At 41.1% G+C, this 57671-nt stretch carries 43 protein-coding genes (1 of these 43 running past the window's edge); 13 read left to right on the forward strand and 30 right to left on the reverse strand.

All coding sequences use genetic code 11. The annotated features are described in order from the left end of the window. Positions 1–184: 184 nt before the first annotated feature. The 17 genes from nusB to gloA form a co-directional block, all read right to left on the reverse strand. Positions 185–820 carry a transcription antitermination factor NusB gene (gene nusB, locus H6G18_RS09770; protein ID WP_190406905.1) on the reverse strand — a complete coding sequence of 212 codons (636 nt, stop codon included), beginning with the start codon at positions 818–820 and terminating at the stop codon, positions 185–187. A 171-nt stretch (positions 821–991) separates the two neighbouring features. Next, the gene (locus H6G18_RS09775) at positions 992–1759 is read right to left on the reverse strand and encodes a DUF502 domain-containing protein (protein ID WP_190406906.1); all 768 of its coding nucleotides are present in this window, start codon (positions 1757–1759) and stop codon (positions 992–994) included. A gap of 521 nt (positions 1760–2280) precedes the next feature. After that, entirely contained in the window at positions 2281–3171 is an 891-nt protein-coding gene (locus tag H6G18_RS09785; RefSeq protein ID WP_190406908.1) for a glycosyltransferase family 2 protein, read from the reverse strand. A 173-nt stretch (positions 3172–3344) separates the two neighbouring features. Further along, complete coding sequence (gene hpsJ-B / locus H6G18_RS09790) at positions 3345–4187, reverse strand: hormogonium polysaccharide biosynthesis protein HpsJ (RefSeq protein ID WP_190406909.1); 843 nt, start codon at positions 4185–4187, stop codon at positions 3345–3347. 251 nt (positions 4188–4438) lie between these two features. Beyond that, on the reverse strand, positions 4439–5089 hold the full coding sequence (locus H6G18_RS09795) for a TIGR04282 family arsenosugar biosynthesis glycosyltransferase (RefSeq protein ID WP_190406910.1): 651 nt from the start codon (positions 5087–5089) through the stop codon (positions 4439–4441). 33 nt (positions 5090–5122) lie between these two features. Beyond that, entirely contained in the window at positions 5123–5680 is a 558-nt protein-coding gene (locus H6G18_RS09800) for a pilus assembly FimT family protein (protein ID WP_190406911.1), read from the reverse strand. Between the two features lie 22 nt (positions 5681–5702). Beyond that, positions 5703–6704 carry a glycosyltransferase gene (locus tag H6G18_RS09805; RefSeq protein ID WP_190406912.1) on the reverse strand — a complete coding sequence of 334 codons (1002 nt, stop codon included), beginning with the start codon at positions 6702–6704 and terminating at the stop codon, positions 5703–5705. Further along, positions 6697–7704, reverse strand: a complete 1008-nt coding sequence (gene hpsE, locus H6G18_RS09810; protein ID WP_190406913.1) for a hormogonium polysaccharide biosynthesis glycosyltransferase HpsE — start codon at positions 7702–7704, stop codon at positions 6697–6699. Before hpsE (H6G18_RS09810) ends, H6G18_RS09805 begins: the two co-directional genes overlap by 8 nt. A gap of 20 nt (positions 7705–7724) precedes the next feature. Then, positions 7725–8693, reverse strand: coding sequence for a hormogonium polysaccharide biosynthesis glycosyltransferase HpsE (hpsE, locus tag H6G18_RS09815; protein ID WP_199311623.1), 969 nt, complete (start codon positions 8691–8693; stop codon positions 7725–7727). 373 nt (positions 8694–9066) lie between these two features. After that, a complete protein-coding gene (locus H6G18_RS09820; RefSeq protein WP_190406914.1) occupies positions 9067–9720 on the reverse strand; it encodes a type II secretion system protein in 654 nt (217 codons plus the stop codon). Between the two features lie 37 nt (positions 9721–9757). After that, positions 9758–10753 (reverse strand): hormogonium polysaccharide secretion pseudopilin HpsC, encoded by a 996-nt coding sequence (gene hpsC, locus H6G18_RS09825; protein WP_190407006.1) that lies wholly within the window; start codon positions 10751–10753, stop codon positions 9758–9760. A 59-nt stretch (positions 10754–10812) separates the two neighbouring features. Beyond that, positions 10813–11547, reverse strand: a complete 735-nt coding sequence (gene hpsB / locus H6G18_RS09830) for a hormogonium polysaccharide secretion pseudopilin HpsB (RefSeq protein ID WP_190406915.1) — start codon at positions 11545–11547, stop codon at positions 10813–10815. Positions 11548–11577: 30 nt separating this feature from the next. Next, entirely contained in the window at positions 11578–16074 is a 4497-nt protein-coding gene (gene hpsA, locus H6G18_RS09835) for a hormogonium polysaccharide biosynthesis protein HpsA (RefSeq protein WP_190406916.1), read from the reverse strand. An 811-nt stretch (positions 16075–16885) separates the two neighbouring features. After that, positions 16886–17122 carry a 50S ribosomal protein L28 gene (gene rpmB, locus H6G18_RS09840; RefSeq protein ID WP_190406917.1) on the reverse strand — a complete coding sequence of 79 codons (237 nt, stop codon included), beginning with the start codon at positions 17120–17122 and terminating at the stop codon, positions 16886–16888. Positions 17123–17258: 136 nt separating this feature from the next. After that, positions 17259–19235, reverse strand: a complete 1977-nt coding sequence (htpG, locus tag H6G18_RS09845) for a molecular chaperone HtpG (RefSeq protein WP_190406918.1) — start codon at positions 19233–19235, stop codon at positions 17259–17261. A 264-nt stretch (positions 19236–19499) separates the two neighbouring features. Then, a complete protein-coding gene (gene clpB / locus H6G18_RS09850; protein WP_190406919.1) occupies positions 19500–22142 on the reverse strand; it encodes an ATP-dependent chaperone ClpB in 2643 nt (880 codons plus the stop codon). Positions 22143–22681: 539 nt separating this feature from the next. After that, on the reverse strand, positions 22682–23119 hold the full coding sequence (gloA, locus tag H6G18_RS09855) for a lactoylglutathione lyase (RefSeq protein ID WP_190406920.1): 438 nt from the start codon (positions 23117–23119) through the stop codon (positions 22682–22684). Positions 23120–23674: 555 nt separating this feature from the next. Here gloA and eno point away from each other — a divergent pair. Continuing rightward, positions 23675–24964 carry a phosphopyruvate hydratase gene (gene eno, locus H6G18_RS09860; protein ID WP_190406921.1) on the forward strand — a complete coding sequence of 430 codons (1290 nt, stop codon included), beginning with the start codon at positions 23675–23677 and terminating at the stop codon, positions 24962–24964. Between the two features lie 38 nt (positions 24965–25002). Here eno and argC read toward each other — a convergent pair whose 3' ends face one another. Further along, positions 25003–26061, reverse strand: a complete 1059-nt coding sequence (argC, locus tag H6G18_RS09865) for an N-acetyl-gamma-glutamyl-phosphate reductase (RefSeq protein ID WP_190406922.1) — start codon at positions 26059–26061, stop codon at positions 25003–25005. A 315-nt stretch (positions 26062–26376) separates the two neighbouring features. On the opposite strand from argC, the gene ribBA reads away from it, so the two are divergent. Then, positions 26377–28152 carry a bifunctional 3,4-dihydroxy-2-butanone-4-phosphate synthase/GTP cyclohydrolase II gene (gene ribBA / locus H6G18_RS09870; protein WP_313954430.1) on the forward strand — a complete coding sequence of 592 codons (1776 nt, stop codon included), beginning with the start codon at positions 26377–26379 and terminating at the stop codon, positions 28150–28152. Between the two features lie 93 nt (positions 28153–28245). On the opposite strand, the gene H6G18_RS09875 is transcribed toward ribBA, so the two are convergent. Together H6G18_RS09875 and cobW are read right to left on the reverse strand one after the other, a co-directional pair. Then, positions 28246–28716: an ABA4-like family protein gene (locus tag H6G18_RS09875; RefSeq protein WP_190406923.1), complete on the reverse strand. Its 471-nt coding sequence runs from the start codon at positions 28714–28716 to the stop codon at positions 28246–28248. Positions 28717–28753: 37 nt separating this feature from the next. Further along, complete coding sequence (gene cobW / locus H6G18_RS09880; RefSeq protein WP_190406924.1) at positions 28754–29794, reverse strand: cobalamin biosynthesis protein CobW; 1041 nt, start codon at positions 29792–29794, stop codon at positions 28754–28756. 831 nt (positions 29795–30625) lie between these two features. Here cobW and H6G18_RS09885 point away from each other — a divergent pair. Together H6G18_RS09885 and H6G18_RS09890 are read left to right on the forward strand one after the other, a co-directional pair. After that, positions 30626–31909, forward strand: coding sequence for a glycosyltransferase family 4 protein (locus H6G18_RS09885; RefSeq protein ID WP_190406925.1), 1284 nt, complete (start codon positions 30626–30628; stop codon positions 31907–31909). Between the two features lie 30 nt (positions 31910–31939). After that, positions 31940–32638 carry a polysaccharide deacetylase family protein gene (locus H6G18_RS09890; protein ID WP_190406926.1) on the forward strand — a complete coding sequence of 233 codons (699 nt, stop codon included), beginning with the start codon at positions 31940–31942 and terminating at the stop codon, positions 32636–32638. An 82-nt stretch (positions 32639–32720) separates the two neighbouring features. Here H6G18_RS09890 and H6G18_RS09895 read toward each other — a convergent pair whose 3' ends face one another. The 3 genes from H6G18_RS09895 to H6G18_RS09905 form a co-directional block, all read right to left on the reverse strand. Beyond that, entirely contained in the window at positions 32721–33068 is a 348-nt protein-coding gene (locus H6G18_RS09895; RefSeq protein WP_190406927.1) for a helix-turn-helix transcriptional regulator, read from the reverse strand. A 564-nt stretch (positions 33069–33632) separates the two neighbouring features. Beyond that, positions 33633–34082 (reverse strand): PIN domain-containing protein, encoded by a 450-nt coding sequence (locus H6G18_RS09900; protein WP_190406928.1) that lies wholly within the window; start codon positions 34080–34082, stop codon positions 33633–33635. Positions 34083–34656: 574 nt separating this feature from the next. Then, positions 34657–36045, reverse strand: coding sequence for a proton extrusion protein PcxA (locus tag H6G18_RS09905; protein ID WP_190406929.1), 1389 nt, complete (start codon positions 36043–36045; stop codon positions 34657–34659). 95 nt (positions 36046–36140) lie between these two features. Here H6G18_RS09905 and H6G18_RS09910 point away from each other — a divergent pair, with 95 nt between their 5' ends. Next, on the forward strand, positions 36141–38363 hold the full coding sequence (locus H6G18_RS09910; RefSeq protein WP_190406930.1) for a recombinase family protein: 2223 nt from the start codon (positions 36141–36143) through the stop codon (positions 38361–38363). A gap of 96 nt (positions 38364–38459) precedes the next feature. Continuing rightward, positions 38460–39128: a peptide-methionine (S)-S-oxide reductase MsrA gene (msrA, locus tag H6G18_RS09915; RefSeq protein ID WP_190406931.1), complete on the forward strand. Its 669-nt coding sequence runs from the start codon at positions 38460–38462 to the stop codon at positions 39126–39128. Between the two features lie 73 nt (positions 39129–39201). On the opposite strand, the gene H6G18_RS09920 is transcribed toward msrA, so the two are convergent. Continuing rightward, positions 39202–40392 (reverse strand): serine/threonine protein kinase, encoded by a 1191-nt coding sequence (locus H6G18_RS09920; protein WP_190406932.1) that lies wholly within the window; start codon positions 40390–40392, stop codon positions 39202–39204. Positions 40393–40528: 136 nt separating this feature from the next. Here H6G18_RS09920 and H6G18_RS09925 point away from each other — a divergent pair, with 136 nt between their 5' ends. Beyond that, a complete protein-coding gene (locus H6G18_RS09925) occupies positions 40529–42067 on the forward strand; it encodes a phytoene desaturase family protein (RefSeq protein ID WP_190406933.1) in 1539 nt (512 codons plus the stop codon). Positions 42068–42092: 25 nt separating this feature from the next. On the opposite strand, the gene H6G18_RS09930 is transcribed toward H6G18_RS09925, so the two are convergent. Then, positions 42093–43043, reverse strand: a complete 951-nt coding sequence (locus tag H6G18_RS09930; RefSeq protein WP_190406934.1) for a class I SAM-dependent methyltransferase — start codon at positions 43041–43043, stop codon at positions 42093–42095. 163 nt (positions 43044–43206) lie between these two features. Further along, the gene (locus H6G18_RS09935) at positions 43207–47097 is read right to left on the reverse strand and encodes a DUF2157 domain-containing protein (protein WP_190406935.1); all 3891 of its coding nucleotides are present in this window, start codon (positions 47095–47097) and stop codon (positions 43207–43209) included. 494 nt (positions 47098–47591) lie between these two features. Here H6G18_RS09935 and H6G18_RS09940 point away from each other — a divergent pair, with 494 nt between their 5' ends. The 3 genes from H6G18_RS09940 (at position 47592) to H6G18_RS09950 (ending at position 50924) form a co-directional block, all read left to right on the forward strand. Further along, positions 47592–48383, forward strand: a complete 792-nt coding sequence (locus H6G18_RS09940) for an ion transporter (protein ID WP_190406936.1) — start codon at positions 47592–47594, stop codon at positions 48381–48383. Between the two features lie 89 nt (positions 48384–48472). Then, positions 48473–49684, forward strand: coding sequence for a chromate efflux transporter (chrA, locus tag H6G18_RS09945; protein ID WP_190406937.1), 1212 nt, complete (start codon positions 48473–48475; stop codon positions 49682–49684). Between the two features lie 424 nt (positions 49685–50108). Continuing rightward, positions 50109–50924, forward strand: coding sequence for an SDR family oxidoreductase (locus H6G18_RS09950; protein ID WP_190406938.1), 816 nt, complete (start codon positions 50109–50111; stop codon positions 50922–50924). A 137-nt stretch (positions 50925–51061) separates the two neighbouring features. On the opposite strand, the gene H6G18_RS09955 is transcribed toward H6G18_RS09950, so the two are convergent. The 3 genes from H6G18_RS09955 to H6G18_RS09965 form a co-directional block, all read right to left on the reverse strand. Continuing rightward, the gene (locus tag H6G18_RS09955) at positions 51062–51631 is read right to left on the reverse strand and encodes a Uma2 family endonuclease (protein WP_190406939.1); all 570 of its coding nucleotides are present in this window, start codon (positions 51629–51631) and stop codon (positions 51062–51064) included. A 136-nt stretch (positions 51632–51767) separates the two neighbouring features. Then, positions 51768–52940, reverse strand: a complete 1173-nt coding sequence (gene moeB / locus H6G18_RS09960; RefSeq protein ID WP_190406940.1) for a molybdopterin-synthase adenylyltransferase MoeB — start codon at positions 52938–52940, stop codon at positions 51768–51770. A 71-nt stretch (positions 52941–53011) separates the two neighbouring features. Then, positions 53012–53500: a Mov34/MPN/PAD-1 family protein gene (locus H6G18_RS09965; RefSeq protein ID WP_190407008.1), complete on the reverse strand. Its 489-nt coding sequence runs from the start codon at positions 53498–53500 to the stop codon at positions 53012–53014. 39 nt (positions 53501–53539) lie between these two features. Between H6G18_RS09965 and H6G18_RS09970 the strand changes: the two genes are divergently transcribed. Next, positions 53540–53791: a hypothetical protein gene (locus H6G18_RS09970; protein WP_190406941.1), complete on the forward strand. Its 252-nt coding sequence runs from the start codon at positions 53540–53542 to the stop codon at positions 53789–53791. A 199-nt stretch (positions 53792–53990) separates the two neighbouring features. On the opposite strand, the gene H6G18_RS09975 is transcribed toward H6G18_RS09970, so the two are convergent. Next, entirely contained in the window at positions 53991–56204 is a 2214-nt protein-coding gene (locus H6G18_RS09975) for a heavy metal translocating P-type ATPase (protein ID WP_190406942.1), read from the reverse strand. 437 nt (positions 56205–56641) lie between these two features. Between H6G18_RS09975 and H6G18_RS09980 the strand changes: the two genes are divergently transcribed. Beyond that, the gene (locus tag H6G18_RS09980; RefSeq protein ID WP_190406943.1) at positions 56642–56893 is read left to right on the forward strand and encodes a FeoA family protein; all 252 of its coding nucleotides are present in this window, start codon (positions 56642–56644) and stop codon (positions 56891–56893) included. A gap of 21 nt (positions 56894–56914) precedes the next feature. Beyond that, positions 56915–57671: the start of a ferrous iron transporter B gene (gene feoB, locus H6G18_RS09985; protein WP_190406944.1), read on the forward strand. It continues 1253 nt past the right edge of the window; only the first 757 of its 2010 coding nucleotides appear in the window; the start codon lies at positions 56915–56917; its stop codon lies off the right edge, out of view.

Genomic DNA, 57671 nt, shown 5'->3' on the forward strand with positions numbered 1-57671 from the left:
TTCCCCCTACTGCTTGCGCGTGTATTCTGATTGGATTTTCCACCACCTTTTACTCCCCACAACTCCTTCTGTTATTACTTTACTTGGACTTGTGTGTACACCGTAGCACCTCTAGGGGGCAGGGGAGCAGGGAGTGAGGGAAGAAATTCTTACTCACTACTCATTACTCATTACTCATTACTCACTAAACACTCAGTGCCTTTTTTTGGTCTGAGACTCGCCTTAGTACACCGTTAATAAAGCGATGGCCTTCATCGCCACTGTAGCGTTTAGCCAGTTCTACCGCTTCATTGATGGCGACGCTGTTGGGCAGATTGAAGAACATCATTTCTGCTACGGCGATGCGGAGAATATCCCGGTCGATTTGGGCTAGGCGAGTTACTTGCCAATCTACTAGTGCAGAGGTAATTTGCTCATCAATAGTGGTGCGTTCTTCGCTGACAATTTTGACAAGTTTGATGGCATATCTACCAACTTCTTTGTCTTGATTTGCCAGCTGAATCAATTCTGGAAATTCCACAGATGCGCCTAGCTGATTGATGGCTGTTTGTGTGTAGGCGATCGCTTCTTGTAGCATATTACGGGCAGTATTCAAATCTGAAGCCCGTGTTTGGCTAGTTAATAGGCGATCGTTACTACGTTGTAATTCAGCTGCTGCGTTGTCTAGAGTATCTTGTACTTCTGCCCTCAGGGTTCGCACTGTCGCTAGTACTAGTTTGGGCAGGTGTTCTTCGGTTAATTTTTTGGGGTTTAATGGTAACTGGCTCAGGCTTAAGAGTGCCAGTTCACGGGCAATTTGCTGGGGTTTACGGTCTTGCATAAGAGTAAATATTTCAGTAGTAATTTAATTCTTGGGTGACAAATTAATCAATTTTGGCAAAGCCAGACAACCATCTTATCTGTATTAGGAGTGAAGTTACCGGATTTTTTGAGATTTCTTCTACGGGGATGATGAATTAATACGAGTTCGTAAAGATTCACCCTTATATCCCTAAACTCCTGGTCGTTTCATCTCTCGTGAGGACTTTTCTATGGTATCTATTGTGTGTTCTTGCACTAAGTCTAAGGGAGGTAGAGGTGTATTCGATGCTACAATACCGCCAGAAACTACGATTTTAAAGGCATCTTCTACGGACATGGAGAGGTTGACTACATCTTCTTCTGGAACTACGGCGTACCAACCTGTGGTTGGATTTGGGGAAGTGGGAATAAACACACTCAACATCGGACGAGACATCTGGGTTTGAATGTCACTACTCATCACACCTGTTACGAAGGCGATCGCCCACATTCCTCGACGGGGATATTCTACTAAAATCACCCTGCGAAATTTACCATTAGAATCTTTAAGTAGTGTTTCCAAAAGCTGCTTCAGGATTTTATACACCTGTCCAGCTAAGGGAATGGCCTGCAATAATTGTTCACCAAAATCCAATAACCAGCGTCCGGCAATATTTCGAGCCATCAAACCAATTACTAAAATACATAGTAGTGGTACAGCTAGTCCTACTGCTAAATCTAGTATATTTATCAGTATAGGATGTAACCCTTCAAAGGGATTTAATTGCTTGGGAATGCGAGTCAGAAAGTTGATTACCCAATTAGCAATGGTAATCGTTAGCCAAATTGTTGTTGCTAGAGGAATTACTACCAACAACCCAGCAATCAAATCATTCTTTAAGTCCTGTTTTAAGCGGTCAATTCCCAAGATTTTGTTCTCTTTTTTTAGGATAGTGGAATTTTCGTGATTAGTACCCATTCCAGTAATTTTGTTGAATTTATTGTATATTTGTCGTATTAAATATTACTTTATTTATTTATCTGCGAAGACAAGTGTGGAATAGTATCCTAGTAACTACAAACCTTCTGCGGAAAAAAAGTTTGTCCATGACTGTATTTATGGACACATTTGAATCACGGTATCAGCTAGCTTGTCTGTGAAAAAGTTACTTTTCTTTGTACAACTTGTAAATGATTGTTGCAAATCTCTTAGTTATTACTAATCCTACCGCGATCTATTCAAAGCTGCTATGGGCGCAAAAAAACAACTCCAGTGCATTGATGAGAGCCATCAGATCATAAACGACAACCACTGGATGGGATATTTTGTATTAAAACAAGCCGTTATAAATCTTAACTTAGTAGTGAATGAATTTAAGAATTTTGGCGTTTTTATGGGAATTCCCAAAAATAAATTATCCAACCTCTCCCCTGCTATAAAAGCTTTCACGTAGCGTCCCGCAGGGATGGGACACTTTTTCCATTGGAAGTCTTTATTGCCTAAGCCCCCAGCCCCTCTTTTGAGGATTCTTGGTTGCTGTCTTTGCTAAGAGCTATTGGTGCTTCTAAACTAGGGGTAGGTAGATACTTCATTTCCCAAGCTTTCAGCAAAATTAGGTATTCATAAAAAGCCTGTAATGTACACCAAGCCATACCTGCACGTCCATCTAGACAACCACCTAGAAGAAAGTACATATACAAAAAACGCAACACAGGTCTGGCTGGTAGTCTCAAAGACAAGTCTTTTAAAGCACGCCGTCTATCAACTTCTGATTTACCAAAAAACAAATCTCGCCAGTCAACCTTGCCATTTTCCAATTGGTACAAGGTTTCCTTCGCTTCATCAGTAGAATAACGGTTGTGTTTCTCAATCCAACGGCTCAAACCCTTACTACAAGTGTAATGAGGATAGGTAGCTTTTAAGAAGCTGGTAGCACCTTCACAGACTTCTCGTTCCGTATGACCGTAGTCGGTAAACCACACCTTACCGTGACGGAACAGACGCATCTGATAACGGGGGTATTGAGTGCTGTAGCGAATCCAGCGATTCATGAACATTACCCGTTCAGCGACGTAGTAACCAATATATTTGGAAGTTGTAATTGCTTGTTCGCATTCAGCAAACAATTCTGGTGTCATCCGTTCGTCAGCTTCGAGAATATAGACCCATTCGTGTTTTGGTGGGAGAGACTCCAACATCCAGGTACGTTGGCGACCGTGGCTTTCAAAAGCGTGCTGCACAACGCGGATGGGATAGCGATTGGCTATTTCTACAGTGCGATCGCTACTACATGAGTCTACAACGATGATGTCATCCGATAACATCGCCGATTCTATACAAGCTGCAATATCTAGTTCTTCGTTATAAGTCAGTATGTAAATAGAGAACATTGCCCAGTCTTAAGGTAATTTTGCTAAATGCTTAGTATCAATAGTCAATAGTCAATAGTCATTAGTTATTAAATTCTCTTCTCCCCTAGCCTCTGCTCCCATATCCATATATTTAACTAGGGGCTATGAATAAGAGGGCTGAGTAAAAACTAGCCCCTAGCCCCTAGCATCTATTAACGTGCTGGTACTTTACCTTTACGTCCACCACCTTGAAAAGCACCGCTAGCTCTGAGTCCTGACCAACCGATAATGATGTAGCCAATGGATAATATCAAACTGCTGATACCAATTCGGAGTCCAGATTTCCAAGCATTGTCTCTAGCTTGTTTGGCAGCATCTTCTTTACGCTGGCGAATTTGGTTTAATCTTTGATTAGCAAGCCCTTGAGGATCTGTTTGCTGGGCAATAAACTGATCCAATTCTTGGGGATTGGCTTTAAATTTTCTGAGTAATTCTTTCTGTGCTGCTGGAAGTTGCGGATTATTCAGTGCTTGTTGATATTTCTGATCATCTCGCAGCAGTTCAGTGAATTGCGCTCTAGCTTGGGTGCGTAGTTGGTCTAGTTGAGCCTTTCCTTGCTCACTATTCACTTGGGCTTGAAATTGTGATAACTGGTTTTTGAGTTGATTTTCTGCTTGTTCCGCTTCTTGATTGATTTGGTTTACTTGTTGTACGCTGGCTTGTCGCACATTGTTGAGATGTAAGGGAAAAATCAGCAAGAAAATTAATCCTAAAATACTGGAAAGTATTAAAACAGGAACCCTTAAATCAAACCCTTTGGAACCACCATCACTAGCACTGTCCATCCAATATCCAGTAAATAATGCTCCCAAGCCAACTAAAGGAACAATACCCCGGTCAACTAATGCTGTGGCTAGGTTAATTTGCCATATCCTATCTGTGGGCTGAAATGGCAACAAAAGAATCAAAAAATCCAGCAAAAACGAGACAATTAAAACTATCCCCACAACTTTGAGGATCAGGGAGGCGTTTACAGAAGCAAAGCGATTAACCATAGCTTTTCAAATTTGTATGTACCGAATTCAGATTGAGTGATTATCCTCTTTAAAGTTACTTTAATATCGTTCCCATAAGGTTCCTTGTTATATGAATCTACCCATATTTATGAGATAAAAAGCAATGCCACCATGTTACAAAATTTTTACCCCTGAGTAGAAAACTACACTACAGCAGCATTGGCTATCTAGTATGTGTATGTAAAATATTACGTATTTTAGAATACAAGGGTAAGTTAGAACAAATTTATCTATTTCATATTAACTTCAGTTTCCCAGATTCGTTGCCAAATCGGTAAATCCTCTGGTCTGTCAACATCCGCTAACGGTGATAGGTGATGATATAAGATGTTAAGTCGATTAGCAATATCTACAGTTTGGTGTAATACTTGCGAGGTTCCCCAGTCGATGTTAACGAATAATTCTGGGATGAAGCGACGCAAACCAATTAAGTAGTAACCACCATCAATGGCTGGGCCAAGTATCAAATCAACTGTATCTTTTTGTGCAAACGCTTGGGCTAGAATCCGAGAATTCAACCCAGGGCAATCAGTGCCGATAATCACAACTTGTTGAGCATGATCTTGAAAAGCATTGTAGAGCGATCGCTCTATCCGTGAACCCAAATCTCCATTCCCTTGGGGCTGGTAAACTAAGTCACAGCCAAGCCACTCTTCCATTAGTTGCAAATCACCACCAGCAAACCGCACTTCCACAGATACGTTAACTACTTTTTGCAGTTCTCTAACTTGAGATATTGTATACTCAGTCATCTCTCGTTGCAGGTTAGCAGCACCAAGAGTACCTAAAGCAGGTATTAACCTAGTTTTTGTCTTACCTGGTTCTGGATAGCGAGTAAAAATAATTAAGTGTTGTGGTTGAATTTGTGATGTTTTCAGCACACCATGACCTTGTTTAAATTAGCTAAAAATATCTTAATAGCAATAATCACCACCGCTATTAGCTCTATTACGCTCCTTTGCTGTCCGCATTGCACCTAAAATTGTCGAAACATAAACACAGCGCTTGATTTTATCCCTAGACTTGCTATTTAAGGTAATTCTACCCACAAGTATTTGTTTCACACTTCCTTGATAGTCAAATTCAACTCGCCTCACCCCATTTGATTGCTGTAAAGTCGTTTCTCTATCTAAACGCACGCGAGAATCTAAATTATTCCAATTAGCGTTAGCAGGACTTATGGTAGCAGGATGAACTGCCCATTGAATTACACCATTTTGTTCGCGGAAACTAGCTTGCCAAGTTAATTTTTCTTTACTTGCTTGGCTTTGAGCTTGTCGCATGGCATTGTAAACTTCGTTTTGAGCTTTGTTGAGGCGTTGAGTATCTACAAAAGCTAACCAGTAAGGTAATGCTAAAGCTGCTAATATCCCAACCATGAGAATAACTGCCAATATCTCTGGAAGTGTAAAACCGCGTTCATTTTGACAATTTAAGCTATTCTTCTTGTCAACTATAGATAGTAAAAGCACCTGGATATATGTTGTGAATATTTTAATTGCCAGAAATTACTGATAACTGTGGATTGAGAGATTTTGTCTTGAGTTTTGCGAATAATTCTGTAGATAAACTAGCCGGTAATGTAATAATTATCAGAGCTTTAAACAAAAGTTTTAATGTAGAATTTATCTGCTTTACTCTAGAAGAGTCATACAGAAAATATTGCCAAATAAATTTAATAGCAGCTAGACTTTTACTTCGACTATAAGGCTTTTGCAGAGCTTTACAAGCTAAATATTTGTAGAGATTGGCTATACTCAAGTGCAAAATATGATTACCAATTGCCGATCTTGCTTGATAAGCTTTTTCTAGCACTTGCATACAAGCTTTCTCCTGTCTCACCAGATTAGAAGATAAAGAATTACTACTAACTCGATATAATATTTGGACGAAAGGTACAGCTACAAAAGAATATTTATCAGCTAATCGCAGCCACATATCCCAATCTTGAGCCGCCTTTAGTGATTCATCAAATCCTCCCAATGCAATTAAAGCTTCTTTGCGAATTAAAGGATTAGAACCATTTTCTAAAAAATTGTTGATAAATAATTTTTGATAGACATCTCCATTAAGTGTTACACGTCTACCAGAAATTAAAAACTTACCATCTTCATCAATATAATCAGTCCAGCTATAAGCAACATGAAAATCGGGGTTTTCGTGTAAAGCTTCTAACTGAGACTCTAGTTTATTCGGCATCCAAATATCATCAGCATCTAGGAAGCTAATAAATTTTCCCACTGCAAGATTTAACCCACGATTCCGGCTAACATTTCCCCCAGCATTCTCAAAGGAGAATATCTTAATTCGTGAATCTTGAATTTGGGAAACAATATCTAAAGTTCCATCTTGTGAACCATCATTAATCACAATTAATTCAAAATTAGTAAAAGATTGGCGTAAAACTGAATCGATTGTTTCTTTGATAGTTTTTTCACAATTATAAGCTGGTATGATTACAGAAATCATTGGTAAATCAAAATGTGATTCAGTCATTGTTTAAACTTATATTTTTATTGGTTAAATTATTGAAATAAAACATGAGTGAGTATAAAGGACTCAAAAGACTACCCAAATAAAAATTAAACTCCACGATTGCAACTATATCTCCATTTAGATTATTTTTGTACTTAATAATATGGTGAAATAGTCTGCGAAGATTTCCCAAAATTGTTCTCAGTAAAATTATTGGTGATTGACCTTTTTTAGCATTGATTAGTCTGAGTTGAAAAATACATAAACCACAACCACGAGCTACATTGACTAAGTAACTTCTTTCAAGTCGCCCGTGGGGAATTTTATGATAAATTTCCATTTTGGGGTTATACCAAATTTCCCAACCAGCCTTGTACATATATAAGAGAACTTCTGTATCCTCTCCACCAACCATTAACTTCCCGATTCTTCCTTTAAAAACTAACTGTTGTGGTACGCTTTCTAGCCAAGCTTGTTTACGGATAACAAGTGCAGCACCTGGGGGTAGTTTTAAGTTCTCAGCATCAAATATATACGCTTTTTGACCATGTTCTCTAATGGCTAAAAAAGCCTGGATTTGGGAAAAATTATCTGGCGGTGTCACTTCAAAATCACCATGTATTTGACCACTCCATGCACCAGCGCGAGGATGTTCCTGGCCAAAATTATAAGATTGTAAAACCCAATCAGGCGCGGCTAAATTATCATCATCTAAAAAAGCAACAAATTTACCTTGGGATTCCTTGATTGCTCTGAGTCTTCCATAGGCTAAACCCTGTTGTGTTTCTAGAAAATATTTCAACTGACATTGAGTAAATTTTTTCTGATAATCACTCACTACTTCAGGTGTGCGATCGCGGCTATTATTATCAATAACGATAACTTCCCAACGTAAGTGTTCTATACCTATTTGATTCAATAGTCGATCTAAAACTTGTGGTAAACGTTCTGCACCATTCCATGTGGGAATAGCAACAGTAAAATCCACTGTTTCGATGGTTTCTTGTAGTTCTTGTTGCATAATCCCAGCCTCCTGATTATTTACTTACTACTTTTAGTTAAGTACCCATTTTTCCACAGATAAAAAGGACTAATTAGGCTGCTGAAAAACAGTTCTGTTTCACAAGCTATGACTAAATCAGTTTTTATCTTGGTTCTATACTTCAGTAGTTGTAAAACAATTTTTCTTGTATCATTTATCATGTAGGCAACAAGGACAAATGGTTTGTAATAGGATTCAACATTTGTTGTCCTGGTAACATAGCGACTTAGCCCAACACCTCTGAAGAAGGGAATTAAATATTCTCTTTTTAATCTAGAGCTTGGTATTCTATGATAAATTTCCATTTCTGGGTTATACCAAACTTCCCAACCAGATTTTTGCAGATAACACAGCATTTCTAAATCTTCACCAGTGAGCATATTCCCTGCAACTCTACCAGTTAAAATTGGCTGTTCTGGTACACTTTCTAACCATGCTTCTCTGCGGACAACCAGTCCAGCAGAGGGGGGAAGAAGTTTTTTCCTCGGCTCGTAAAATAGAGGTTTATTACCGCGTTCTGTAATTGCTAAAAAAGGAATAATACTCTTAAAATTTTCCGGTGGTTCAACTTCCCAGTCTGGGTGTATTTGGCTACCATACGCCCCTGCTTTGGGGTGCTTTTGAGCGAAAGCACAAGCTGCTGCTACCCAAGTTGGGATGGGGTAGTTATCGTCATCTAAAAAACCGATTAATTTACCTGAAGCAACTTCGACACCTTTTTTTCTGGCATAGGCTGCACCTTGTTTAGCTTCAAAACAGTATTTTAAAGGATAAGAACAGTGCCAATTTTCTTGGTATTGTTGAACAACTTGGGCTGTGTTGTCAGTGCTGTTATTATCGACAACAATAATTTCCCAAGCAATATTTTCGGTGTTAATTTGGTTTCGCAGCCTTTCTAATAATTCTGGCAAACGATTCGCACCGTTGTAAGTCGGTATAGCTATAGTTAAATCAAGGTTGGCAGTCATTTTTTGCGGTTTATACTTAGATTTATTGTCTAGTTGGGGGTGTCTGGATGATGTTAAAGACTTAACCGAAGTTATTTTAGGCTGAACTGCAACTCATGGCTAGTAAATATTTAATTCAAGTATGGAACAACAAATCTCGGAAAAATTGCTTTTTACAAGCTTTTTAGCATCCTCCATAAGTTGTATTTTTCGAGTTTTGAATTGTTTATTTTGGATAAAAATGTTTATTTAAGGATTTTGTACTGATAAAAAAATAGTAAAATTTAAAACTAAAAATATTGCACCTTCTATTTCAATTTTGCGTTGAAGGTGCGTTTTATAGTTCAGTATTATTGTGTAGTTTTTGATAAAATTAGCTACATGAAATACTGATTTAATTACACTGACTATCTTTATCTGTAATTGTTGCACCTAAGAGAGTTTTTAAGATAACGCAACGTTTAACGTTATTATTTTTGACAACAACTTTGATTCCTGGTGTTTCAGTAGAACCTGTTGGTGGTGTGCCAAAGCTGGCATTTGTTAAAGTACCCATGTAGTCGAAAGCAATTGTTTGTGGTGTGGTATCAATTTCATTGACAGAAGTACCAGCTGTGTTTGTGCCAGAGAGATTTGTCAAAAGTCTTATTTGTCCGGTGGATTTGATATCTAAATCTTCACCTAAATTACGCCAGTTCGTAGGCGTTGTACCTGAATAAACGGCGAACTGTGGAATATTATTCTCTGTTTTAAAACTGACACTATATTTCAGTTTTTGTCGTTTAGCTTGTCGCTGTGCTTCTTGTATGGATGCTAAAACAGCGTCATTAGCTTTATTTACCCTTTGACGATTGACAAAAGCAGACCAACTAGGAAGTGCGATCGCTGCTAATATTCCTATCATCATGACCACGGCAATCATTTCTACTAAACTAAAGCCAGAATCTGATTGAGCAAATATTGCAAAATGGCGATTAGGCAGGCATAGCGATTTGATTATGCTATTTTTTCTGTAAATATTGAACGACTGCAAACGTATTTTGTTCATGATCCACTGCCTTAAATTACGCTATTGTTTTCAGCATCTACTGAGTAAATAAATACCCACGTCCTTGTACTCTTATACTTGCAGTGGGAAAATAAGCGCTTCTGTTAGCGGCATAATTGAGGTTATTGTTTTGTAAGCGAGCGATCGCATTGCCTCTGATAAATATCTGTGCTGTAGTGTTGACTCTATCAACACAGGCATAAAAGCTTGTCATGTTAAATGTAGTGCGGGTATTAAAATTGGCTGTGTTTGGTGCTACAAGTGTTGAAGCAGTACAGGCGGTTTTTGCTGGTGCGCCTGTTGTGGTCTGGTCTATATAGTCAACCAATACTACGGGTGTAGCAGAGTAATTAACATCAGTTACTACATTTGTTCCATTGGCATCTTTAGTAGTGTATTGGCTGAGTCTTTTCCAGGCATTCATCTTTTCATGGATTGTTCCTGCTCCATCAAGGCTAAACAGTGCAAAACCATCACTTGGACAATAACCACTCACATATTTGCCGGTATATCCAGTGCAAGATACTCCACCAGCACTAGCTACACCGTCTCTAATTTGCCATCTGGTAATACGAGCCGCATTAGACCAATTAGTATTGCTATCTTTAATGAGATAGTAGGCAACTAATGAATACACATACGTATCATCTTTTTCGCTGCCTGTAATTGTAATGGCTTGGTTAATTAACTCTCTTTTCCAGAAAACTAGGACAGGAACTCTATCTGTTGAGGTTGAACTAGGTAATTCATTTCTAATAGCATCAATACCAGCACTATCGTAGATATAGATAGCCTGCTGCAAGTCACGGGCAATGTAATCTAATGCTACTTGAATTTCTTGTTCTGAGCTTACCTTTGCTTGTTCCTGTCGGTCTGTATTCATGACGCTAATCATGAAGCCCATTAATGGTGCAATTACTAGGACTGCCAGAATCATCGCTACCAATAATTCAATCAGGGAAAAACCACCAACTGGGTCTATGACCTTGGAGCGTTTCAACTGGCTTTGAAGTAGAAATTTTAATGCCCTCATCATACTCTGGGTTTCCCATTAGTGAATATTGATGGATAGATACACATCAGATTTGCTTATTAATTACAGGCTTTATTTGTTGCCACACCAAGACGCTGACATAGGGTGCTGAAGGAAGTACTACTGTTTGCTATGTCTGTTGTCATTTCCAGTAGTGGTGCTTGGCGATCGCCTAAACCACCAGTATAAGGATTTTGTGTTTTCTTAATAGCTGGACTAGTGCTATTGGCTTCAATAGTGCTGGCGGTTAAAGTTTTAGTAAAATCAACATCTGCTCGATAAACCCGAATTGTTAGACGGTAGCCATCATTAGCTGCTGTATTTTGGACAATTCGACGAGCTTGAATGTAAAATAGCTTATCAGTATTAGTAGTACAGTCTGGGTTGGAAATACTACCATCATTGTTAAAGCAATATAAACTTCCCTTAGTTGTGTTATCAGGGACAGGCATTTTTGTAGTATCAATTAGATAGTCTCCTGGTGCATCTACAAGGTTTCGTGTGACATCTGTACTAGGTGCTGCAAGTATTGGAGTAATAGCATTTGGTACTGCAATAATTACACCACTTCTAGTAGTTGCTCCCGACCTAATACCATCAATAAAGGTTTTGGCAGCTTGTGCCGCTAATTCCACCCGTCTTGCTTGAACACGGGTAGCGGTTGAGAAGACAAGAACAGGCGCGATCGCTGTTAGCAAAATTGCTACTACAATGATTGCTACCAAAGACTCAATGATGGTAAAACCGGAATCATTACAAGAGGTTTTTTGTTGCTGTTTTTTGAGTTTGATCATTGCTCATTACCTGCTTTGAAAATCTGATTATTACGAGCAAGAACCACGTTGATCTGTATCTATGGCATTTGTATTGTCAGCCGCTTTCTTGGCACATAACAAAATTCTTACCCAAGGATCATCTCTGCCAACTTCTCGGAAGAACTCATCCGGTAGATCATCGGGAATGGTGATTAATTTCTGAGCAAACAAGTCAGGAGATTGAGATAGTAACGCCACATCATAACCCCATTGCCTTAAAGGAGGTAGGTAGTAGGGAACTGTACCTCTAACGCTAGCGCCATAGTTATCTATTTGATAGACGTTACCTGAAAATACAGGCATAAATGGTGCAGTAGCATAAGCGCTGCGTTTCACTTGGTAAAAAGCCCCGTTGATTTTAAGTGCAGTTTCGGTAGTAGCAGTATTCCAATTTTCAATCAAGCGTACAAAGTTGTGTAAACCGCCATTATCTTCTGCATTACGAGTTGGGCTAGTTGTTTTAGGAACTGCTGCTGGGGTATCTCCAACTGCGGCAATTACATTGACGGTAGTTGCTGTCGCTGCTTGTAACCAATTTTCATGTTTTCCAGCTTTGACAATGTCGTTATCTGGAACCTCACGAGTACCAAATGGTCTGTTATGTTGGAACACGAAATCAAAACTAACATTATTACCAGATAAAGTTCCTTCAAGCCAGGGGATGAAATACGCCTGACCGCTTGTAGTTACTCCATCTTTCGGTAGATTTGTTCCTGTTAGAGGCCAGTCAAACTCTGCTATTTTGTCATCACTAGCAACACCATAAACTTTTAGTGGAGTTTGTATTGCACCGGTATCCAGATTACGTACAAAGGCAATTCTAGATGGTTTGCTTGGGTTAATATCAGTAGTATTGCAGTCTATTGGTTGACCACCAATTACTCCCGTTTTAATTGATGTTGCTGGTTTACCAATAATATCTGCTACACCGTTGCTATCTTTGTCTCGCCATGTACTCTGTCCTATGGACTGTGTGGGGCAGGAGTTTTTGATCGTCCAGTTTCTAGGCTCATTGCAAGTACTAGCGTAACAGACTTCCAATAATAGCTGTTTAGCCCGGATTTTTCGCACAACTGGTGTGACAAAGTTGTTCAGATAGGAACTTCCTTGGAATCCGGTTGTTGTTGTATCTAAATCTTTAGGAAAGGCTGGAAAATTTCCATTGCTATCGGCGGAGGGATTAAACCAATCAGCAATTGGTGCAAAGGAGTTCTCCGTAGAGAAAGTACCAGCAGTTGCATAGTTAATTGGACTAGTAGGAACTGTAGCTGAGTCAAGTTGCCAATCATAGTCTGCTTCGTTGCGGAAGCCAAATCTAAAGTTATTGGAAAGTACAGTCAGAGAATCTGCCAATACCGCAGCAGAACGCCATTGGTCGCCCGTTGAACACTCCGGCAATCTGGGATCACCGGGACGACAGGCAAACTGCTTATTTAAGCCTGTGCGACCGTAGAAATTGCCCCAATCATCATCTAGTGCTGTGTTAAATTCCTGTTGAGTGTGAAGATTAAAGTCACCCTTAATATAGGCAGGTAAATTACTAGCTAAAATCAGTCCCTTCTCTGCATCTCGATAGGTATTGCTGTCATTACGGGCAATTTTTTGGCCGTTAATGAGCATAATGGCATTAGGACGACGAGTGGGATCAAGCCTGTAATCTACAGAACTCTCTAGCTTTTCACCCTCCGTAGGGGAATTGGGATTTGCCGCCGCACTTAAATCTAGCAGTGCATCATCACGAGTAGCATAGATAATACCGCTATTTGGTAATAAGTATTCCTGTGCTGGTGTGGTGGTACCGATTGTTTTTCTACGCAGCTTGTCAATATCTAAGACAGTGGCACGAATTTCTAAAGGTTTTCTGTTCCTTCTAAATCGATCATAATTTCTACTTCCAGTCGTAATATCAGTTGCTTGAATTTGTCTGGGATCTAAAAAAGTAACTTCATAAATAGAGCCATGATTAATGACGCTATCTGTAGGAGCATTCAGAGTACCATCAAAAATTGCCAAGCCACAAATTGCGGCATCAACGGCAGATTTTTCTGAGAGAGTGCGTTTAGTAGCATCTGTTTTGTTTAAAGCTCTTCTCAATAGTCCATCATCAATTGAGCGACCATTGGGATAGGTTAAGTCTGCTAAATAACTCAAGACGCTGCTATAAGAACTTTCTGTCACAGCTGTAGGAAAATCGTAAACTATACCATTATTGGATAGACCACCAGTACCATTATTAAAAGTTGCTGGAGTTGATGGGGGATTTTTTGCCGTAGTGCTATTTGTAGGGTCATAATAGCTGCTAACACAAGCAATAGGCGTGGGACTCGTCTGACTGTAGCTAGTAGATTTGTAGTGATATACTGCTGTTGCCCGCATCCGCAGATATGGTTGATTTGTTGGTTGACTTACTCGATAAGTAACGTCTAGTCCATAATCTTTATAAGGTTTGATTGGGCTGGGTACTGAACTGGTTTTAGCAGGTGAAAGATCAGGCCAAATTTGCTGGTTAAGTCCAGTAAAGGTAGTTGAAGACAAATTTGTAGCAGTGACAGTATCAGGCAAATAAATTCCCGCGCCAGTTACTACTCGTAAGCCACCTACGGGTTCTTGTGGACTATTTGGTACTTGGGCTGCGGCTAATTCCCAGTCTCCATCTCGGTCTGTACTACCTAAATCTTTCAGTGTTTCTACACGACTGCGACGAGTGCGATCGCCATCGCCATTATCCCATTTATAGTTACTAATAGTTTGGGTATCATCGGCATTTGGCCCTACAAATGCTCCTTTAGTTGGATCCCACCAAAGTTGAGGTAGGTTGTTACCAACGACAACGCGATCGCCAAAGTATCCCTCTACACCTTGTAACTCTTTTGCAAGCTTAGTTGGTTCAGTTGCAGAAGGTCTGAGCTTATCACTACCATTGGCATTTAAACTCAACCCGGCATAACCAGTTGCCGTTAAACCATCGGCAGGATCGACAGGATAAATCCAAGGATCGGGGGGACGTAGAGTATTTTCAGAACCTTGTAATACTTCACCTTCCTTAGTACCACCGACTTTGTAATCCCCTAAAGCATCGCCGTCAAAGGCAACTTCTGCATAAGGTACTCTGCGGGTGCGTCTTCTAAAATAAAGTTCTAGTTGCTTGAAGCGTAGACTAGCTCTTTCAGTAGTTGTTAAGTCATCTAAGGTTCGCCCTTGTTTGGTGACTATATCTTGCATCCCTTGAGTAACTTCTGCGGGATCGGTACTGTCGGCGTTTATGTGGGCATTAACTAAATGGTTGACGCGTTGTGTGTAAGCTAGGCTATTGTAGGCGATTTGTCTTGGGGAATGAGAGACTGATTTATTATTAATTGTTGTATTATTTCTGAGAGCTACATTAGTAGCAGCAGGTGTTTTACCTTTATATAAGTCAATTGTTACTCCATTGGTATCACTGTTTTCTGTAAGTATTCCAGAACTAATATTTCCTCCAACGACTATCTTGGCGTTTTCTGGATCGTAGAAACAGGATGAGTTACCACTGACTTGATATAATCTGATACCATTACCACCATCAGGTAGACCAGCCAGAAGGTTACTGTTAGTAAAAATACGTCCATTTAACCTAAAAGCAGGCCCAGGGGCTATTCCTAAGTCATCTTCATAAACAACAGCGTTGTTAACTAAGGGCAATTGTACCCGGTCTTGTTGAAGTTCTAAAGCCGAGAAACCTTGACTACCTTTCTTCTTCTCATAATTGGTGTCTGTGGGATCTGAGGTAATGGGAACACTGGCAGTATACGCAAAAAAAGCTTTTTTCAACTTACTACCATTTCTAAACCAGCCTGTGTTACCTACCAAAGCTGCACTTGTATCTTGACCTGCTCCACAACTGCTACTGACAGTCCCAACAGTCATAGGCGGAGTTCTCGCCTCTAGAGCATTTCTGGCACGAGTATATTGTCCGCCAGTCACGGGTGGATTTTTAAAGTAAATTCCATAAAGGGCGTAGCTATCAAATTTACCGTTGTTATCGGTATCAATAGGGTACATCCACGCTGTTCTAAGTTCGTTAGAACTTTGAGTAAGTTTTAATTGGGTTTCGTCGCCAAAAGTATATTCATCAATATTTGTTGTCAATGTACTATACAACGCGTCATCTGTTGGCGTAGCGCGTGGTAATCTTGGATCTTGAAATAGCTTGTTGATTTTTGCTCTAGCACGGTCAATTGCGGGAGCAGCAGCATTGAGAGCCGCCTCATTTACACGGACATTACTAGCATTTTTAGCCCGTTCAAAAGACCGAAATAAAATTGCTGTAGTCAACAGGACAACTACTAGTGCTACCATTGCTACTGTTGGTAACACAAAGCCAGCATTCGCTACATTTTTTCTTTTTTTATTAACAAAAAAAGTTCGTAATAGCCTATTAATTTGCCTTTTGAAATTAGATAAAGGATTCTTTTTAAAGAATTTAGCTGTTTTTTTAATTGTCTTGACTAGCTGGCGTTTTATAGTCATGGCTGCTTTCCTGTCAAGTTATTTCCTACAAACTTTTTTGCAATTGACAATTATGCCCATAGATTCTATCTAAAGGCATGATTCAACTTACTATTTACTTCACAAAACCCTGTTTTGCTAACTCCCAATTATTGAATTGTTTACTTTATACCATTGTTTAAGTTTTGAGTTTTTTCGGGAAATACGGAAATTTCTAAAAATTTTTAATCCCTGAAAAACAAGGATAACGACATCATGAATTCACATTTCTTTTACACAAATAGATTTCATTGGCGGGTGGCTTTATGAAGATATGGCTAGTTAGGTAAACTTATAGTACCCACCTATCCCATAAAATATGTCATTTCCATAGCAGATATAGTAGGGGACAGGTTAGAAGAAACAGGTGACAGTGTTGAAAGTCTCTTGGTATCTGTCGTTAATGCTTAATTGAGTCCCTAAGGGAACACCAAAAAATAAATTATTCCAAATTGACGGTTAGTAGGGTGCGTCAGTATGAATAATTTCTTGGTACAGCTAAGTTTTCTCGCACTGACGCACCCAACCTAGTTGGATATTTTTTTATTTTTTCCCCTTCCCTCGCAGGGAAGGGGGTTAGGTTTTACGTTAGCTTTTCCACATAACGTGAAAAGTCAGTTTTTATATTTGTCGAACTCACATCACTTTAAATCAACAGAACCCCGGCTTCTTCGAGAAGTCGGGGTTCTAAATTTTTGCAAAGGAAGGGGAGTAGATTTATTAAATATTTTCTGAAGATATGGAAATTACTTAGAAAACAAAATCATGAAATTCCAAACCTTGCTTGAGAAGCTTAGTAATGATTGAGGTTAATCCCAGCTTCTTTAGCCATTGCTTCTAAACCCTTGATTTCTAAGGTTTTAATAGCTTTGGTAGATAGCTTCAGTTTTACCCAACGGTTTCCACTAGGCCACCAAACGCGCTTGCTTTGGAGGTTTACTTGTTGCAAACGTTTGGTGCGACGGTGGGAGTGGGAAATTGCAAAGGCGTTATTTGCTTTTTTACCAGTTAAATCACAGCGACGAGACATTATTTCTATCTCCAGATGACGATTTGAATACAGCTTTCCTATTTTAGCTGACTCCGACAGAACCTATAAAACTTAGGTTGGTAGTAAGCACTTTAGTGCTTTTTAAGTACTGAAGTACTTACTACAAACGGGGTTGCTAATTATTTGTTTGTTGCGTCAGCTTGGTAAGTACATCATTGGAACGTTCGACAAAGGATTTCATTCCTTCTGCGTCGAAACCTTTCTGAGACATCAGCGCCAAATCATACACGTGTTGGCAAATTAAGTTTACCAAGGGATTTGTAGTTGATTCTCCATCACCTTGAATGATTGTACCTTGGTTGAGATTTACCAAGTTTTGAATCAAGGGATGGGCTGTATTCACTAGTAAAATGTGGTCTTCCGGAAAATCTGCATTTTGCTGCTGCATCATGGCGGTCATTTCCCTCATGCGGCGCAGAAATTCTGGTAAGAGAACGATCGCCGGTGGTGTACCTTGAGGATCATCAGACTTGAGTGCTTCTGTGCGGATGTTGACTTTGGGTTTATTGAGGGATTTCTCAAATAACTCTTTAATGATCTCACTCTTGGTTTTATTTGTGGTGGGGTCAACAATTTCCCCCGCTTTGTCTTGTTCAAGCAGGGTATTATCGAGGTCAGAGTCTACCCGTGTAAATTTGACATCCTGATATTCCCGTTCGAGGAAGTTGATAAAATGGGTATCGATGAAGGAATCGAGGAATAAAACTTCTAAGCCTTGGTTTTTGTGCAGTTCTATATAAGTGGCTTGGGTTGCTTCATCGGTGCTGTAAAATACGCGGTTTTCGTGGCGTTCTTTGTTGCGTTCTAAGTATTCTTTCAGTGTTGTGTATGGCAAGCCTGGTGTGGAAGAGTCGGGGGAAGGGGTGACATCTTGCCAAACATCTCCTTCTTGGGACTGTACCTCAACGGCTGGTGTTTCTGCTGGTTGTTCCCATTTAACGGTACTGCGGAAAATAATGATGTCTTCGACTTGTTTTTTAAATTTTTCGTCGTTGAGAACACCAAATTTGACAAAGGTGCTTAAATCTTTCCATGCACTGATGTATTGTTCGCGGTCGTCGCGGTACAGTTCTTTGAGTCTGTCGCCGACTTTTTTCGCTATATAATCGCCGATTTTGCGGACGGTGCGATCGCCTTGCAAGGCACTACGTGATACGTTAAGAGGAATATCGGTACTATCGATTACACCCCGCATGGGTACGAGAAACTGGGGGATAATTTCTTCGCAGTTATCACTAACAAAAACTTGGTTACAAAATAATTTGATTTGTCCTTTAGTGACATCCACATCAGGACGCATTTTGGGGAAATACAGAATCCCGTTAATAATAAAGGGATAGTCAGTATTTAAATGTACCCATAACAGGGGTTCTTCTTGGAAAGGATAGAGATAGCGGTAAAATTCTAAATAATCTTCTTTTGTTAGGTTGCTGGGAGACTCCCGCCAAGGTGCTTTTTGTCTGTTTAAGACTTCACCATCCAGTTTGATGGGTACTGGCATGAAGTCGCAATAAGTCTTGACAAGATTTTTTACACGCGCTGATTCTAAATATTCTTCTTCGTCTGGTAACAGAGTCAGGGTGATGGTAGTCCCGATGGTGGTACGGGATGATTCTTCTAGGGTAAATTCTGGGGAACCGTCACAACTCCAGTGTACTGCTTGCGCTCCTTCTTGATAGGAGAGAGTATCAATTTCTACCTTTTGCGCCACCATGAAGGAGGAATAGAAACCCAGTCCAAAGTGACCGATGATTGGCTGGTCTGATTTTCCTTGATATTTGTGAATAAACTCTTCAGCGCTAGAAAAAGCGACTTGGTTGATGTATTTTTTGACTTCTTCTGCTGTCATCCCGATACCGTTATCGGTGATGGACAGGGTTTTCTTATCTTTGTCGATGGCGAGTTGAATTTCTGGTTCATCAACTACTCCCGCATATTCTCCCGCACGGGATACCATTTTCAGCTTTTGGATGGCATCTACAGCGTTAGATACTAGTTCCCGCAGGAAAATTTGATGGTCTGAGTAGAGGGATTTCTTGATAATTGGGAAAATATTCTCAGTATGAATACTGATGGTGCCTTGCTCTAGCATGATTTTGATTTTAGTATCTGAAACTATTTGTTTAGTCAAGACATCTTAGCTTTTTATGATCATGGGTAGATGCCCAGGATATAAAAGAGCATGGGACTAATGAAGATTTTCAAGGTATAGTTTAAGCGATCGCTGCTTTTTGCTAGGATTGTTTGCCCCCAAGCGGTGATTCGGATTTCCCTACATTTAAACGCAGAGGGGCGCGGAGGTAAGCGCGGAGGGGCGCAAAGAGACGTACTATCAAACCCGTCTCTGTCAAATTGGCTAGGTTGTGATTTGTGTTACTGAAACTTTTACTGGTGCTTTGTTAGTGAAACTTAAACCATTTTCATCTTGGTCTATGTAAATGGTGTCACCGGAGATAAAGGTATTTTCTAAGATTTTGGTAGCGAGGGGGTTTTCGATTTCTCGCTGAATGGCTCGTTTTAGGGGGCGTGCGCCGTAAACGGGGTCATAGCCTTTTTCTACGAGGAAATCACAGGCGGCTGGGGAGATTTCAAAGGAGATTTTTTGATCTCTGAGGAGACTTTCCACTCGTTTTAGTTGAATGCGGATGATGTGGCTCATCTCAGAACGGCTGAGGGCGTGGAAAAGAATTGTATCATCAACGCGGTTGAGAAATTCGGGGCGGAAGTGCGATCGCAAGGCATCCATGACCCGATTCCGCATGGTCTCGTACTGGGTATCATCACCGGAAACGTCTAATATATGTTCGCTACCGATGTTACTAGTCATGACAATGACGGTGTTACGGAAATCTACTGTTCTGCCTTGGGAATCAGTAATTCTCCCATCATCTAATACTTGCAATAAAATATTGAACACATCGGGGTGTGCTTTTTCGACTTCATCTAATAACACTACAGAATAAGGATGGCGGCGGACTGCTTCGGAAAGTTGTCCTCCTTCTTCGTAGCCTACATAACCAGGAGGCGCGCCAACTAAGCGGGAGACTGAGTGTTTCTCCATGTACTCGGACATATCCAAACGCACCAAAGCATCATCAGCATCAAAGAGGAACTGGGCTAAAGCACGAGCGAGTTCAGTTTTACCTACACCAGTTGGCCCCATGAATAAGAATGAACCGATGGGGCGGTTGGGGTCTTTCATTCCCGCACGGGCGCGACGAATGGCGGCGGATACTGCTTCTACTGCTTCCTGTTGTCCTATCACCCGTTGATGTAAATGGCTTTCGAGTTGTAGGAGTTTTTGCCGTTCTGATTCCAACAGCCGATTTACGGGGATACCTGTCCACTTGGCGACGATTTCGGCGATGTCGGCTTCGGTGACTTGTTCCCGCAACAGGGTAGAACCTTGGCTTTGTAATTCTAATAGTTTTGCTTCTTTCGCTTCGCGATCGCGCTGTACTCCTTCCAGTTTGCCATATTTCAATTGAGCCGCTTTATTCAAATCATAGGCGCGTTCTGCTTGCTCAATTTGCACTCTTAGAGCGTCTTCTTCTTTCTTTAACAAACTAATAGCTTCTAATACCTGCTTTTCACCTTGCCATTGATTGTTTAAATCCTGCTGTTTCTCAGTTAAATTGGTGATTTCTAACTCAATTCGCTGCAAACGCTCCTTGGTTGGCGCCGCTACTTTCTCTTCTCCCGCCAAGGACAGCTTTTCCATTTCTAGCTGCATCAAGCGGCGGTCAATGGCTTCCAAGTCTGCTGGTTTGGAAGTAATCTCCATTTTTAATTGGGCTGCGGCTTCATCGACTAAATCAATGGCTTTATCTGGTAGGAAGCGGTCAGCAATGTAACGGGCTGATAAAGTTGCTGCGGCTACTAGTGCGGAGTCAGAAATTTTCACATTGTGATGGACTTCGTAGCGTTCCTTTAACCCGCGCAGAATAGAGATTGTATTTTCTACACTTGGCTGGTCTACGTACACTTGTTGAAAACGCCGTTCTAGGGCTGCGTCTTTTTCGATAAATTTACGAAACTCATCTAAGGTAGTTGCCCCAATGCAACGCAGTTCTCCCCGCGCCAGCATGGGTTTGAGTAAATTGCCTGCATCCATTGCCCCTTGTTGGTTGGAACCAGTGCCGACGACGGTATGCAGTTCATCAATAAATAAAACAATGTTACCGTTAGATTCCGTAACTTCCCGGAGGACTGCTTTTAATCGGTCTTCAAATTCACCCCGATATTTTGCCCCAGCAATCAAGCTACCGATATCTAGAGAGATTAATTGACGGTTTTTCAGAGATTCGGGGACATCTCCATTAACTATACGCTGTGCCAAAGCTTCAGCGATCGCTGTCTTACCTACCCCAGGTTCACCAATCAAGACGGGGTTATTCTTGCTACGACGAGACAACACCTGAATTACCCGGCGAATTTCGTCATCTCGTCCAATTACTGGGTCTAACTTGCCTGATTTTGCCTGTTCTGTCAAATCTCTACCAAATTTCTGTAAGGCTTCATAGCGAGATTCTGGGTTTTGGTCTGTCACTTTTTGGCTACCACGAACGGCTTTGATACTAGCTTCTAATTTGGCACTGTCTACACTAAAACCTTTGAGGATTTTCCGACCGACACGTTCATCATCCACCAAAGCTAAGAGGATATGTTCTACAGAAATGTAGCCATCTTTCATCCTCTCTCGAATTTCTTCGGTGCGATCGAGCATAGTATCTAAACTACGACCAAGGTAAAGCTGTTCACTCTTACCTACTTTCGGTTGACGTTGGGTAAAGGCTTCTAATTGCTGTTGTAAGCGAATTGGGTCAATTTCTGCACGAGCTAAAATCCGAATAGCTAAACTGGTAGGGTCGTCTATCAGGGCAAGAATTAAATGTTCAACGTCTAGTTGTTGTTGTTGATATGCACGGACTATATCTTGGGATTTGACAATTGCTTCCCAGGCTTTATCTGTAAATTTATTAGGATCTGTAGGCTGCATCTTTAGGATTTCTGATGTAATAATTCAGACTTGTATTTTGGGTATAAAAATTGAGTAAAAAAGACAACTAGATTAAATGCTAGGTTGTTAGATTATGAATACATCAACATACCGCTTGGCATAAATTAGCAACTTTTTAAACACAGAGGAAGACGGAGTCAGAGCAGGGAGGGGTGGAGAGCATTTCCTTAGTTAATTCGCTAGGGATTAATGAAATGTTGTACTTAAGTTATGGTTTGACTTAGTATCTATTTCTTAATTTAAAACGAAAACACCGTCATGAGGCTACTTTGCCCGATGGTGTTCGGGAAAATATTTAATTTGGTAGACACAGAGGTAAGGGGATTAGGGAGATGTAGCTTTAGTTTCCCGCAGAGTAAGAGTAAGGGGAGGTAGGCTTACAAGTGTAGGTTTTTAGTAAAATCAGGACTCATGCAATAAGACTCTGTGCATAAGGAGAGTTTACAGCTTGTAAGAGTTTTGAACCTTCACATCCCTAAACCTCTACATCCCCACACCCCAAAACTAAAAACCCGTCCCTAAACTTGTTTCACCAGTTGTTCTGATGATTCTGGTTTTACAGTTGATCCTTGAGTACCTAGTTGGATTAGCTCAACTTTGTATCCATCTGGATCTTCCACGAAAGCTATTACTGTCGAGCCATGCTTCATTGGCCCTGGTTCTCTTACTACTTTACCGCCTTGATTTTTAATTGACTCACAGGTGGTGTAGATATCATCTACACCAAGGGCAATATGACCGTAAGCGTTGCCTAGTTCGTACTTGTCCACTCCCCAATTGTAGGTTAGTTCTATAACTGTGTTGTCGCTTTCGTCGCCGTAGCCGATAAAAGCTAGGGTAAATTCTCCTCCTGGATAATCTTTTCTCCGCAGTAACTTCATTCCCAGGACATCACAGTAGAATTTTAGAGACTCTTCCAGGTTTCCCACTCGTAGCATTGTATGTAGTAAGCGCATAGTGACCTCAAAATATTGATTTCTGCCAACATTGTACAGAGGGATTAGAGGTTCGGGAGTGGATACGAATTAATCCACTTTTTAATAAACTTAGTAACCGTTTTCGCCAGATGGTGTTCCCAATACGGTTCGGATAAGCAGGGGGTGCAGGGGAGGCAGGGGAGGGAAGAGAGTTATTATTAAGCAATTTCTCTTCCCCTGCTTCTATTCTCCCCCTGCACCCCCTGCTCGCCTCAACAGATAACTCTGTTAACCGAACCGTATTGATGGTGTTCCGCCTAGCGTAGCTAATCGCTGTCAAAGTAAGTTTCATTAGTATTCTCAATTTAAATGTGATTAATTTTACCTATATTAAGTAATTATCCCCAAGAGGATCAACACTAAAAAATAACTCATGACGAATAACTCTTGACTAATGACTAATAACTATTGACTATTGACTTTGGAAATCTTCATTTAATCTCAGCCGATAGGTCGCCTCAGCGCCTATGCTAACGATTGGGTTGAGCCATTCGACTGTGTGCGATCAACGGTAAGAAGGAGACAAAGAAATCAATGAGTAATATTGTCGATACCTCCATTGAGGCGATTTTAGCCCGTGAAATTCTCGACTCACGCGGTAGACCAACAATAGAAGCCGAAGTACATCTATTAAGCGGTGCCGTAGGATTGGCACAGGTTCCCAGTGGCGCTTCTACAGGAACCTTTGAAGCTCACGAACTCAGAGACAAGGATAAAAGCCGTTACGGTGGTAAAGGCGTTCTTAAGGCGGTACACAACGTTAATGAGGTACTCGGCCCTGAATTAATTGATTTGGATGCCCTAGACCAAGAACTTATCGACCGAACCATGATTGCCCTTGATGGTTCTGGTAACAAATCTAATTTGGGTGCAAATGCGATTTTAGCTGTGTCTTTGGCAACTGCTAAAGCGGCGGCTGAATCTTTGGCTATTCCCCTATACCGTTACTTAGGTAATCCTTTAGCTAATTTGTTGCCCGTACCATTGATGAATGTCATCAACGGTGGGGCGCACGCTTCTAATAACGTGGATTTCCAAGAGTTCATGATTGTTCCTGTTGGTGCGTCCTCTTTCCGCGAAGCCTTGCGCTGGGGTGCAGAAGTATTTGCAACCCTCAGTGAAGTGTTGCATGACAAAGGTTTATTAACTGGTGTAGGCGATGAAGGTGGTTTTGCTCCTAACCTGGAATCTAATCAGGTAGCCTTAGAATTGCTAGTTTCGGCTATTGAGAAAGCTGGGTACAAGCCAGGGGAACAAGTGGCGCTGGCGCTAGATGTGGCGGCTAGTGAATTTTACAAGGAAGGGAAGTATGTCTATGATGGTAAACCCCATGCACCAACGGAGTTTATCGATTATTTAGCCCAGTTGGTTAGCCAATACCCGATTGTATCTATAGAAGATGGTTTACATGAAGAAGATTGGCAAAATTGGCAATTACTCACCGAGAAAGTTGGTTCACAGGTGCAGCTAGTTGGTGATGACTTGTTTGTCACTAACGCTACCCGCTTACAAAAGGGCATTCAAGAAAAAGCAGGTAACTCCATTTTGATTAAACTTAATCAAATTGGTTCCCTGACCGAAACTCTAGAAACCATTGATTTGGCAACTCGTAACGGTTTCCGTTCAGTGATTAGCCATCGTTCTGGGGAAACAGAAGACACGACAATTGCCGATTTAGCCGTCGCCACTCGTGCAGGTCAAATCAAAACTGGTTCTCTGTGTCGTAGTGAACGAGTAGCTAAGTACAACCGCTTACTGCGAATTGAAGATGAATTAGGCGATCGCGCCATTTATGCTGGGGCTGTTGGTTTAGGGCCTAAGTAGGGGATAGGGGATAGGGGACAGGAATTTCCTGTAACCTATTATGGATAAAACCCCAATTTAGGCAAGCCCAATGTCTCATCCCACCCCATCATAATGTTGAGACACTGAATTGCTTGACCCGCTTGACCTTTGATTAAGTTGTCAATTGCTGACATGACAATCACTCGGCCAGTACGCGGGTCAACTGCTACACCGAGATAACAAAGATTGCTGCCAGTTGCCCATTTGGTTTGGGGATAAATTCCACTTTCACAGACTTTTACCCAAGGGGAATTACGGTAAAAAGCTGTATAAATAGTGGTTAAGTCATCCCCGACTAAACCAGGATCGCGGAGGGTGGCGTAAACAGTAGCCAAAGTCCCCCGCACTATAGGGACGAGGTGTGGCGTAAATTGGACTGTGACTTCATGACCTGCCAAATCACTACAAATTTGCTCGATTTCCGGGGTACTGCGGTGACGAACAACACTATAGGGAGCTAAAGAATTATCTGCTTCTGCTAATAATAAGTAACTTTTGGCTTCTCGCCCCCCACCAGATGCGCCGGATTTAGCATCAACAATAGCGGTTTCCGGTACGATTAACCCTTGTTTTAACAATGGGGATAATGCTAAGAGGCTGGCTGTAGGGTAACAACCAGGACAGCCAACTAATTGGGCTTCGGAGATGCGATCGCGGTAAAGTTCAGGTAATCCATAGACTGCGGCGGCGGCTGTGGTGCGATCGCTTCTTTCCTGACCATACCAAGTGGTATAAGTTGTCAAGTCACGGAATCGATAATCTGCACTCAAATCTAGTACTTTACAGCCTTTTTCCAACAAAATTGGCACAATTTGGCAAGCTAGTCCATTTGCCTGCGAGAGAAATACCACTTCACAGCGACGCGCGATAACTTCTGGGTCTACTTCCTCAATTGGTAATTTCACTGCATGAGCTAAGTGGGGGTAGAGAGATGTAAAAGGTTTACCTATACTACTCTCACCACCTAAATAAACTAGTTCGATTTCTGGATGATCCATCAGTAATCGGACTAATTGCACTCCACCATAACTTGACGCGCCAACAATCCCAACGGGTACGCGTCTAAAATTGCCCATGTTCTCAAATCCTTATCCACTTTTGGTTAATTTGTGATTAGCTATCAACTATAGAGCTGATGGTAAGTGCTGAGTCAAAAATCATAGCCTCTAACTTCTGTGTTTAACTTATTCTGGTGTAGGTAGTTTATGACGGTCATTTAGTATTTCACTCGGAACTCAGCACTGACTTTAGTATTAAACCCCAATTCTAGCGGGAGAAATTTCTTCTTGTTATCAAAACATTGCTAGTCTATATCTCTGCCGTATAAACGAGCTACAATTTATAATAAGAAATTGTAAAAAAAATTTACTATCGCTGGCTCAAAATCCTCTGTGTCACAACCTAAAAATACACAGCAGTCCTCCACTATTCCCCTAAATGGGGAGAATCCTGGCACGGGTGTTATTTCTCAAATAGAAGAAACCACTCACAACTTTGCCTCTCCAACTGAAAAGTTTATGTTTGATTCCATTGATGCTGCCTTATCAGACCTGAAAGCAGGTCGTGCCATTGTAGTGGTAGATGACGAAAATCGAGAAAATGAAGGCGATTTGATTTGTGCGGCCCAATTTGCCACACCTGACATGATCAATTTTATGGCAGTGGAAGCGAGAGGGTTGATTTGTCTGGCGATGAGTGGCGATCGCCTCGATGAACTCGATCTACCGTTAATGGTGACAAATATTACTGACACCAACCAAACTGCTTTTACTGTCAGTGTTGATGCTGGCCCCCACTTAGGCGTATCTACGGGCATTTCTGCCGAAGACCGGGCAAAAACAATTCAGGTGACACTTAACCCAGCTACCAAACCTACGGATTTGCGTCGTCCTGGTCATATTTTTCCCTTGCGAGCCAAAGCTGGTGGAGTCCTCAAACGTGCTGGACATACAGAGGCGGCTGTTGATTTATCTCGATTGGCTGGGTTGTATCCGGCTGGGGTAATTTGCGAAATTCAAAACCCCGATGGTTCAATGGCGCGTTTACAGCAGTTAATGGATTATGCCAAACATCACAATCTGAAAATCATCAGTATTGCTGATTTAATTAGTTATCGTCTCCAACACGATCGCTTAGTATATCGAGAAGTTGTCACCAAACTACCAAGCCAGTTCGGTCAGTTTGACATCTACGCCTATCGCCACACTCTTGATAATACAGAACACGTAGCGATTGTCAAGGGCGATCCTGCGAATTTTCAAGATGAAGCTGTGATGGTGCGGATGCACTCAGAATGTTTAACTGGCGATGCTTTGGGTTCCCTGCGTTGCGATTGTCGGATGCAGCTTGTAGCCGCCTTGAAAATGATCGAATCTGCTGGACAAGGAGTGGTTGTTTATCTCAGACAAGAAGGACGGGGGATTGGGTTAATTAACAAACTCAAAGCCTATTCCTTACAAGATATGGGATTGGATACGGTGGAAGCAAACGAGCGTTTGGGTTTCCCTGCCGACTTGCGTGACTATGGTATGGGCGCACAAATGCTCATGGACTTGGGTGTGAAAAAGATTCGCCTAATTACCAATAATCCCCGAAAAATTGCTGGTGTGAAGGGTTATGGAATGGAAGTAGTCGATCGCGTGCCATTGTTAATTGAAGCCAACGACTACAATTCTTATTATTTGGCAACTAAAGCGAAAAAGCTAGGTCATCTGTTGTTGCAGACTTACCTCGTAACTGTAGCTATCCATTGGCAAGATGACCCGCAATTGGTGACAAAACGCTATGAACGCTTAGAAAAACTACGTCACTTAGCTAAGAGTCATGATTTATTGTTGCAGGAAGAAGCGCGTCCATTAGCGATCGCTCTTTTCGATAATCCATCTTTGACAGTACACTTAGGGTTTGACCAAGCAAAAGTCGCTAGTTGTGATTGGTACAACCAAAGTGGTCATCCTTACGTACAAGCAATTTTACCAATTTTGGATAATTTAGCAGGTTTGCCTTATGTCCAAAAAGTGGAATTTCTAATTTCTTCTGGTAACGACCCCCTCAGTAATTTGCAAGTCCAACTAGATCGTCAGGCGATTTCATCCGATAAATTGCCTTCATCGGTTAGTAGTGATCTGGAAACACAGAAAATTTACAGTTTTAGTAAATTTAATTAAAAGCGGCGGTAAAACCCAACAAAAATGTGGGTGGTGAAGAAAGCCACCCCGCCGCTTACTTCTGTAATAGATTACTGACTACTGATAACTGTTTTAAGAAACAGTCTGTTGTGGTGATTTAGCTACATCATGACGTTCGAAGTTTGGAGAAATTGCTTTAGTAATCCAGTAAGTAAAGATGTGAGATAAAACTCCCAAAGGACCAGCAAATAAACACAGTATTAGCGAATGAATTGTCCAAATTCCGGTTTTCTGTCCTTCCCCGTATATCCACCTACCGACAAATAAATCCATTACGAGGAAATGAATCCAACCAGTTGCAGCAGCTGTTTCATCGGCGAAAAAATGAGCGATATCTGCTAACTGGGGATTAGATAAAGCTTGGGCATTTTCTGGGGTAATGCTGGTGACAAACAGATATAAATATGCTCCAGCCAAAGGCAAAAAGGGTATGTATGATTCCATTACTCGCCGTGTTACTTGCCAATTGGGAAGAAGAATCATTAATGCCCAAAAAGGCAAGACAAAAATATTGGCAATGTTGAATAGTTGAGTGATGTCCATAAAAAAGCTAGGGAGTGGGGAAAAAAGGAAGTATAAATTATAAGGCTACTAGTTGTGATTCTATATCTGCTGAGTTTAAATCACGACCGATAAAAACTAAACGAGTTTGCCTTGCTTCTTGTGGCTGCCAAGGGCGATCATAAAATTTATCAAATCGGTTGCCTACCCCTTGCATTACTAGGCGCATGGGTTTATTGGGGACTGCTACAAAGCCTTTAATTCGGTAAATTTCTTGTTGAGTGGTCAGTGTCTGCAATTGTGCTTGCAATTTTTCTGGGTCAAAGTCCCGGTCTAAAATTAGGTGAGTTGAGGTGATATCTTCGTCGTGGTCGTGGTCTTCTTCGGTGTCGTGATGACTGGGACGGCTATCTAAGTTGTCTTCTACTGCTGCCTGGAATCCCAATAGTATAGATGGATCAAGTTGACCGCGATCGCTTTCTACTATTTTCACTACTCTAGGCAATTCTTGCTTGACTAATTCTTCAACTTGTGATTTTGTTTCTGCATCGATCAAATCAGTTTTGCTTAACACCACCAAATCTGCACAAGCTAGTTGGTCTTCAAACAGTTCTTGCAATGGTGTTTCGTGTTCTAGACTATCATCAGCTTGACGTTGAGCGGCGATCGCTTCTAAATCACTCGCAAACGTCCCTGATGCTACAGCTGCACAATCTACCACTGTCACCACAGCATCCACTGTTGCGGCGTTGCGGATTTCTTGCCAGCGAAAGGCTTTTACCAATGGTTTGGGTAAAGCTAAACCAGAGGTTTCAATCACAATACAGTCAATGCTATCTCGGCGTTTGAGTAACGCTTGCATCGTCGGGTAAAACTCTTCTTGGACGGTGCAGCATAGACAGCCATTCGTTAATTCAAAAATATTATTCCCGCCATCCTCATCTTCGGGACAAATTTGGCAGGATTTCAACAAATCGCCATCTATACCAAGTTCGCCAAATTCGTTGACTAAAACTGCTATGCGGCGGCCTTGGTTATTTTGGAGTAGGTGGCGAATTAGGCTGGTTTTTCCACTACCTAAAAAGCCTGTAATCACGGTGACTGGAATTTTTTTAGCCATTATTTAAGTAATTCAACAGAATCAAGAAAGTCAGGACTGATATGATGAAAATATTAGAGACTATAGCAATCCTACCTGAGTTCTGATAATTGCAAGACGTAGACACCCAAATTTTGCCAAATTCAGAATTCTATTTTCAGTAAAAATATTTAAATCTTTTTAATTAGAATCCTTGAGAGAAAATAAACCAACGAGATGATCTGACGTAACTCATTACGCTTGATTTACTAAGTTAGTCATACCATTCCACGATGAATATTAGGTGAGTGATTTTCTGGAAATCTCCTCATCGCTCTTGATGAATAAATTAGGAAAAAATCTCATGTATTCAATTTATATTGTGTAAACAGCATTATAAATTATTAAAGAGTGAGAGATTTTTATATTTAAAAACCACTTTTAAATATAAAAAATCTCTCACGATAATTCATGCGTATTAAATTTTAAAATTTAAATGAAATTTAACATAAAATTTAAAGATTTGATGAACACTCAGTGAAACCCCCAAAAAAACCTAACCGTAAAGCTACAATACGAATTGGAGAATAGAAAGCATCATTTAAAACACATAAAAGAATCTGTATGTATTAAAGATTGTATTCATAAAGCATATAAAGCCTAATATTTTGCAATTGCACATACGGAAACATCTGTTGATTCAGATGTGTCTCTATAGTTTTAGGTATAAAAAGTAAATATGTATTATCCCTTATAATTATTGTAGAACTAGGTTTCCAACACACATCAGGAAGTTTTATATCACTATCTAACTAACTATTCAAACATATCCAATGATTTCAGGTTAACTTCATAAAAATTACTGAATAAATCATGCACATTCTTATCTACTCTTACAACTATTATCCAGAGCCAATTGGCATTGCACCTTTAATGACTGAACTGGCCGAGGGTTTAGCACAAAGAGGACATCAGGTGCGGGTGATTACAGGAATGCCTAACTATCCCCAACGAGAAATTTATGATGGATATAAAGGTAAGTGGTACGTTACAGAACAAAAGAATGGTGTGACGATCCAGCGCAGTTACCTACGGATTAAATCCAAACCTAACCTGTTAGATAGATTGTTACTAGAGTTAAGTTTTATCTTCACTAGCTTGCCACAAGCCTTTAACGGCAAAAGACCAGACTTGATTTTGTTAACAGTACCCCCACTACTTGTTTCACTACCAGCAAGCTTTCTTGGTTGGTTTTTTAAGTGTCCTGTGGTGTTAAATGTACAAGACATTTTACCCGAAGCAGCAGTGCGTGTCGGACTGATGACCAATAAATTAATGATTCGCTTTTGCGAAATTATAGAAAAATTTGCCTATAGAAATGCTACCAAGATTAGTGTCATCGCTGATGGCTTCCGTGAGAATTTAGTACATAAAGGAGTAAGTGCCAAAAAGATTGTTTGTATTCCCAATTGGGTCAATGTTAATTTTATCCGTCCCTTGGCAAAGAATAATTCTTGGAGAACCGTTCATCAGCTAGATGGTAAATTTGTGGTGATGTACTCTGGTAACATCGCCCTAACACAAGGTTTAGAGACGGTAATAGCCGCAGCTGCTTATCTGCGTCACATTCCAGATATTAGTTTTGTGATTATAGGCGAATCAACAGCTTTATCCCGATTACAAAAACATTGTCTATCTTGTGGTGCAGATAATGTTTTGCTTTTACCATTGCAGCCAAGAGAACAGCTACCGCAAATGTTAGCGGCGGCTGATGTCAGCTTAATTGTGCAGAAAAGCAACGTCATTGCCTTCAATATGCCCTCTAAGATACCACTAGCATTGGCTTCAGGCCGTCCGATTGTGGGTTCAGTACCAGCAACTGGTACAGCAGCCAAAGTCATTAGAGAAAGTGGCGGCGGTATGATTGTGGAGCCGGAATCACCAGAAGCATTAGCAGCAGCAGTGTTAGATATATATAATAATTCGGCACTAGCAACAAAATTAGGCAACCAAGGTAGAAAATTCGCAGAAGAAAATTTTTCCTTTGAGCAAGCTATTGAGCAATATGAGGAGTTATTTTTTGAGTTATTAGGTAAGAAGAGACCAAAACTCACTCGTGTAGCACAATCCAATCAGAAAAAATCTGTTAAGATTTAACCTCCACAACGAAGGTAAGGGTTAGTCAAAATGCAGCTAGCTCCTCTGTTTCCTATTGTTCATCGGATTCTACAACCGACTTTTCCTGGCTGTCTCTGGAGTGGCGATCGCACTTGTAAAGCGATCGCCTTAACTTTTGATGATGGCCCCCATCCCCAATACACCCCCGAAGTATTAGCAGTCTTAGATCGCTACAACATCACTGCTAGCTTTTTTTTGTTAGGTGCTTGTGTCAACAGTTCCCCAAGTATTGCTCAAGCAATATGCGATCGCGGTCACTGGATAGGCTTGCACGGGTACGATCATCGCTCTTTCCCAATGCTATCGCCAATCGAACTCAAAGAGAGTTTAGAAAAAACCCAATTAGCCATATACACTGCTTGTAACCTCTCTCCTGAAAAAGTGCGCGATGTTAGGCCTCCCAACGGATTATTTACACCCAAAACCTTAAATTTATTCCAACAGTGGAAATATCGTCCAGTCATGTGGAGTGTTGTTCCAGAAGACTGGGTGAGGCCAGGAGTTACCGAAGTAGTACAGCGCGTTCTCAAGCAAGTACAAAACGGCTCACTGATTGTTCTACACGATGGTGCTTGTGGTGGACAAGATGTAGCTGCAACAATTCAAGTCCTGATTCCGCAACTGCTACAACAAGGTTACAAATTTATTAGTGTTGATGCTTTATGGCAACAATTCAACACTAGTCAATTGGTAATTGGTAATAGATAACAAGAAAATCCAAACGAACAACTACCAATTACCGAGCAGAGCGCCAGTAATTGGTCGGAGGTAGTAATTTTAATTTTGAGCGCTAGAAACTGATTTCGGGTGCTTTTGGCTGTTGAGAAAACCCAGCCTCAGAACTATTAACGAAAGTAGCCTCTTCGGTTCCTAAAAGATGATGAATTTCACTTAAAGACGTTGGTTTAGTTACAGATTCTTCTGTCAATTCATCTTTGTAATCAATTAGGTCATCTACTTGACAATTCAACGCTTTACAAAACCTAATAATTCTTTCAATATGCTCTGTTCCAGTCCGGCCACTTTCCCAGTTTTGAATAGTGCTTTCAGTCACACCAACAAGACGGGACAGTTCCAACTGAGTTAGTCCTGCTTTCTCCCGCAACAAAGCGATCCTTGGTTTTGGCTTTTGTTTCACAGCTACAGCACTTTAATCTTACCTATAGTCGTAGATCCTAGCACTAAAGAAAACCTGCACCATCAAATTACAAAAAAAAATTTAGCCTCATCTCTTCTTTAAGAAATAAAATTTGTCGTCAGAATTCAGAATCCAGAATCCCGAAGTCAGAATTAAGCAGAGTTTGACAACCCATCTGAATAGTTGTTAAAAACCTAAATGCTATAGATTCCTTATTTACTAAATGATTCTAAGCACTGACTCCTTATTTATGAAATATTACCATTTGTTAAAATATCTTAATGTAAATTTCAATTTGATGAAGAAAATATTATCTCAAACTCCGAAACCGTAAACAGAGAACTTTCATTAAATTAGTACCTACGTTTAATGTGAATTAGTCTTGAAACCCTTGTAATTCTGTACGTATTCACAAAACTGTGATTTTGAGTGAGTCTTGAAACTCTTGTGGGATAAGAGGCGTTGCTAATTCACATCAGGCGTTACCTACTCTTCGACAGAAAAGCATACCAATGGCAAAATTCATCAAAATTTATTTACAGTTTTTTAAGAGAAAAATTTTTATTAACTAGATATAGTCGCCTGTAACTGACTTTCTAACTTAATACGCAACCACAAGTCAGTAAATGACCAGATGTAAAATTGATTAGCAACTGCCAGAAAATTTTCCTGTTTATTAGTAACAATTGCATCTAATTGGTAATGGCTAAGACAAGCTAACTCTACAGCAGATTCAAAGTCTTTTAAGGGAAAATAACGTGCTTTCTGTAGCAAATCTTGATTAATAGCACAAATATGGATTTGTTCTTGCAACCACTCAACTATGACTTCAGGAATCTTACGATTTTTTAAACAACAAGTATAAGTAGAAACTTTTTGTAAACCAACATCTGTTAAATATAACCGAATCGATGGATGTAAATTCTCTAATAGTTCTCTGACATCTTCAGCAGATTCAGTGCGATTCATGACACTATCTAGTATTAAGTCGGTATCAAATAAAATTTTGAACATTTTTCACCTCACATTTAAGATCAGCAGTACACTGCCAAAAGCGAGTGGACTCAATTTATTGGGCATTGCTACTGCTTCAGTTTTGTCAATAAAGTAGTTTTGCTGTCTAGCCAGGAAAACGGAAGTCATTAGCTAAGTAAGGACATTGTTAGATACAACCTGTAAGAACCTGATTTCGGTAACGATACCAAATTCAATAAAAATTTAGAGACGGGGAAAAATACCACAAGCTATCTGATGAGGTGAGTAGAATGCAGAAAACATAAGTATACTAGGGCATAATTGTCGTTTTTTATACTAAATATTAAAAGATAGCAAAAAAATTAAATCTGGAAACCTAGATAAAATTTTGCTTTCTTCCCTGCGGGGCGCTACGCGAAAATTTTGTCTTGATATTACCCTTTATCCAGCTAAGTTCCATAATTAATATTTATGTTTAAATAATTACCTGATGAGACACGAACTACCACTCAACTCACAGTAACCAGAGATGACGAGATATGATTATTAGTAGTTCCAAACTAAAATAAAAGTCACTAATTAATAGTATTCGTACTCAGCAATCAGCAAGTTTTTATTCATTCATATTACGGTATGTAGCGACTGCGGAAGGCGATATGCGGTTGAGGTAACGGAAAATCCAATATTTAAAGATAGTATCTAAAATTACAGGGAAAGTCGCAATAAATAAGAAGATAAATTCTCTATTAGCTGGTAATCCCCAGTGGCGGGATAAACCTTCCAAAATCACTTCCCAACCATGAGGAGAGTGAAATCCTACAAATACATCAGTAAACAAAATAATGATAAATGCTTTGGCACTATCACTTAAACCGTAGACGACATTATCAAAAAATTCCTTAAGTACCATAATCGAAGGCTTGCTAACCAGCAGCAACCAAATGAATGTAGCAACAGAAAAGATATCGGCAAAAACATTTTTAATTGCATTAGAACTTTCACCGCGAAATTCTGCTGCAAGTTCTTGAGCTTTTTCTCTCATTTGAGTTTCTATGGCTTCAGGAGAAAGGGGAGGTGCATTACTAATAAAATTTTCAAATTTAATTCTTTCTTCAAACCTTTGTAGCGTCAATAATGCTTCTTCCTCCATCTCTGAATTCAAAAATATCTGTTCTGTTTCCGCAGATTTAAAATTATCGATAATTGGCCCAATAACTAAGGCTTTTGTTAACTGATGGGTTAAAAGAGGTACTATAATTAGGAGTAAAATAAATCTAATAGATATGATACTTCTTTTCTGAGCTTGCCGGAAGTTATTAACAACATCTTGTTCGGCGTTTGGATCTAATTCAATTTGCAAACGGCCAATAGTACTTAAGATAGAACGAGGTAAAATACCTGTTGTATCTGCTTTTCCCCGTGCCTTCTTATGACGTTCTGTTTTGGGTTTGGCTAATTGTGGTGGTGATGTTGGTGTGTAGGTGCGTTCGACTAAATTATTCTTATTAATTTCATTAGTTCTTAAGGCAGAGGTGAGTGACTGATCATCAGATGGTGTTGAGTCAGAGGTGCTAATCTGTGAGGATGAAATTCCAGATGAAGAAAATATTTCATTGATGGTATATTTTGAAATAATTTCATCAATGAATTTTAATTTTTCTAAAGTTACTGAGGGACTGGGATATTCTATACCTGCTTTACGAGCAGCCTGTTGGTTAGATTCATTAGAGAACCAACGACTGAAGCGAAATTCAGTGAGCCGCATTCTAGCTGTTTTTAATTGTTGGGCTAAATCAGACTCAAAATAATCCATCACACTGTTGCTGTATATGGCTAAATTGAAGTCTATTTTGTTACCATTAAAGTATTCATCTTCGATGGCTTTAATATTTAATGCAGCTTTATAAGCTTCTTCTAGAGAACGTTCTGGAGTACGTAAATACCAGCGATAAGCAGACAGCAGAAAAGGATAAAATTTTTCGCTAAAAATAGAATTTCTCATTGTAAATAGTCAACCGTAATTCTTGATTAATCAGAGTTCATTAACTTTAAATTAACGCAAAAAATATACTAGCAAATCTGTTCAGGAGATATTTTGTGCTTTCTCATTCTATTTGGATTGTTGGTAGTAGCCGCAGTGGTAAGACTACTTATTTGGTGGAAAACTTTTGTGACTGGGTACAAAAGAGAAGCCGAGTTCATGAACTATTTTATACCAAAAAAGCCAAATTAAATCCCAGCAGTTCCGTACCTCTATCTTTCGATGTTCAACAAGCCAAACCCGGAGTTTTAGTTTTGTCTGCGAATGATGATAATCGTCGAGAATTGGGTGACAAAATTGTTACTAATACACAAGGAAAATACCCAATTCGGGTGAAAACTCCATTAGGTTTTTTTCAAGATGACGTTATTTTATTTTGGCCTTTACTGATTCAATTGTTAAATCTAAAGGCACAATTTCCTGTAAGATTGCGCCCAGAAACTGAGCAAGAACTGGCAACGAAACTCTGGCGTTCTCAGTTAGATGAGGAAACCTTACGGCGTGCGGGAGTGAATGAGTATCGCTTGGTGAGACGCATTTTGGACGTGATGCAACTAGCTGCTTACAGTGGTACACCTTGCGAAGATATTGCTCAGGTTTTGGAAACAGGGTTAGAGGATAATAATGTCAATTTAGAGCCAGAATTTTTGGCATCTTTATTACTAGATTGGCGTAATTGGTGCTTAGATAGGGGGTTACTAACCTATGGCATTATTACTGAACTCTATAGTCAGCACTTGTTAACCAATGAAAATTATCAGCAACATCTAACGGCAAGATATCAGGCGGTGCTAGCTGATGATGTAGATGAATATCCGGGTGTGGTGCGGAATTTATTTGAGTTGTTGTTAGATCAAGGTGCGATCGCCGCTTTTAGTTATAATCCTGATGGTGGTGTGCGGTTGGGATTAGGAGCCGATCCTGAATACATGGCAGGTTTAGCTAAACGCTGTCAAGTAAAGACTTTGGTGGGAGTAGCAGCAGAATCTTTGGTAGATAGGCTAGTGATGCCAATAGTAGAATCACTCACTGAACCAATGCTATTGTCTTGTTTACCATCCGTCGTGGAGTCAATTCAAACCACATCCCGCGCTCAATTGTTACGACAAACAGCCCAGGTAATTGTCAAAGCTATCCAATCGGGAGAAGTACAACCAGAACAGGTGGCGATTATTGCCCCTGGTTTAGATGCGATCGCTCGTTATACACTAACAGAAATCCTTACTAAGCAAAATATCCCAGTTGAATCCCTCAACGACCAACGCCCCTTAATCAGTTCACCAGTCATCAGAGCATTACTTACCATGCTGGCACTAGTTTATCCGGGTTTAGGACGCTTAGTAGACAGGGATGCTGTTGCAGAGATGTTGGTTGTCTTAAGTAGAAAACCAGAAACTCCAGAAACCCCTACCCCACTTCCTATTCTCCACTCCCCACTCACCACTAAAATCGACCCAGTACGAGCAGGATTAATCGCTGATTACTGCTTTGTCCCCCATCCCGAAAACCCCAACTTGCTCCCGGTGACAACCTTTGAACGTTGGGATCGCATTGGTTATGCAGCCACCATAGCCTATGGTGAAATATTACAGTGGTTAGAACAACAGCGATCGCAACAAGAACTACGCCTAATTCCCAGCCCCATTTCCCTGTTAGATAGAGCAATTCAGCGCTTTTTGTGGAATGGCAGCAACCTACCCTATGATCAGTTGGCAGCACTACGAGAATTACTGGAAACTGCCCAGCACTATTGGGAAATTGACACTAGACTACGGCAAAATAGGGGCAGGGAACAGGGAGTAGGGGAGGAATTTCTGACTCAACCGTCAATAGTCAACGATTCCATCGCTGAATTTATTCAACTGCTCCGGCGGGGAACTATTACAGCTAACCCTTATCCTCTACGTCCCATTGGTTCCATTAAAAAAGCTGTCACCCTAGCAACTATATTCCAATACCGTTCTAGTAGAAGATTTCACCACTGGCATTTTTGGCTAGATGCTGGTTCACCTTTGTGGGCAAAAGGTGGCGCAGCTACCTTATTTGGTGCGCCGTTTTTCTTACAAGACAGGTTGGGACAGCCTTGGACAGCAGAAGATGAAAAATTAGCAGAACAAACTCGACTGCAAAGAATTTTGACTGATTTACTATCTCGTGTATCAAAGAAAATTTATCTTTGTCACAGTGATTTAACAGTGAATGGACAAGAGCAACTGGGGCCGATGTTACCCTTAGTCCATGCTTCTCTATCAATGGAGATGGAAACTACTGATAGTTGAAAAAATAACGAGTGATGGGCTACGCCACACCATAGGTGAACGCACAACACTTAAAATATTAAGTAAATTAAATATGTATATCAAGACTCAAAATCAATGGCACTATTTGGATTTGGCAAAAAATTAGCGATGCCCACCCCTGAAAAAGCCTTACCAGGAAGGGCGCAAACTATGCCTGTACCGGCTCAACACTATGTCAACAAGAACCCACTAAAACCCCCTTTTCCAGAAGGCTTGGAAAAAGCAATATTTGGTTTGGGTTGTTTTTGGGGTGCAGAACGTAAGTTTTGGCAACAACCAGGAGTTTATACCACAGCCGTCGGCTATGCTGCTGGTTTTACGCCAAACCCCACTTACGATGAAGTATGTACGGGTTTGACTGGTCATAACGAAGTAGTATTAGTGGTGTTTGACCCCAAAGTAATTAGTTACACCCAGTTACTAAAGGTTTTTTGGGAAAGCCACAATCCTACCCAAGGAATGCGCCAAGGTAATGACGTAGGGACTCAGTATCGTTCCGGTATCTACGTCTATTCCGACGAGCAAAGACAGTTAGCAGAAGCTTCACAAGAGGCTTATCAGCAAGCTCTCAGCCGTGCAGGATATGAAAAGATTACTACAGAAATCCTCGATGCACCTGAATTTTACTACGCAGAAGCTTATCATCAGCAGTATCTAGCTAAAAATCCTAATGGTTATTGTGGCTTAGGCGGGACAAATGTTGCTTGTCCTGTAGGTGTAGTTGAATCACCAGTAAATGGGTGACAAAATCTGTTTGTAGAAAGCACTTTAGTACTTTAACAAAATCTTGAAGCACTAAAGTCCTGACTACAAACCATTACAAAATTGATTTAAGTAAAGCGATCGCACTTACCCATAACACAATACTAACGGGTGCGCCAATCAAAATACCAGCGATCGCCCACCCTCGCTGATGGGCTTGGAAATGTTCAATACTGCGCCAGCGTCTACTTTTCCAAGCCCATTCATTGCCTTTTGCACCCAAAGCGATCGTTGTGAACCAACCAATTTGGGGTATAAAACAAAATAATCCTACCCAAACTTGATTAGTCCACAACCATACCCAAGGTAGTAAAAAAGCACCCCAGTTCCACCCTAAAATTTCTTCAGGAACTTGTTCTGTGAGATTATTAATCCCACAGCCAGAATTATTAATGAATTTTTTGGATAATACTAGGCGATCGTCCTTAGTAGATTTAACTAAACCAGATTTAAGCGTGTCTAAAGCTTGACGAGCATTAATAAAACGTTGTTCTGGTGCTGGTTCTGTTATTTTTTGTAACCATCTCACAAAACCAGGACTCAGATGAACAATGTTAGTAAATTGTAGTCGTAAATCTTGCTGGGGTAATTCGGCAGGAGAGATACCAGTTAACAGATGAATTAAACTTGCCCCCAGTGCATATAAATCTGATGCTGGAACCGCCCGACCACCATATTGTTCCATCGGTGCGTAACCATAAGTACCCACAACAGTAAAAGTCACGCCTTCTTTAGCAGCCTTGTCTTGCACAGCGCCAAAATCTACTAAATAAATATTTTTATCTTCACCCCAAATTAAATTACTTGGTTTAATATCTCGATGCAATACACCAGGATTCAACTCATGTAAATATATGAGAATTTTTAACACCTCAACGGCAATTTTCCTAGCTTGCTTTTCAGTAAATCTTTTACCAGCAGTGAGTTTTTCTTTAAGCGATTCCCCAGGAATATATTCTTGTACTAAACCAAACCAGAGTGAACGGTCATCAATGCAAAAGTAATCCAGATACTGGGGAATCCGGGGATGATGAAGATGTTTGAGAATTTGGGCTTCCCGTTCAAAAAGTTTCAGGTCATCCCATTGAACACTACCACCAAAAGCCAGGAGCTTAACCACAACCAGTGAATGTTCGGCATTAGTAGCTTGTAAATCTTTAGCTAACCAAGTTTGCCGAATCCCATTATGACCCAGTAGGCGTTGAATTTGATAACGGTCGTGCAATATCTGTTCTACTTGCAGCATCTGACACCTGCTAGCAATTTACGTAAAAGTAATTCCCCTATATTTAGGATAGTGAAAAAGTTAGGAAATGAGGGGAGTGGGAGCAAGTGGCGTAGCAGGGAGCAGGGAAAAAACTAATGACTATTGACTATTAACCATGAACCAAACAGATGTAGTTATTATTGGTAGCGGTGTTGGGGGCTTGAGTTGTGCTGCTATTTTGGCACACTATGGCTTTGATGTGACTGTTTGTGAGAGTCATACAATTCCTGGTGGGGCGGCGCACGCTTTTGAACGTCAAGGATTTAAGTTTGATAATGGGCCTTCTCTTTACTCTGGCTTATCTTATAGTCCTTCGGTTAACCCCTTACGGCAAGTGCTAGACGCAGTTGGTGTTGATTTGCCATGCGTTACTTATGATACTTGGGGCTGTTGTCTACCGGAAGGTAATTTTAATGCCTCAGTGGGTGCAGAACAATTTTGTGAAGTGCTGGAGAGACTTCGGGGAAAGGATGCGGTGGCTGAATGGCGACAATTGCAACGGGTGATGACACCACTAGCTCAAGCGGCGATCGCTCTTCCCCCAGCTGCGCTACGCTGGGATATAGGCGCAGCTTTGACCATCGGCCGATTTGCTCCAACTCTCGCTCAACAATCTGCCAATTTCCTCAAGTTAACGGGGCCTTTCTCCCGGATCATGAATGGTGTTGTCAGTGACCCGTTTATTCGTAATTGGCTAAACTTGCTGTGTTTTCTCCTCTCTGGACTTCCAGCGTCTGGAACTAATGCCGCAGAGGTAGCATTCATGTTTGCTGATTGGTATCGGCCAGGAGTAGTTTTAGACTACCCGATTGGTGGTAGTGGTGCTTTAGTTAATGCTTTGGTGCAAGGACTAGAAAAACACGGTGGGCAATTACTTTTAGGGACTCACGTTGAACAAGTATTAGTAGAAAGTAACAGGGCTGTAGGTGTCAGGTTGCGTGATGGGCAAGAAATTCGGGCGCGACGGGCGGTTGTGTCCAATGCTTCTGTTTGGGATACACTGAAGTTATTGCCGGAGGGGGCTGTATCAAAAAAATTCCGCAGCCAACGCCAAGCAACACCGGAATGTGATAGCTTCATGCACCTGCATCTAGGTATTGATGCTCAAGGATTACCAGCAGATTTGGCTTGTCATCACATTGTAGTTAATGATTGGCAACTAGGGATTAATGCACCGCAAAATGTAGTGCTGGTATCAATTCCTTCAATTCTTGACCCGACCTTAGCACCATTAGGTAAACACGTAATTCATGTATATACTCCTGGTAATGAACCTTACTCATTATGGGAAGGTTTGGACAGGAGAAGTCAGGAATATGAACAACAAAAGCTATTGCGTGCGGAAGTGATGTGGCAAGCTCTAGAACGTATCATTCCTGATATTCGCTCTCGTTGTGAAATCACATTGGTAGGTACACCCCTGACCCACGAAAGATTTTTACGCCGTAATCGTGGTTCTTATGGCCCGGCAATTTCCGCAGATGTTGGTCTATTTCCCGGCCACAGCACACCCCTACCAGGGTTGATGTGCTGCGGTGACTCGACCTTTCCGGGTATCGGTTTACCAGCTGTCGCAGCTAGTGGACTGATTGTGGCTAATACTCTTGCACCAGTGAGTCAGCATTTAGCTCTGCTGAACAGGGTTGGTCTTTAAAGGCAGAGATGCGCGGAGTATGTGTTTAATGTGGCTTTCTAGCAATAATTGTCCGATGGCGGGGGTCGCTGGGAACTGTCACGAGTTCTTGGAAACCGACTTTTTGCAGTGTTGCTTCTATGTCAAAACTGTAATATTGGTCACTCCAAGGCTCAGTGCTTTTCATGAGAGTGAAGAGGACGGGAGGGAGATTTTGGATGACAGGCGATCGCGGGTTATTATCAACTAAAGCAATATAACCACCAGGACGTAATAATCGTTTGGCTTCCACAAAAATTTCCTGGGTGGCGTAACTTGGCAGTTCATGAATCACAAACTGAAGCGTCACCAAATCAAAAGAATTATCTGGTAAACCTGTATTTTCTGCCCTAGCATGAAGCCACTCGGATATTTCACTATTAACATCCCTAGTTTTGGCTACAGCCAGCATATAAGGCGACAAATCCAAACCCACTGTGCGGACTGGATACCTTTCCCGGTTTTGGTAATAACGGTGTAGCGCCAAGGTAGAAACACCCACTGAGCAACCAATATCTAAAATATCCCTGACTTGTTGCGGTGCATATGTTGCTAAAGCATCATGAAAAGTACCTCTCAATCTAGCATGGGCGGCTTCCCAAGTGATGTTTTCTTGAGGCCATACCCGCAACGCCATCGAGTATGTAGCTGATTCGGTTTCAAAAGCGGCGTCCCAGCAGAGGTTGCCTTCCGAATAAGCATGAAAGGGTACTTTGTAGTAGTCAGGGTAAATGACGTGAGGATTCGTTATCGTATCCAGCAGTTGTTTTGCTGGTGATGCTTGGAGTGCTTCATAATTTTTCCGCCAAGGGATGCCGTTTTTCTCAGCCGTTTTGATGAGAACTTGCCTAGCCTGCTGTTTCATCACCCCGTAAATGGGTTTAGTTTGAATTAATAAATTCACGAAATTGGAGAGTAGACTTTCACCAGCCCAGTCTGGCTTGCTCTTATTGTTCATCAGTTTGTATGTAGTGAGGCGATAACTGCAACTGCCTATATTGTAGATTTATGGCGGCGTACAGAATCAGTTAACAGTTATCATCCCATAGCGGAAAACTCAATATTATATGGCAGGGGACAGGTGAGAGTCGGAAAAGTTTCTTGGTATCTGTCTTTCATGCTTATTGCCATTCCTCAAATTGATTACTGGTGTTGCGAAGTAGGGAATTTAGTTGAGCGCGGCGGGTTTCAAAATTGGCGGCGATGGAAATTAAGACAATACCGACAAATAAACCCACAACCCATTTTAAGAAGGGGTAACGCAAGCTAAAAACTACTAATTGGTAAACGCTGGTGAGCAAAAACGTGGCTGTGCCAATATAGAGAAACGCCCGGATTCTTAAAGCTAATCCGGCAAAAATGGCAATTAAAGCGAAACTTCCGGGGATGAGGGGAGCATTTTGATGAAATAGGATTGCCCAACCACAAATTATCCCACTACCCAACATTCGCAAGCTGTGACGAGCTAATTTAAATTCTGGCTGTGTTAGTTGCGGATCTACTTGGGCAATATACAGCAGTGATAAACCAATTATTGTGACGTACCATAAATTATCGGTGAGGCGTAACTGATTAAACCAGGAAAATAATGCCCAATCTAACAAGACCACACTAATATAAGTAAACCGGATATTTTCGGCTACCTTGGCTAAAAAGATGTAGAATCCGGCTGCTATTAATAAAGTGATTGGGTAAACGAAAAGTCTGGTTTCGCCTAAAATTACAATTGGCACAATATAGGCGGCTTGTCGCCAGGGTTTTTGTGACCATCCCCAACTCTGCCACGGTAGGATATATAAGAAATAAGCAAATACGCAAGCGATCGCACCATTCCAAGGTACTAAGGGGCCTGTAATCCATTGTCCTACGGCAGTTTCCCGCCAATAAACTCTCATCCCAGCTATTAATAAGAAACCCAGGTATACCCAAATATCTGCTGTGGTGATGCGTCCGAAGACGCGGGAAACAGATGAATCTGGTGTATTTTTACCTTGTAAAATGGCGTATATAATTAAAAATGCGCCCGTTCCCAACCCTACAAGGCGATTAACTTGGATGGGGAGGATAATTGCAGTCATGAGTAAAACGCTACTCCAAGCCCAGTGCAGATGAGCAATGACTTTCAGTTCTTGGGGGGTGAGGCGTAAGTAATTTGTCAACCAAGGCGCGAGGATGCGGTAAGCAGACATAATACTTGTACCCAAGGCCGCCATTGCAATTAAGCCATCGCCTAAGCCACCACCAGAAGCTTGTAACATTTGATAGAACAAAATCTCGTAAGCGGAGACGGATACACCAATAATCCCTAAGTAAAGTAAGGGCTTGAAGTCTTGCCTGCGTCGCCCTACGCCAATGAAAATTAATGCTACACCCAAAGAAGATAACCCAGACCAATTGGTAAAGGTGTTAAACCGTAGCAGTACACTAAATAAGCCATAAAATAGGGGCAGGATATGGAAACTATTCGGTAGTTTGGTTAATTGGTAACGTCGTCGCCACCATTCTCCTAAAAACTGCGTGAATAAACCTAAGGCGATGTTAGCAATTGCGACACGAATAATTGATCGTCCGCCAAATCCTAACACCTCAGCAATCAATAACTCTACACACCAACCTATTCCATAAAATCCCCAATCTGTGGGTTGTCGCCAATTCCGATAAGTAATTGCGCCTAAAGTTATGGCTGTGGCAATTAAGTATAAAAGCCCAGGAGGCTCAAACCCTTGGTACATAACTAGGGAATGGCGCGTGAGAGTTAATAATTCTACGCCACATAAAGCGATCGCCCATTTATCAGCAGCACCTGCATATATATCTGCTAATTCAGAACTAGGGCGTAATAGTGCTGTACGTCCTAACCATAAACTTAAAATAACGGCTGCACCCACAACATACCACCCGGCTACTGCAAGGCGCGGTAAACCTGGGACACCTTCCCACAGCAAAGCCCCAAGAAAACTTAAACCAAAACCAATGGTAACGCCTGCAACTTGTTGACTGGGTAAATACCGAGTATTGGCATACATCACACCTGTACTCACAGCCAAACTAATCAATCTAATTCCGGGTAAGGGTAAGGTTAATAGCTGTGTCATGCCCACAGCCAGGATACTTAAGAAACTGTTGGTGGTGCGGCGTTGAGTTGTCCGACTGGCTAAACCTGTCAGGGCTATGGGTGTTGCTAACCAAATCACGCCCCAACGAGCTTGACTGTACACTTCGCCAGTCCAGCTAGTTTCCACATTGATCCACAGCAACAGGAAACTAACAACAGCTAATCCTAAGCCGATATACCATGAGCTGCGTTTCCAGATGCCAGTACCCAGGCTATATCCCCACTCTACCAACATCAGCACTATGAGGATGCTTGCCCATAGATGTAAGGCTAGGTTGGGTAATAGCCAATCGATAATTGAGCAAAGCGCCAATAATCCCACAACGTGAGTTAGGTACACCAAGGGAACAGGTACAGGAGAACGGCGTTTGCTGACGACTGCTAGAGTGATTACGGACAGCAATAAATTGAGCGATCGCAAGGTAGGATTAACGGTAGCGATCGTAGTTAGGCAAGCCCCAAATAACAGTGTTAAAATTTCGCCAAACCGGGCAACTTCTCGCTTACGGTGATGGTACAAGATTTCTGTAAGTACCACCATGAGAACTAGATAGGGAAATAAAGCAATGCTGATTAAAGCCCAAGGTTCATTTTGTGACTGAGTGATTTGTGTAGCAATAGCGATCGCTGATTGTTGCAATCCAGATGGAACTAATCGCCAACCTAACCAAATCGTCTGTAAGCCAACGACAAACAGTAATGCGAAATCCCCTTGCAAGCTGTATCTGTATAGGCGCACTCCGCCAACCCACAAAACCAAGCCACTCACCGCGATCGCTTGTGCTGGATGTTCTGTTACTGCTACTAGCCAACCTAAAAAGAGTAAAATTCCGCCGAGTTTTTCCCAGGGAAGGGGAGATGTAGGAGATGTACGTTTCTGTCTTTCTTGCTGTGCTAGCCAAGTTGTTAGCCAGCCGCAAATACCAATGGCTAAACCTAGTTGAGTAACATCAACCCCAGCAACGAAAATTGCCCGCGATAGGAGTAGTAATAAACCATAGACAACGACAGCAGCATAAGTATTAATAATCTGTTTCTGGGATTCTTCGCCTTCATTTGCCGGTATGGGTTGGTGGTGCTGCTGTCGGCGACTGTGATAAATAGAGATGATGGTTGTGCTGATCATCGCCACATAAATGGCAATTAGGGGGAATCCTGGTAATTTCCAACCCCAATGGAGATAACTCAACCCTAGAATATTTATTAATGGTAATTTCCCTCTGGGAAAATTGGTGATGACTGTGCGATTGTTACACAGCAAAACTGTCACTATTGTTAATATGGGAGATGCGATCGCTACTGTCATCCAGTCTAGAGGGTTGCGCCACAACCCGAAACTGTCCATCGCCCAAAAGTTAACCGGCACTAATAACAGAGTGACAATCAATAATGTCTGCGCTGTCAATCTCAGATTATTTTGTCTACCAGCCCAGATACTCAAACCCCAAAAACTCAAGCTATAAGCCAATAAAACCCCATACTGCCCGGAAGCGGGAAATCTCTCCCATTGACTAGCAGCCAATACCCCAGATGAAACTACAACTAAGAATACACCTAGAAACAACAACCAACGAACGCTTAGTTCTTCTCCCAAGGACTGCAACATTCTCGTAGCAATGTTGGGTTGTGCTGGTTGTTTTGGTGGTTTTCTAGGTGTTTCTGGTAATTGAGCAACTAATGGCCTCTCTGATGTTCTGATAGTTGCAACTACCCTTTGTGGTTCCGGCTGAGATTGTAACTCTATCTGACAAACAAGATAATCTTGACATATTTGCCTAACTTGAGTATCAGATATTAAACCCAAACGCAACCATATATCCAACCCTTCTAGTAGTTGAGGATGGGAGGAAGGTAGTCTAATATCAATTCTCAATGGGTGATCAAAGGGCGATGACATAAATCGCAGACATATCGGTATATACTTACATAATCATTGGCTGAGTCTATATTTATGCAATCGCTGTGCCACTTGTTTGGCTGACTTGAGTCACGTCCCACCGTAGGCGATCGCTGCAATCAGATGAGTGCTGCACATCTTGAGTGAATAAGGGAACACCAAAAAATAAATTATTCCAAATTGATGGTTTGCAGGGTGCGTCAGTATAAATAATTTCTTGGTAAAGCTAGGTTTTCTCGCACTGACGCACCCTACCTACTTGGATATTTTTTTATCTGGAAGTCCCTAAGCTGAAATCATCACCGTTGACATAGATTTATAAACATTGGCACTTAATTTCTTCTGAGTAACTTTTCGGTTCACAAAAATCACTAAAATGTATTTTTTTTTACTTCTTTGTCATGGCTAGGCAAATAAAATATTCTTGGTTAATATTAGCTTGGTAATTCAGCAAGATAATCAGCAAAAATACCATGAAATGGCTGTTGTAAAATATGTTGCCAAGTAGACAAAAAACCGAGTTTTACTTAACAGACCTAGAAACGCCATTGGGTAGAGCGATTAATCTGATAATTGCTGCCTTGGTTCTATTATCATCAGGTATTTTTGTAGCTCAGACCTACAATATACCTGACTATATTCGCTTACAGTTAGATGTCATAAATACAGTTATCTTGATAATTTTTGCAGTAGAATATACCCTGCGTCTCTGGAGTGCAGGAAATAAACTTAATTATATATTTAGTTTTTATTCAATTATTGATTTAATGGCAATTTTGCCATTTTTAATAGGTATAGTAGATATTAGTTTCATCCGTATCTTACGGTGGTTTAGAATTTTACGATTAATCAGATTTATCGATAGTAAATTTTTATTTGGCAGTATCAGTTCTGAAGATGGAATAATTTTTATTCGGATTCTGTTTACTTTATTTACTATAATTTTTGTTTATTCTGGTTTAATTTATCAAGTAGAGCATCCTGTAAATTCTCAAGTTTATAGTACTTTTTTAGATGCTTTTTATTTCTCAGTTGTCACAATGACCACTGTAGGCTTTGGTGATGTGACTCCTATTTCTGAATTAGGTCGATTATTAACTGTGTTGATGATTTTGACAGGTGTAGCATTAATTCCGTGGCAAGTTGGAAATTTAATTAGGCGTTTAGTTAAAACTGTGAATCAAATAGAAACGGTTTGCTTGGGTTGTGGCTTACAGTTTCATGATCAGGATGCGGGATTTTGTAAACGCTGCGGAACTAAATTACCCAGTAAAAAAATTGATTAACTCATCCCACTGCTATAAAAATATGTAGATTTTCGTTATCGAAATTCGATATATTAATCCTGTCAACATATTTAAATAGGAAAAATATAGTGGCACAGGAAGCTGATGATATTCACAAAGAGCCAGAAACTCTTTCCTATAATGCTCTCACTAGCAGCCAGCAGCAGCAGCGATTAAAAGAACTGGCGCTGGTATTTTTGCGTTTGGGGGCGATCGCTTTTGGTGGCCCGGCTGCCCACATTGCCATGATGGATAATGAGGTGGTGAATCGCCGTCAGTGGATGAGCCGTCAGAAACTGCTGGATTTGCTGGGAATTACAAATTTGATTCCAGGCCCCAACTCCACGGAATTAGCCATTCATATTGGCTACGAACGAGGCGGATGGCGTGGTTTACTAGTAGCGGGCAGTTGCTTTATTGTCCCTGCCATGCTCATAGTTTGGATATTAGCTGCCATTTATGTCCGTTATCAGACAGTCCCGCAGGTGGAATGGCTACTCTATGGCATTAAACCTGTAATTATTGCGATCGTGCTTCAGGCTCTGTGGAATCTAGGTAAAAAGGCAGCTAAAGATATACCGACAAGCATTGCTGGGGTGTTAGCCATAGCCGCCTACTTTGCAGGATTAAATGAAATTTTGCTGCTGATTCTGCTGGGTATCGCTGTCATGGTAGTGAAAAATTGGCAAAACAGAGGAAAAATAAGCGGAGCATTCTTATTGCCTTTTTCAGGTTTTCTAGCTCAAATCGGTACGACAACAGCAGTAGTCACATCAGTCAGTTGGGTGAATGTCTTTCTCTTCTTTCTCAAGATTGGCTGTGTTCTCTATGGTAGTGGTTATGTGTTGTTGGCATTCCTGCAACGGGATTTAGTTGAGCGCAACCAGTGGCTGACATCACAGCAGCTTTTGGATGCGGTAGCAATTGGGCAGTTGACACCGGGGCCTGTGTTTACTACCGCCACATTTATCGGTTATTTGTTAGCAGGAAATGCCGGAGCGATCGCCGCTACAGCCGGAATTTTCCTACCATCTTTTGTGCTAGTGTGGATGGTTAACCCTTGGGTGACTAAGTTACGTCAATCTCCCTGGGCTAGTGGATTGCTCGATGGTGTGAATGCAGCTTCTCTGGGATTAATGGCAGGAGTTACCTATACATTAGGACAAGCGGCGTTAATTGATTGGTTAACCATTATCATGGCAATTGTGAGTGCGATCGCTGTATTCCGATTCAAAATCAACTCTGCCTGGTTAGTCCTAGCAGGAGGAGCGATCGGATTTGCCTCACACATATTGAACTGAAGTCTCTTATCTCCTCTGTGTGCCAAACACACGCCACATCACAAAAACCGTCAAACCCAAATATGCTGATACAGTCAGCCATTCTTGCCAGCTACCAGATAAATAATTCATCAGTAAAAATGCGGTAAACTACCATAAAATCTCTGCTTATCTCCATCCTACGCCCTCAAGCTATCAGTATATTCCTCATTGAAACTGCCATAAATTTCTGCTATTTTTCCGGAATTGCCAGAAAGGGCGTGGTATTACCTATCAGTACAACGAATTATACAGAACTTCTATATCGAACCTTTGGGGAATATATCCCCACTGCACAAAAGCCTGGTTATAATCACCAGGCTTTTGTCTGTGATATCTCCCTGTGGTAGCAAACAGCGTACTCACATTTTTCAGTAAATTAACAATAGGCTATCTTTAGGACGTTATGACTTCTGCAAGAATTGAAGATGTGGTATTGGTTGTTGGTGCGACAGGTGGAGTAGGGCAAATTGTCGTCGGAAAGCTATTGGAGAAGGGCGTGAAGGTTCGGATTCTTACGCGGAGCGCCGAAAAAGCCAAAAAGCTGTTCAATGACAAAGTGGAAGTTTTTGTTGGCGATATCCGCGAACCCAACACACTCCCGCCAGCAGTTGCTCAGGTCACCCATATTATATGTTGTACAGGCACTACAGCTTTTCCCTCCGGTAGATGGGAGTTTGATCCAGAACCCAACTTATTTGAATGGGGTAAGATTCTTCTAGATTCCGACTATAGAGAAGCAAAGGCAAAAAATACCCCAGCCAAGGTTGACGCAGAAGGTGTAAGTAACTTAGTCGCCGCCGCACCCCGAAATTTGAGCAGGTTTGTGTTTGTATCCTCTGTGGGAATTCTCCGTAAAGATCAGCCACCTTTTAGTATTTTAAATGCTTTTGGCGTGCTAGATGCTAAACAAAAGGGAGAGGAAGCAATCATCAATTCGGGACTACCTTATACGATTATCCGCCCAGGACGTTTGATTGATGGCCCCTATACCTCCTATGACCTTAACACCCTCCTGAAAGCCACCACAGGCGGTAAGCTAGATGTAGTCATTGGCAAAGGTGACACCCTAGCTGGTGATGCTAGTAGAATTGATGTTGCCACAGCTTGCGTGGAATCTATTTTTTATTCAGCCAGTGAAGGGCAAGTTTTTGAACTAGTAAATAAGGGAAACAGACCACCTACAATTGATTGGGAAAGACTTTTTTTTCAATTAGGATAGTAATTCGTAATTAAAAGACTGTTTGAAAAGTAAATCTGAAGTCTGGTGTGTTGCGTCCATAAAAATATTTGAGGCTTTAAGCGAATGAAAATTAGCCGTAACGCATCATTTTAGCCTTGCCATGCACCACTAATTTTTCAATTAAAACTCAAATAACTAAAAACATCTTCTACTGTTAATTGCCAATTTACTAATACACTCAAAACAGGTAAAATATGTTTCCCAGCTTTGATTTCTGGTAATTGATCAGGCTGAAAAATCATGATTGATTCATCGTCTGGGTCAAGAAACCAACCTAACTTTGTACCATTTTGTATAGAAAACATTATTTTACGGATAACCCGATTAGGGGATTGTTCTGGAGAAAGAATTTCAATAATCCAATCGGGAGGAATTTCAAATTTATTGGCAATCCTGCCATTAGGACGTAAAGGAATACGCGACCATTCAAAAACAGCAATATCTGGGACTATAGAAGTTTCCGAAAATGTGCAGCGTAACTCAGGAAATGCGTAAGCTAATTTTTGTGGTTTACCAATTTCATTAATAGCTGTCACCAAACTACTTTGTAAGGTGCTGTGTTCTCCTTGAGGCATCAGTTTTTGGTAGATTTTACCGTCAATATATTCACTGGCTGGCTTAGTTTCTGGTAATTTCAGAAACTCCTCTAAGGTCTTGTTGGCAAAGACTGGAGTTGATAACGACATAAGCAATTACTCCTAAAACAATCCCAGCAAAAAAATATTGACTATTATTCAAATTATGCAATGTTAGATTACAGAAAAGGGGAAATTCACAACTTTGAATTTCCCCTGCTTGTTCTCTACATTACGACTATTGGTCTTAATATTCAGGAACGGATGGGTCTATTTCCCGACTCCAAGCGGTGATTCCGCCTTTGACGTTTGTTCCCACAATCCCTGATTCCTTGAGGATAGCTAGGGCTTTCGCCGATCGCCCGCCCAATTTACAATGAGCTATTAAGCGGTGTCCGTTGAGTATTTCCTTAACCTTGGCTACACCATTACCATTTTCAATGTCTGGTAAAGGAACTAATACAGAACCAGGAATCTTGGCAATTTCATACTCGTTGGGGTTACGCACATCTAACAGGACAAAATCCTTCGCCCCACTATCCAGCAATTCCTTGAGTTGGGTAACTGTCATTTCTTGAATTTCTTGCATTTTTTGCGCCTCGGCTGCTTTGGCTTGAGGAATACCACAGAATTGTTCGTAATCTATCAGCTTTTCAATAACTGGACGTATGGGATTAGGACGCAATTTCAACTCGCGGAATTTCATATCCAAGGCGTTGTATAGCAACAATCTACCACTGAGAGTATTACCGTTGCCCAAAACAATTTTGACTGTTTCTGTGGCTTGAATTACACCGATAATTCCTGGCAAAATTCCTAATACTCCACCTTCTGCACAGGAGGGAACTAATCCTGGTGGTGGTGGTTCTGGGTATAAGTCGCGGTAGTTCGGCCCGCCTTCGTAGTTAAATACTGTGGCTTGTCCTTCAAAGCGGAAAATTGAACCGTAGACATTGGGTTTATCTAACAATACGCAAGCATCGTTAACTAGGTATCTGGTGGGGAAGTTATCTGTACCATCCACGACAATATCGTAAGGTCTGATAATATCTAGGGCATTTTCGGAACTGAGACGAGTTTCGTAGAGGTCAACCTGACAATAGGGGTTAATCTCGTGAATGCGATTCTTCGCAGATTCAATTTTGGGTTTACCTACCCAGGATGTTCCGTGAATAACCTGGCGTTGCAAGTTAGAAGTATCAACCACATCGAAATCAACAATCCCGATGCGTCCAATACCTGCGGCTGCTAAATATAACAGTAGTGGTGAACCTAGTCCCCCAGTACCGATACATAATACACTGGCAGCTTTGAGGCGTTTTTGTCCTTCTACTCCCACTTCTGGCAAAATTAAGTGCCGAGAGTAGCGTTCGTAGTCGTCTTTGGTCAACTGGATATCTTCCAGATTGGGATTAAGCATAGGAGTTTGAATGAGGAAGCGCGGATTATTGATTGTATCGAAAAATGATATCGGTCTTTAAACTTCAGTATTTAAATTATGTTATCAATTATTTCTGATTGAAACTGATGATTGTCATCTAGACTCCAGCTAAGGATGTCGCTAGCTACACCATTTTGTACGGAAACTATTATATATGAGTAACCAGCCCAAGCATAGAGGCGATCGCATTCTGAAGGTATAGCAGGATGATCAGGGTGAGAATGATAGATACCAATGATATTTAAGGCTTTATCACGTGCTTCCCTTTGTACCTGTAACATAATTTGAGGAGCGATCGCATATCTTCTTTTTAAAGAGGGAACCTGTGAAGATATATTTGCCTTGGTTATTTCTTGGCTAAAGTTATCTGCTTCTGTCTCCCAAGCGTTAGCGGTAGGTATCACTTCCACTACAGTTTTCACATCATCAGCTATATATCCCATCATCAACCCACAACACTCTTCAGGATAGACCCTTTCAGCATGGGTAAAGATAGTTTGCTGATGTTTTGGCAAGAGTTTGATAGTTGGTTGATTCATCATAAAAATGTGATCAATAGTCAAGCTTAACGTTCTAGTTTGAAAGTTTTTAGTTCCAAACGAGAATTTTCTAGTTCTAAACGAGAATGTTTTAGTTCCAAACAAGAATGTTTTAGTTCCAAACAAGAATGTTTTAGTTCCAAACAAGAATGTTTTAGTTCCAAACAAGAATGTTTCGGTTCCAAACAAGAATATTTCGGTTCCAAACAAGAATATTTCGGTTCCAAACGAGAATATTTCAGTTCCAAACAAGAATGTTTCAGTTATAAAGGAGAACTTTCCAGTTCTTAACTAAAACGGAAAAATAGTATATTAGTTTATAAGAATACGCAATGTGCAACTTTCCCTGAAACCTAACCCCCAACCCCTTCCCTACAAGGGAAGGGGAGAAAGAATCAAAACTTCTCCCTTTGCAAGGGAGAGGTACTCTAGCGAGAAGCCGCTCCGCGTCTTTGGAGAGGGGTTTTAAGAATTGCAATGTATCACCGTTCTACCTCGGCGGGTCTTTGTGCATGAGGGGACGTAAACCATTTAACCCGGCTGCAATTGCTGAACCATTATGAACTACAGTTGCCGCTAGGGGATGCAGTCCTACGGTGGTCGCTAGTCCTAAAGCGGCTAAATTGGGAACAACGGCTAAACCGATATTTTGTTTAATTACTGCTTGGGTTTGACGAGCGATCGCTATTGCTTCGAGAAAACTAGTTAAGTTATCATCCATCAAGACAACATCGGCTGTTTCTCTTGCCACCTCAGAACCACTACCAAAAGAAATGGCGACATCTGCATAGGCTAGGGCGATGGAATCATTTAAGCCGTCGCCGGTAAACGCTACGGTTTTACCTGAATTATGTAATTTCTGGATGATTTCGGCTTTTTGTTCGGGAAATGCTTCTGCATGGACTTGGGACAGGGGAAGATGCAATTTTTCAGCAACCGCTATAGCCCTTTGCTGATTATCCCCTGTCAGCAGATGTATTTCCATGCCGTATTCGGTTTGCAGTTTCTCAATCACGGCTGGACTTTCTCGGCGCAGGGGATCTGTGTAATAGATTACTCCTTGGAACTGCTGATTTACTGCCACATACAGTAAAGAATCATGGGCAGAGATGCGACAATTGAGGTGCTTTGGACAATCTGCATGATTGCAACTATGTGGCTCATAAAGACAATCGAGGAGAATGCCACACTGACGCAAAAAGCGATCGCTCCCTACTATAACTTGCTCACCGTCAATTTCTGCTCGTACACCTAAACCAATTTCATACACAAATTCTTGCCTGGGCAGAATTTCTACATTTTGTCTGTTGGCGTAGCGTACCACAGCTTCGGCGACTGGGTGAGTCAAGCGTTGTTCGGCTGCGGCGGCCAGTGCTAACAGTCTTTGGGTAGATATTCTCCCTGTTACCGTCTCTACCTCTACAACTTCAATATCGCCTTTAGTCAAAGTGCCTGTTTTATCAAAAACTAATGTATCTACCTGTGCTAATTTTTCCAAAGCGCGTCCACTGCGGATAAGAACACCGTGTCTAGTAGCATGGTGTAAGGCGGCTAAGAAAGTTGTCGGTATGGAAACGCGGATACCTGTCACGAAATCAAGGGTGAGGATAGATGCAGCCCTGGCAGGGTTACGAGTGGCTGCGAATACCAACCCAGAAAAAATCAGCGCTGGTAATATGGCTTTGTCGGCAATAGTTGCCGCATAATTACCCATGCGGCTATCGTGAACGGGTGCTTTTTGTACTAACTCTATACTTGCACCGGCGCGGGTAGCCATTCCCACTCGTTCAGCTTGGATGTAAATTTCTCCTTCCCTCACCAGGGTAGAAGCATAAACCGCTTCTCCCACCTGACGTAAAACTGGCATGGCTTCACCAGTTAGTTTTTGTTGGTCGATTAAAGCTTTACCCCGTAATATTTGCCCATCCACGGGGATTTGTTCACCCGGATAAACTATTACTGTGTCTTGTGGTTGTACGTCTGTGGCGAGGACGTGTTTTTTCTGCCCATCTGCTTGTGCAATCCAAGTGTAATGTCCCAAAGAAGCGAGTAAATCGGCGGCGTGATTTTCCGTAACTCTAGCGGTGCGATCGCGGATCATATCGCCAATTTCATGTAGCATCATCACCAAAGCTGGTGTTAATAGGTTTCCTTGGGCAGAAGTGAGAGCGATCGCTATAAAATCCAGACAATCTATATTTAATTTTCCTTTTTGAGTGATGCTAGTATAAGCGCGTTTAGCAATCGGTAAAGCTGCAAATGCCACCGTCGCTGCAATCATTACTCTGGGAATGGGAAAACCTAAACCCAATAAAGCTAACAGCGTAGCAAAAGCTGGTAACTTCACCCCAGCATCATCTGTTTGTCCTAATTGTTGACTGTTAACTGTTGACTGTTGACTGATTCTAGCCTCGTGCAGCAAACATACTAAATAAGCTTGCATTAACTCATCACTGCTACTAGATAGTTGATATTTAATAGCAACAGAAGTAGCCCAAAAATTAACACGTACTTCTAAAATGCGACTGTCAGATTTTAGTAACTCTTGCAGATTTTGGGCATAGTAGGGGTCATGGGCTAACAAGGGAACGCGAAGTCTTATTCTCCCTGGAATTTTATGTACCACACTATATTTGATTCCCGCAATGATACTTGATTCCTGAGATACTCGCTGACTGGTTTCCGGCTTGGTGGCGATCGTCATGATTTCCCCCTCCTGGTGATGTAGCGATGTGATGGGTGGGAATTCATCCTGATAGAGATTTCCAAATCCCACGAAATAGTTATGTCAAGTCAAGCCCTTACGAGGAATCTAACTGTGAACATAAGTCTATTTAATACCGTTGCTGATTAATTTCTCCCCAACGCAATTATTTTTAAAGATTAGGTTAGGACAAAAACAGCACCCATTCAGATGTTTGCTATTTACTCAAAATTTTTCCGATTTTTTATTAAATTTATTCAGAAAGAATTTAATTAAAAATTATTCTCAATAAACTTGAATAATATACTCGCTTAATTGCTAATATACATAAGTATCTTAGCTCAAATCTTCATCAGCAAACGCTGCAAATGAAACAACTGAGAGAACAGTATTGCTGTTGAATAATGTGTGGCCATTGTCAAGGGGTAGCATGAGTTATGAAACTATCAATGGTAAAACCTGGGCAAACAGTGACTATTGCCTCAATTAGTACAGATGAACCTGGATTAGTCCGACGACTAGAAGCAATGGGTTTCAAAGAAGGGCAACAAGTAAAAGTACTCCGCCAAGCTTGGTGGAACGGCCCCCTACATCTACGAGTGGGATTGACCACAGAAGTGGCGATGCGACGACATGAAGCTGAGGGAATTCTTGTCAAAGGAATAGGGGCAATAACTAATGACTATTGACTATTGACAAAGAGGTATTAAATGACACATTGCCATGATTCAAGTTCGGGACTTGGCACACTGGTGAATCAGCCTGGGGTGCAGAGAGTGGCCGTTTTAGGAATGCCCAATGTTGGCAAATCTACATTATTTAACCGGATTACCGGGGCGGGTGCATTTGTAGGCAATTGGCCTGGTGTAACGGTTGACCTGTTAAAGGCTGAGGTAGAGTTAGATAGTCGGAAAGTCGAGTTTATTGACCTACCAGGAATTTATGATTTAGAGGGCTATTCTGAAGATGAGCAGGTGGTGCAAACATTCTTTAGTACTTGTCCAGTAGATTTAGTGCTGGTGATTCTCAATGCGGCGCAAATCGATCGCCAGATTCGTCTAGTCTTACAAGTAAAAGCCCTGGGAATGCCTGCTGTAGTGATTCTCAACATGGTAGACGAAGCAAAGCATTTTGGCATCAAAATAGATGAACATAAACTAGCGCAGAAGCTAGAGATGCCTGTAGCTTTGGTGAGTGCTAAGTATGGTCATGGTTATGCTCATGCCATGCGTAAAATCAGTCAAAAATTAGCTGAAAATCAAGCATCTATCGCCCCGGAAGAATTGCAGCAGCAGATTCAAACACATCGACAAATTCCAGAGTCACAAGTTCACGAAACTCTAGAAAGCACTGTGGAAATGCCCTCTCAGTTGTTCAAAACAATAACTGAGCGATTAGATGGGTTATTTTTGCATCCATTTTTAGGACTACCCCTATTTTTCCTGTCGATTTACTTAATGTTTGAAT

Source organism: Anabaena subtropica FACHB-260 (genome assembly GCF_014697105.1).
GTDB classification, from domain to species: domain Bacteria; phylum Cyanobacteriota; class Cyanobacteriia; order Cyanobacteriales; family Nostocaceae; genus Trichormus; species Trichormus subtropicus.

Coding starts and splice junctions, on each gene's coding strand:
- nusB (WP_190406905.1), bottom strand. CDS start 820: ATGCAAGACCGTAAACCCCAGCAAATTGCCCGTGAACTGGCACTCTTA.
- H6G18_RS09775 (WP_190406906.1), bottom strand. CDS start 1,759: ATGGGTACTAATCACGAAAATTCCACTATCCTAAAAAAAGAGAACAAA.
- H6G18_RS09785 (WP_190406908.1), bottom strand. CDS start 3,171: ATGTTCTCTATTTACATACTGACTTATAACGAAGAACTAGATATTGCA.
- hpsJ-B (WP_190406909.1), bottom strand. CDS start 4,187: ATGGTTAATCGCTTTGCTTCTGTAAACGCCTCCCTGATCCTCAAAGTT.
- H6G18_RS09805 (WP_190406912.1), bottom strand. CDS start 6,704: ATGACTGAATCACATTTTGATTTACCAATGATTTCTGTAATCATACCA.
- hpsE (WP_190406913.1), bottom strand. CDS start 7,704: ATGCAACAAGAACTACAAGAAACCATCGAAACAGTGGATTTTACTGTT.
- hpsE (WP_199311623.1), bottom strand. CDS start 8,693: ATGACTGCCAACCTTGATTTAACTATAGCTATACCGACTTACAACGGT.
- H6G18_RS09820 (WP_190406914.1), bottom strand. CDS start 9,720: ATGAACAAAATACGTTTGCAGTCGTTCAATATTTACAGAAAAAATAGC.
- hpsC (WP_190407006.1), bottom strand. CDS start 10,753: ATGAGGGCATTAAAATTTCTACTTCAAAGCCAGTTGAAACGCTCCAAG.
- hpsB (WP_190406915.1), bottom strand. CDS start 11,547: ATGATCAAACTCAAAAAACAGCAACAAAAAACCTCTTGTAATGATTCC.
- hpsA (WP_190406916.1), bottom strand. CDS start 16,074: ATGACTATAAAACGCCAGCTAGTCAAGACAATTAAAAAAACAGCTAAA.
- rpmB (WP_190406917.1), bottom strand. CDS start 17,122: ATGTCTCGTCGCTGTGATTTAACTGGTAAAAAAGCAAATAACGCCTTT.
- htpG (WP_190406918.1), bottom strand. CDS start 19,235: ATGCTAGAGCAAGGCACCATCAGTATTCATACTGAGAATATTTTCCCA.
- clpB (WP_190406919.1), bottom strand. CDS start 22,142: ATGCAGCCTACAGATCCTAATAAATTTACAGATAAAGCCTGGGAAGCA.
- gloA (WP_190406920.1), bottom strand. CDS start 23,119: ATGCGCTTACTACATACAATGCTACGAGTGGGAAACCTGGAAGAGTCT.
- eno (WP_190406921.1), top strand. CDS start 23,675: ATGAGTAATATTGTCGATACCTCCATTGAGGCGATTTTAGCCCGTGAA.
- argC (WP_190406922.1), bottom strand. CDS start 26,061: ATGGGCAATTTTAGACGCGTACCCGTTGGGATTGTTGGCGCGTCAAGT.
- H6G18_RS09875 (WP_190406923.1), bottom strand. CDS start 28,716: ATGGACATCACTCAACTATTCAACATTGCCAATATTTTTGTCTTGCCT.
- cobW (WP_190406924.1), bottom strand. CDS start 29,794: ATGGCTAAAAAAATTCCAGTCACCGTGATTACAGGCTTTTTAGGTAGT.
- H6G18_RS09885 (WP_190406925.1), top strand. CDS start 30,626: ATGCACATTCTTATCTACTCTTACAACTATTATCCAGAGCCAATTGGC.
- H6G18_RS09890 (WP_190406926.1), top strand. CDS start 31,940: ATGCAGCTAGCTCCTCTGTTTCCTATTGTTCATCGGATTCTACAACCG.
- H6G18_RS09900 (WP_190406928.1), bottom strand. CDS start 34,082: ATGTTCAAAATTTTATTTGATACCGACTTAATACTAGATAGTGTCATG.
- H6G18_RS09905 (WP_190406929.1), bottom strand. CDS start 36,045: ATGAGAAATTCTATTTTTAGCGAAAAATTTTATCCTTTTCTGCTGTCT.
- msrA (WP_190406931.1), top strand. CDS start 38,460: ATGGCACTATTTGGATTTGGCAAAAAATTAGCGATGCCCACCCCTGAA.
- H6G18_RS09920 (WP_190406932.1), bottom strand. CDS start 40,392: ATGCTGCAAGTAGAACAGATATTGCACGACCGTTATCAAATTCAACGC.
- H6G18_RS09925 (WP_190406933.1), top strand. CDS start 40,529: ATGAACCAAACAGATGTAGTTATTATTGGTAGCGGTGTTGGGGGCTTG.
- H6G18_RS09930 (WP_190406934.1), bottom strand. CDS start 43,043: ATGAACAATAAGAGCAAGCCAGACTGGGCTGGTGAAAGTCTACTCTCC.
- H6G18_RS09935 (WP_190406935.1), bottom strand. CDS start 47,097: ATGTCATCGCCCTTTGATCACCCATTGAGAATTGATATTAGACTACCT.
- H6G18_RS09940 (WP_190406936.1), top strand. CDS start 47,592: ATGTTGCCAAGTAGACAAAAAACCGAGTTTTACTTAACAGACCTAGAA.
- H6G18_RS09950 (WP_190406938.1), top strand. CDS start 50,109: ATGACTTCTGCAAGAATTGAAGATGTGGTATTGGTTGTTGGTGCGACA.
- H6G18_RS09955 (WP_190406939.1), bottom strand. CDS start 51,631: ATGTCGTTATCAACTCCAGTCTTTGCCAACAAGACCTTAGAGGAGTTT.
- moeB (WP_190406940.1), bottom strand. CDS start 52,940: ATGCTTAATCCCAATCTGGAAGATATCCAGTTGACCAAAGACGACTAC.
- H6G18_RS09965 (WP_190407008.1), bottom strand. CDS start 53,500: ATGAATCAACCAACTATCAAACTCTTGCCAAAACATCAGCAAACTATC.
- H6G18_RS09975 (WP_190406942.1), bottom strand. CDS start 56,204: ATGACGATCGCCACCAAGCCGGAAACCAGTCAGCGAGTATCTCAGGAA.
- H6G18_RS09980 (WP_190406943.1), top strand. CDS start 56,642: ATGAAACTATCAATGGTAAAACCTGGGCAAACAGTGACTATTGCCTCA.